Source organism: Parabacteroides sp. PF5-9, assembly GCF_029893105.1.
Taxonomy (GTDB): Bacteria; Bacteroidota; Bacteroidia; order Bacteroidales; family Tannerellaceae; genus JARXWG01.
Window position 1 is genome coordinate 57672 of sequence record NZ_JARXWG010000006.1, and the last position, 57671, is coordinate 115342.

The 57671-nt window shown below is 44.0% G+C and carries 51 protein-coding genes (2 of these 51 cut by a window edge); 36 read left to right on the forward strand and 15 right to left on the reverse strand.

Features of this window, described 5'->3' with window-relative positions; genetic code table 11:
* The 5 genes from M2135_RS05185 to M2135_RS05205 form a co-directional block, all read left to right on the forward strand.
* On the forward strand, positions 1-217 hold the end of the coding sequence (locus M2135_RS05185; protein ID WP_280747542.1) for a FimB/Mfa2 family fimbrial subunit. It extends 797 nt beyond the left edge of the window; only the last 217 of its 1014 coding nucleotides appear in the window; its start codon lies beyond the left edge, outside the window; the stop codon is at positions 215-217.
* A 75-nt stretch (positions 218-292) separates the two neighbouring features.
* A complete protein-coding gene (locus M2135_RS05190; protein WP_280747543.1) occupies positions 293-1915 on the forward strand; it encodes an Mfa1 family fimbria major subunit in 1623 nt (540 codons plus the stop codon).
* 220 nt (positions 1916-2135) lie between these two features.
* A complete protein-coding gene (locus M2135_RS05195; RefSeq protein WP_280747544.1) occupies positions 2136-4064 on the forward strand; it encodes a fimbria major subunit in 1929 nt (642 codons plus the stop codon).
* Between the two features lie 45 nt (positions 4065-4109).
* The gene (locus M2135_RS05200; RefSeq protein WP_280747545.1) at positions 4110-11501 is read left to right on the forward strand and encodes a hypothetical protein; all 7392 of its coding nucleotides are present in this window, start codon (positions 4110-4112) and stop codon (positions 11499-11501) included.
* A 75-nt stretch (positions 11502-11576) separates the two neighbouring features.
* A complete protein-coding gene (locus tag M2135_RS05205; RefSeq protein ID WP_280747546.1) occupies positions 11577-12965 on the forward strand; it encodes a DUF1080 domain-containing protein in 1389 nt (462 codons plus the stop codon).
* Positions 12966-13037: 72 nt separating this feature from the next.
* Here the strand turns inward: M2135_RS05205 and nadD are convergent, their stop codons facing one another.
* The 3 genes from nadD to M2135_RS05220 all read right to left on the reverse strand — a co-directional run bounded on the left by nadD (position 13038) and on the right by M2135_RS05220 (position 15142).
* The gene (gene nadD / locus M2135_RS05210; protein ID WP_280747547.1) at positions 13038-13616 is read right to left on the reverse strand and encodes a nicotinate (nicotinamide) nucleotide adenylyltransferase; all 579 of its coding nucleotides are present in this window, start codon (positions 13614-13616) and stop codon (positions 13038-13040) included.
* A complete protein-coding gene (gmk, locus tag M2135_RS05215) occupies positions 13613-14182 on the reverse strand; it encodes a guanylate kinase (protein ID WP_280747548.1) in 570 nt (189 codons plus the stop codon). Before gmk ends, nadD begins: the two co-directional genes overlap by 4 nt.
* Positions 14183-14269: 87 nt before the next feature.
* A complete protein-coding gene (locus tag M2135_RS05220) occupies positions 14270-15142 on the reverse strand; it encodes a YicC/YloC family endoribonuclease (RefSeq protein WP_280747549.1) in 873 nt (290 codons plus the stop codon).
* Between the two features lie 146 nt (positions 15143-15288).
* Between M2135_RS05220 and tsaB the strand changes: the two genes are divergently transcribed.
* Positions 15289-16008 (forward strand): tRNA (adenosine(37)-N6)-threonylcarbamoyltransferase complex dimerization subunit type 1 TsaB, encoded by a 720-nt coding sequence (gene tsaB, locus M2135_RS05225; protein ID WP_280747550.1) that lies wholly within the window; start codon positions 15289-15291, stop codon positions 16006-16008.
* Positions 16009-16020: 12 nt separating this feature from the next.
* On the opposite strand, the gene M2135_RS05230 is transcribed toward tsaB, so the two are convergent.
* The 4 genes from M2135_RS05230 to M2135_RS05245 are packed head-to-tail and all read right to left on the reverse strand — an operon-like array spanning position 16021 to position 19468.
* On the reverse strand, positions 16021-16764 hold the full coding sequence (locus tag M2135_RS05230) for a shikimate dehydrogenase (RefSeq protein WP_280747551.1): 744 nt from the start codon (positions 16762-16764) through the stop codon (positions 16021-16023).
* 6 nt (positions 16765-16770) lie between these two features.
* A complete protein-coding gene (gene ubiE / locus M2135_RS05235; RefSeq protein WP_280747552.1) occupies positions 16771-17514 on the reverse strand; it encodes a bifunctional demethylmenaquinone methyltransferase/2-methoxy-6-polyprenyl-1,4-benzoquinol methylase UbiE in 744 nt (247 codons plus the stop codon).
* Positions 17515-17531: 17 nt separating this feature from the next.
* A complete protein-coding gene (locus tag M2135_RS05240) occupies positions 17532-18482 on the reverse strand; it encodes a phosphoribosylaminoimidazolesuccinocarboxamide synthase (RefSeq protein ID WP_280747553.1) in 951 nt (316 codons plus the stop codon).
* On the reverse strand, positions 18479-19468 hold the full coding sequence (locus M2135_RS05245; protein WP_280747554.1) for a PhoH family protein: 990 nt from the start codon (positions 19466-19468) through the stop codon (positions 18479-18481). Before M2135_RS05245 ends, M2135_RS05240 begins: the two co-directional genes overlap by 4 nt.
* Before the next feature lie 630 nt (positions 19469-20098).
* On the opposite strand from M2135_RS05245, the gene M2135_RS05250 reads away from it, so the two are divergent.
* Entirely contained in the window at positions 20099-22882 is a 2784-nt protein-coding gene (locus tag M2135_RS05250; protein ID WP_280747555.1) for an ATP-binding protein, read from the forward strand.
* Positions 22883-22889: 7 nt separating this feature from the next.
* Here the strand turns inward: M2135_RS05250 and priA are convergent, their stop codons facing one another.
* Positions 22890-25352 (reverse strand): primosomal protein N', encoded by a 2463-nt coding sequence (priA, locus tag M2135_RS05255; protein ID WP_280747556.1) that lies wholly within the window; start codon positions 25350-25352, stop codon positions 22890-22892.
* 1227 nt (positions 25353-26579) lie between these two features.
* Entirely contained in the window at positions 26580-26987 is a 408-nt protein-coding gene (locus M2135_RS05260) for a hypothetical protein (RefSeq protein WP_280747557.1), read from the reverse strand.
* A 127-nt stretch (positions 26988-27114) separates the two neighbouring features.
* On the opposite strand from M2135_RS05260, the gene M2135_RS05265 reads away from it, so the two are divergent.
* The 15 genes from M2135_RS05265 (at position 27115) to M2135_RS05335 (ending at position 36251) form a co-directional block, all read left to right on the forward strand.
* Entirely contained in the window at positions 27115-27516 is a 402-nt protein-coding gene (locus tag M2135_RS05265; RefSeq protein ID WP_280747558.1) for a hypothetical protein, read from the forward strand.
* A gap of 67 nt (positions 27517-27583) precedes the next feature.
* Entirely contained in the window at positions 27584-29623 is a 2040-nt protein-coding gene (locus M2135_RS05270) for a kinase (RefSeq protein WP_280747559.1), read from the forward strand.
* A 12-nt stretch (positions 29624-29635) separates the two neighbouring features.
* Positions 29636-30511: an ATP-binding protein gene (locus tag M2135_RS05275; RefSeq protein ID WP_280747560.1), complete on the forward strand. Its 876-nt coding sequence runs from the start codon at positions 29636-29638 to the stop codon at positions 30509-30511.
* Positions 30508-31149, forward strand: coding sequence for a GTPase domain-containing protein (locus M2135_RS05280; protein WP_280747561.1), 642 nt, complete (start codon positions 30508-30510; stop codon positions 31147-31149). Before M2135_RS05275 ends, M2135_RS05280 begins: the two co-directional genes overlap by 4 nt.
* Positions 31146-31526, forward strand: coding sequence for a hypothetical protein (locus M2135_RS05285; protein ID WP_280747562.1), 381 nt, complete (start codon positions 31146-31148; stop codon positions 31524-31526). The genes M2135_RS05280 and M2135_RS05285 overlap by 4 nt, the downstream gene beginning before the upstream one ends.
* Before the next feature lie 174 nt (positions 31527-31700).
* On the forward strand, positions 31701-32036 hold the full coding sequence (locus M2135_RS05290; RefSeq protein ID WP_280747563.1) for a hypothetical protein: 336 nt from the start codon (positions 31701-31703) through the stop codon (positions 32034-32036).
* Positions 32023-32475: a hypothetical protein gene (locus tag M2135_RS05295; protein ID WP_280747564.1), complete on the forward strand. Its 453-nt coding sequence runs from the start codon at positions 32023-32025 to the stop codon at positions 32473-32475. The genes M2135_RS05290 and M2135_RS05295 overlap by 14 nt, the downstream gene beginning before the upstream one ends.
* Positions 32476-32486: 11 nt before the next feature.
* Positions 32487-32999 carry a hypothetical protein gene (locus M2135_RS05300; protein WP_280747565.1) on the forward strand — a complete coding sequence of 171 codons (513 nt, stop codon included), beginning with the start codon at positions 32487-32489 and terminating at the stop codon, positions 32997-32999.
* A gap of 21 nt (positions 33000-33020) precedes the next feature.
* On the forward strand, positions 33021-33914 hold the full coding sequence (locus M2135_RS05305) for a hypothetical protein (protein WP_280747566.1): 894 nt from the start codon (positions 33021-33023) through the stop codon (positions 33912-33914).
* A gap of 4 nt (positions 33915-33918) precedes the next feature.
* Positions 33919-34062 (forward strand): hypothetical protein, encoded by a 144-nt coding sequence (locus M2135_RS05310; protein WP_280747567.1) that lies wholly within the window; start codon positions 33919-33921, stop codon positions 34060-34062.
* Positions 34063-34077: 15 nt separating this feature from the next.
* Entirely contained in the window at positions 34078-34311 is a 234-nt protein-coding gene (locus M2135_RS05315; protein ID WP_280747568.1) for a hypothetical protein, read from the forward strand.
* Positions 34312-34324: 13 nt separating this feature from the next.
* Complete coding sequence (locus M2135_RS05320; protein ID WP_280747569.1) at positions 34325-34558, forward strand: hypothetical protein; 234 nt, start codon at positions 34325-34327, stop codon at positions 34556-34558.
* Between the two features lie 21 nt (positions 34559-34579).
* On the forward strand, positions 34580-35230 hold the full coding sequence (locus M2135_RS05325) for a DUF3164 family protein (RefSeq protein ID WP_280747570.1): 651 nt from the start codon (positions 34580-34582) through the stop codon (positions 35228-35230).
* 12 nt (positions 35231-35242) lie between these two features.
* On the forward strand, positions 35243-35560 hold the full coding sequence (locus M2135_RS05330; protein WP_280747571.1) for a hypothetical protein: 318 nt from the start codon (positions 35243-35245) through the stop codon (positions 35558-35560).
* Between the two features lie 400 nt (positions 35561-35960).
* Positions 35961-36251 (forward strand): transposase, encoded by a 291-nt coding sequence (locus M2135_RS05335; RefSeq protein WP_280747572.1) that lies wholly within the window; start codon positions 35961-35963, stop codon positions 36249-36251.
* Here M2135_RS05335 and M2135_RS05340 read toward each other — a convergent pair.
* The 6 genes from M2135_RS05340 to M2135_RS05365 are packed head-to-tail and all read right to left on the reverse strand — an operon-like array spanning position 36217 to position 41925.
* Positions 36217-36675 carry a hypothetical protein gene (locus M2135_RS05340; protein ID WP_280747573.1) on the reverse strand — a complete coding sequence of 153 codons (459 nt, stop codon included), beginning with the start codon at positions 36673-36675 and terminating at the stop codon, positions 36217-36219. The genes M2135_RS05335 and M2135_RS05340 overlap by 35 nt on opposite strands.
* A gap of 5 nt (positions 36676-36680) precedes the next feature.
* Positions 36681-37298 carry a hypothetical protein gene (locus M2135_RS05345; RefSeq protein WP_280747574.1) on the reverse strand — a complete coding sequence of 206 codons (618 nt, stop codon included), beginning with the start codon at positions 37296-37298 and terminating at the stop codon, positions 36681-36683.
* An 8-nt stretch (positions 37299-37306) separates the two neighbouring features.
* Positions 37307-39469 (reverse strand): DUF935 family protein, encoded by a 2163-nt coding sequence (locus tag M2135_RS05350; RefSeq protein ID WP_280747575.1) that lies wholly within the window; start codon positions 39467-39469, stop codon positions 37307-37309.
* A 2-nt stretch (positions 39470-39471) separates the two neighbouring features.
* Positions 39472-39891, reverse strand: a complete 420-nt coding sequence (locus tag M2135_RS05355) for a phage protein Gp36 family protein (RefSeq protein ID WP_280747576.1) — start codon at positions 39889-39891, stop codon at positions 39472-39474.
* Positions 39892-39907: 16 nt separating this feature from the next.
* A complete protein-coding gene (locus M2135_RS05360) occupies positions 39908-41485 on the reverse strand; it encodes a hypothetical protein (protein WP_280747577.1) in 1578 nt (525 codons plus the stop codon).
* Positions 41482-41925: a helix-turn-helix domain-containing protein gene (locus M2135_RS05365; RefSeq protein WP_280747578.1), complete on the reverse strand. Its 444-nt coding sequence runs from the start codon at positions 41923-41925 to the stop codon at positions 41482-41484. The genes M2135_RS05360 and M2135_RS05365 overlap by 4 nt, the downstream gene beginning before the upstream one ends.
* Before the next feature lie 171 nt (positions 41926-42096).
* Here M2135_RS05365 and M2135_RS05370 point away from each other — a divergent pair, with 171 nt between their 5' ends.
* From M2135_RS05370 to M2135_RS05435, 14 genes are all read left to right on the forward strand, one after another.
* Positions 42097-43134, forward strand: coding sequence for a head maturation protease, ClpP-related (locus M2135_RS05370; RefSeq protein WP_280747579.1), 1038 nt, complete (start codon positions 42097-42099; stop codon positions 43132-43134).
* A 5-nt stretch (positions 43135-43139) separates the two neighbouring features.
* Complete coding sequence (locus M2135_RS05375; protein WP_280747580.1) at positions 43140-44150, forward strand: hypothetical protein; 1011 nt, start codon at positions 43140-43142, stop codon at positions 44148-44150.
* Between the two features lie 30 nt (positions 44151-44180).
* Positions 44181-44351, forward strand: coding sequence for a hypothetical protein (locus M2135_RS05380; protein WP_280747581.1), 171 nt, complete (start codon positions 44181-44183; stop codon positions 44349-44351).
* A 98-nt stretch (positions 44352-44449) separates the two neighbouring features.
* A complete protein-coding gene (locus M2135_RS05385) occupies positions 44450-44857 on the forward strand; it encodes a structural protein P5 (protein ID WP_280747582.1) in 408 nt (135 codons plus the stop codon).
* A gap of 16 nt (positions 44858-44873) precedes the next feature.
* The gene (locus tag M2135_RS05390) at positions 44874-45293 is read left to right on the forward strand and encodes a hypothetical protein (protein ID WP_280747583.1); all 420 of its coding nucleotides are present in this window, start codon (positions 44874-44876) and stop codon (positions 45291-45293) included.
* 282 nt (positions 45294-45575) lie between these two features.
* Positions 45576-46070: a hypothetical protein gene (locus M2135_RS05395; RefSeq protein ID WP_280747584.1), complete on the forward strand. Its 495-nt coding sequence runs from the start codon at positions 45576-45578 to the stop codon at positions 46068-46070.
* Positions 46071-46075: 5 nt separating this feature from the next.
* Complete coding sequence (locus M2135_RS05400; RefSeq protein WP_280747585.1) at positions 46076-46552, forward strand: hypothetical protein; 477 nt, start codon at positions 46076-46078, stop codon at positions 46550-46552.
* 237 nt (positions 46553-46789) lie between these two features.
* Positions 46790-50644 (forward strand): hypothetical protein, encoded by a 3855-nt coding sequence (locus M2135_RS05405; protein WP_280747586.1) that lies wholly within the window; start codon positions 46790-46792, stop codon positions 50642-50644.
* 109 nt (positions 50645-50753) lie between these two features.
* On the forward strand, positions 50754-51092 hold the full coding sequence (locus M2135_RS05410) for a hypothetical protein (protein WP_280747587.1): 339 nt from the start codon (positions 50754-50756) through the stop codon (positions 51090-51092).
* 10 nt (positions 51093-51102) lie between these two features.
* A complete protein-coding gene (locus tag M2135_RS05415; RefSeq protein WP_280747588.1) occupies positions 51103-55149 on the forward strand; it encodes a hypothetical protein in 4047 nt (1348 codons plus the stop codon).
* A 12-nt stretch (positions 55150-55161) separates the two neighbouring features.
* On the forward strand, positions 55162-55479 hold the full coding sequence (locus M2135_RS05420) for a hypothetical protein (RefSeq protein ID WP_280747589.1): 318 nt from the start codon (positions 55162-55164) through the stop codon (positions 55477-55479).
* Positions 55480-55482: 3 nt separating this feature from the next.
* Entirely contained in the window at positions 55483-55788 is a 306-nt protein-coding gene (locus M2135_RS05425) for a hypothetical protein (RefSeq protein ID WP_280747590.1), read from the forward strand.
* A gap of 4 nt (positions 55789-55792) precedes the next feature.
* Complete coding sequence (locus M2135_RS05430) at positions 55793-56845, forward strand: hypothetical protein (RefSeq protein WP_280747591.1); 1053 nt, start codon at positions 55793-55795, stop codon at positions 56843-56845.
* Positions 56842-57671, forward strand: partial view of a hypothetical protein gene (locus M2135_RS05435; RefSeq protein WP_280747592.1) — the 5' portion only. The gene runs 1576 nt beyond the window's last position; only the first 830 of its 2406 coding nucleotides appear in the window; the start codon lies at positions 56842-56844; its stop codon lies beyond the right edge, outside the window. Before M2135_RS05430 ends, M2135_RS05435 begins: the two co-directional genes overlap by 4 nt.

Sequence of the window (57671 nt, forward strand, 5' to 3'; positions counted from 1 at the left end):
TTTGATGAAATATCTGAATGCCCTTCGGCTCTTAGAATTCTCCAACTTACCTTTTCAGGAGTACCTGGATCGGGAAGACACCTATTCGATCCTGATCTTCCTGAACTATCTGAAAGATGATTCCGAAGATCCCGGGACTCCCGGTAAAAAGGGGAACTGGTTGGCGGTTCAGATTTCGATTAATGAGTGGATTCTCCGCTTTCAGGATATTGATTGATAAAAAATATGAGTAATAAATAGTTTAACAATTAAAAATTGAGTTATGAAAAAAAATTATTTCAAGAAAGTTGTTTTGGCAACTTTGACAGTAGGGTTAATCTTTACTTCCTGTTCGGATGATTCCGATGATATTGTGGACAAGGGTAAAACGGAAGGCGAAATAGGTTATGTTTCTCTTGCATTGATCAATAGTAGTGTGCGTGGCATGACAAAAGCCGAAGGTAGCCTTCATTATGGAACTGCAGATGAAAATAATGTAGACTCGGCTCTTATTGTTTTATATGATGGTGCTACTCCTGCTTCGAGTAAAGTTAAGTATCATATTAAATTGACAGAGATAGGTACTCCGGGCGCGCCAGGTGGTGATATGCACAGTATTTCTCCGGGATCGAGTGCTACAACCTATAGAACAAAAGCACAAGAGGTTGTAAAAGCAAATTATAAATTAGCTGTATTTATTAATCCTCCTGCTGCCTTGGATGCTGTTACGGCATTAGATCAGACATTAGGAGCTATGACAGCTGCAGCTTCGGTAACTGTAGACCAACTGACCATGGGAAAAACAAAAAGAGACAATTTCCTGATGAGTAATTTTGCTGGCTTGGTGGATGTACTTGAAAGTGACATTTATGATACCGAAGCTGAAGCTGAGGTTGCTCCGGTCAAATTAAATGTTGAACGTGCGGTAGCTAAAGTTACTTTGGGTGTAGCTAGTAATCTTGCCACTGCTTCAGCGTCGCTGGGTGCGACTATTGGAGAAATTAAGTGGGATGTAGATGTTATTAACAAAAAAACATTCTGGATGAGAAATCCGGCAGAAATGCTTGATGCTCCAAGTGGAACTGTTGTAGGAACAACGACCGAAGTTGCAACAGCAGCAAATCGTATATATATGTATGCCAAAGATCCTAACTGGGATGATTTCAGCCATAGCCGTAATACGACTCTTACGGATCCATTAACTGATGAGTTTATTTATAAAACCGGAACTGCTACGCTTGCTTTAGCTCCAACAACATCTACTGATCCGGTCAATGAAGATACTTACGCATATGTTACGGAAAATACAATGGCTGCGTTAGAGCAATGGGAGGATGTCACGACCTGTGTGTTGATATCTGCGGTAATTACTCCTAAAAAAACGTTTTTTGGAGAAACTTTAAATGCAGGCGATCAGTACTTCTTATTCCGTAATATGGCCTTTACTCTTAGAGATATACAGGAGATTCATTTAGCATATTCTAGTGATGCACAAACGATTACTAGTGCTAGTGGTAAAACATGGAAAGTTTTAATCGCAGAGGCTGCAAATGCCGGTATTATTGCTTTGCCTGGTATTTTAGAGGGCATGAAAGGGACTGAAGATTTTAATGAATATACAGCTGCTCCTAGTAAATCAAAAGATGTTATTAAATCGAACGGAACCGTTCGTTTCTTTGCTGAAGATGCACCTAATTATTACTATGTTCCTATCCGTCACTTCAGTGATGATCTTCAAGCTGACGCTATGGCTTATGGCCGTTATGGTGTTGTTCGTAATAACTGGTATAATCTGTCACTGAACAGTATCAAGAGTTATGGTACTGCTGAAATACCGACAGACAGACCTGATCCGGATGATAAAGAAGAATCTTGGTTGTCTGTTGAATTTACGATCCTTCCTTGGATAGAACGTGGTCAGGGAATAGGGCTCTAAACGAACTATTAAAAACACACAGAGATTATGAGTGTCTCTGTGTGTTTTAAAAAAAGAGGTTTCTGATGCCTCTTCTTTTCCGATAGATTGTATGAATCTTATTCAGTGTAGGTCTTCGTTTTATCAGAATATGAAAGAACGTTTGTTACAGCAAGTACAGAAATCAGGTTTGCTTGAACCGTGTCGGGTTATGTCAAACGATTAATTTTTAGAAAGAGTAATGAAGCAGTGTATATATCGTGTGTTTCTAATGCTGGGATTAGCCTTGTGGCTTTTCTCTTGCACTGAGGCCTCTATAATTGACCCCGAAAATATGCCCGGAGATGGTACCCATAACGGTACCGGGGATATCTTTTCGTTGGCCATGCGAATACCTCTGCCCGATGATTATATGTACACAAGAAGCTATGAAGGAGTAAACAGAGGAAGCGTTGCAGAAGTTCTGATTGAGGGAGTAAGAATGGTGCTCTATGAAGGAGGGGTTGTTAAGTATAGCCTGGATTTGAATATACAACTGGAACCTGATAACGATAATATCAAAGTTACGGGTGACGATGTCTATATTTGGGCAACTGACGGAAAAAGAATCCTTATTCAAACGAGAGCCCGTACATTCGAAAGGGGCAACTATGAGATGCTTGTTCTGATTAATCCCAACGATGTTATCAAAGCAAAAACGGAGAAAGGAGATTTATTTAGCGAACTTGATGCTCCTTTTGATACTTCTGATATGTACCGTTACCGGACGGTAGGTGAAGGTGCGAATTCGTACAAAGAGGCGGCTTATTTCCTGATGTTGAATTCCCAAGGCCCTGTGAGATTAAATGCGAAATATTTCTATGACACCGAGGAAAAAGCAGAGATCAACCCGGCTTACATCAGTTTGGAACGTGTTGCCGCAAAACTCGAATGCAACTATACAGGTATTTCTGATACCCGCTCTACCGCTGTAGCTCCCTACGGACGGTTTGTGATGTTGTTGGATTACAACAACCAATCGGCTGCTCCCTGGGGAGATGATTATGATATTCCGGAAGACTGCACCCAATGTCCGGTACATGGTTGCAACGGTACGTTTGACCGTAAGACCAAAAAGTGTAGTGCCAAACCGTATCTTCATACTTACGACGGCTTGGGACTTGTGGCCGACCGGGTACGTTACATGGTAGCGACCGACCTAAGCTGGGAGGCCGATATTGTCAATAAAAAAAGCAACTGGCTCAGACAACTTACCTACAAAGCCGGAGGTGTTGTTCTGGAAGAACAAGGCCATCTCGACAGGGAAAATTTTTATGCCGAAGATCCCAATTTCTCCGGTATATCAGGGTCGGGTTCGTCCAACCTAAACGCGAATTTCAATTATATATCAAGTAATGATTTAATTCCGGGTGCTGAGGGTAGTACAGCAAAGAAACTATATCCGCAACTTCCCGGATACAAATACTATAAGTACTGGTCATGGGACAAAGGAGATACTCAGCCGATGTATATACCCGAAAACACCATGAGTCAAAGTGAGCAAAAAAGAGATGTCGTAACCCGGGTTGTTTTTAAAGCGGTTCTTAAAAGAGAACAATTTGGCGAAAGTACGACTGATCAAAACCCGGTCTCCCCTGCACCGATTGGCGATTTTTTCGTATTCAAAGGGGGAAGTACGGAGATCAATGACTATAAATACAACAACTATAACAGAGACAACTCTACGTTCTTTATTCTTCGCCCGGAAGATGTGGCGATATACGCCTCTGCATCCACCACAGAACATATCCATATCTATCTTCGAGATGGTATCCTGGAGGCTATCCAACAGTTTAAAACCGATAATCCGGACTTTGATTTCTCCGATTGGAAAAATGAAGGCCCCGCACAATCAACCAATCTATCATTCTATAAAAACGGCGAAATCTATTACGAGGTGCCGATCGAACATTTTTCAGTAGCCGAGGCAGGAGGTGCTGGAAAGTACGGACGTTTTGGGGTGGTACGTAACAACTGGTATAAACTGAATGTGGAAAATATAATCTCTATCGGAGCGCCTGTCCTGCCGGAACCGACCTCTGAGTTTATAGAACCAGCTACACGGTCTGCGTTGCCGGAAACAAAAAGCAGTTCAAACTTTCTGATCAGGAATCAGTCTATCATATTCTAAACAATCGATATGATTATGAATAAAATGATAACAAATACAATTTACTTGAAGCAAATAAGAATCATCATATTCTTATTTGGTTTATTATTAATAAACGAACAATTAGCCGCACAGAACGCAACATTAGTCACCATTTTCAAAGAAGATTTTGAGAGACCTGAGTTTAGCGATGGTTACATATTGCCAAATCCGGGAATCGGAAATTTCTATGATTTTACATACGCTACAGCTGTGCCTATGGCCTCTAATGTCGGAGAATGTATTATTACTCAAAATTCTGACCTGGTTGGACATGGTTATTCTCATCCGGGTCATAACGGAAGTGGGTATTATCTTTTTGCTGTGAAAGAGGCTGGTACCGACCCGAAAAAAATCTATTCTGTGACTGTCCCTGCTGTAAAAAAAGGACAGACTGTTCAATTTGGCGTTTATTATGATGATGTAGATGGTGGATACAATTTTGAAATACAAGCCACCGGAACGGGTATTGGGGGTGAAACAAAAACTTCGGACCTCTTTTATAATTCGGGTGGAGGATGGATATTCTGGTCTTATACGGTTACGGCCACACAGGATGGAGAACTTATTTTCAGTATAAGGGATAAGTACGGATATGGTGATAACTCCCACAAGTTTGGGATAGATGATATTGCAGTAACCCAAAAGGCGATACATATTACTTCTCCTGCTTCATTAGCTGCTAATACACAGGTGAATACGCAGGTTTCTTCTCCTTTTCAGGCGGAATATTATAATCCGTTGGGAGATGCAGCCTACACCTATGTATGGCAGAAATACAACGGCAGTTCATGGGTTGAAGCTACCGGTGTGAATGCAACAGGATCGGGAAACGCGACTTCTTTTACAGCAAACTTCACTCCTGCTGCGGAAGATACGGAAGGATATGTCAATTACAGGCTGGTTGTTACTGCTGGTGGTAGTGATGTTTTCTATTCGGATGTCATAACGGTAGAATATATCTCGGACGAATATCTGTTTAAGGAAGACTTTGGAGGGAATTGGATCTCTACCGACCAAACAGATATCTCCGGTGCTTCGGGTGACTGGTGGGTTAAGCCGGGCGCTCAGCCTTCTATAATAACGGATTTTAATTACGGGTCGCCCGATAATACCTCAGACAGCAGGGATAAAGCAGAAGTATCCTACGGACAAAGGCCGATTAAATTGGATGTAGACGGATCAGCAACGTATGCTATCACAAAACTGGCAGGTTGGAAGTTACCCCTTCCTGGTTACGCAGAAGGTGATAAATGGAAATGGGGAGACGGAGAAGGAGGAGGCAAAGGAGGCTTTGACGACCACACTTTCCCGGGAGATAATTCAAAAGGATATTTTATGTACTCCGTGAACCGCGAAAATACGGTGAAGACGGTTTATGAAGCGACTATTCCAGTTACCTCGGATATGCTGGGTAAAAGTTATTCCTTCAGTGCATGGCAGGTAGCCCTTTGGGGGAGAGCAGATGCATTTCCATATCAATTCAAGTTGGAAGTAGAAAATACATCAGCAAGTGTAACTGATTTCGCTGAGTTTGAGGTCAGTGATGATTGGGAAGAAAGAAAATTGTTGTTTTACATCCCCACCGATTATTCCGGCAGTACTATAACCATCCGTATATCCTCTCAAGGAGATAATTTATGGCTTGGTCTGGATGATATTACCCTTACGGATTACGACTCCTATGTCACTATTACTTCGCCTTCATCGGGAAGTAGTGTTGGTTTGAATGCAACCTTTTCGGTCGATTATCAATATGTCAGTTCTACCATCAACTACAGGTGGCAAAAGAGTGTTGATGGAGTTAATGACTGGACAGATATAACAGCGTCAGATGGTACAGCAACAGGAGTTAGTGGTACTTTTTTTGCAAACATATTTTCAGTAGAAGATGGTTTCTATTACAGGGTATTGATTACAAAGGGTGGTCATACAAATTTTGCCGGAGCAATGGCTTCAACACCTGTTCAACTGTTCCGGGATACCGATTATCTGTTTAAAGAAGACTTTGGAGGGAATTGGATTTCTACCGACCAAACAGATATCTCCGGTGCTTCGGGTGACTGGTGGATTAAGCCGGGCACTCAGCCTTCCATAATAACAGATTTTAATTATGGACAATCCGATGACTCTGGAGGTAGCGCGGATAAAGTTGAAAATGCTTATGGTCAAAGGCCAATTGAACTGGATGTTAAAGGAGCGGCCACATATGCCATCACAAAACTGGCCGGATGGCAGTTGCCCATTCCTGGTTATCCGGGTGATGAATGGATATGGGGATACGGAAGTGGAAACGGCAAAGGAGGCTTTGACGACCACACTTTCCCCGGCGACAATTCAAAAGGATATTTTATGTACTCTGTGAACCTGACAAATTCGGAGAAGACAGTTTATGAAGCGACTATTCCGGTTACTTCGGATATGTTGGGAAAAAGCTTTACTTTCAGTTCATGGCAGGTAGCTCTTTGGGGGAGGGTCGATGAACTTCCTTATCAATTTAAATTGGAGGTGGAAAACGCTTCAGAAACTGTGACTGATTTTGCTGAGTTTAAGGTTGGTGATAATTGGGAAGAAAGAAAATTATTGTTTTACATCCCCTCCAATTATTCCGGCAGTACCATTACAATACGCATATCCTCCGTTGGTAATAATTTATGGCTTGGCCTGGATGATATTCTCCTTACTGATTATAACTCCTATGTCACCATTACTTCGCCTTCATCGGGGAGTAGTGTTGGTATGAATGCGACCTTTTCGGTCAATTATCAATATGTCAGTTCTACCATCAACTACCGGTGGCAAAAGAGTGTTGACGGAGTTAATGACTGGACAGATATAACAACATTTGATGGTACAGCAACAGGGATTAGTGGTACTTTTGCAACGAATATATCATCTGTGGAAGATGGTTATTATTACAGGGTTTTGATTACAAAGGGTGATCATACAAATTTTGCCGGAGCAATAGCTTCATCACCTGTTCAACTGTTCCGGGATACCGATTATCTGCTTAGAGAAGATTTTGGAGGTTGTGACTCCGAACAGAATTTTATCTATAAAGCAGACAATTTCTATGAGATTCCGGGATATGAGTATGTGAATGCAGATGCAGGAACAGTAAGACCTAACCCTGGAAGTGGGTATTATATAATTACGAATCAGGTCTATCTGAATTACTGGACAAATGGAGAAAATCCTGAAGAAATTACGACTGAGTGGTATACGGATGTAACAGATCATTCTGGTTGTGGGAATGGTTACTTCCTACAGGTTCATGCCAGAAAAGCATTAGATGATGAAAGTATGCAATTTTATAAGACGAATCTTTCTGACCTATGTGCCGGCTCAAAACTGTCGTTTAAGGCCTGGATCGCCGATCTGGAAACAAATAGCAATACGACACAGAATTTTAAATTCCTTGTGAGTTTTAACAATGGAGAGACAGAGGAATATACAACCGGAAAGATCGAAGGAGGACATAATGCGCCATGGAAACAGTACGGGTTTGACTTTTTTGTACCGCAAGGAGCATCTTCAGCTACACTTTCTATACTTGCAGAAGGAGATTGGGACTGGGGTAAGGCTTTTGCAATGGATGATATTGAAGTAAGAACATTAAGTGCGGTACAGATACTTAGACCTACAGAGACGCAAATCAACGTATTATACGGTCAGGAAGAAACACTTACAGGCTCTTATGCGTGTGGTGATCTAACTGGAACGCTTACTTATCAATGGCAGGAACGTACTGAAAGCGGGATATGGGTCAATAGCAGCGGAACCGGAGCCACGGGCACTCATTCGAATGCTAATTTTACGACCAATTATACAACAAAACCCATTGAAAATACGATCTATTACCGTTTTATGGTGACTGGAGATAATGATGAATCTGCATATTCTGATGTGGTTAAATTCATTCCGCAAGAAGTATCTGATTCGAAAACCTATTTCGTATGCCCGGATAATATGACAGATAGTCAGGCTTCATATTACCGAGGAAGTGGTGAAAAGTATCTTCCGGGAATGGTTAGCTTAGGTGAACCTGGTTATTTACCTTCACTGATCCGTATGGAGGCACCTGAAATACTTGGGATTACATATAAATGGTACACCAGTAAAGATGGGGGGGCGGAAGATGAACTGGAGGATCTGGATGAGTATGATCCAAGTCAGATATATTCTTCAGAGCAAGAAGTTCAAGACCCTATATTAATCTCTGACGGAAAGACACATACCATATCTGTTCAGAATGAAAGAAATACGAAAGGAGAGTTTAAAGAAAGAACGTATTGGTTAGAAATCTGCGATAGCTATGGCGTTCCTTTTCCTGATACAGAAAGAATCGAATACTCTTTGATGCCGGGTTATTTGTGTGGTAGTTTAGAGGCTGTTGTCTCCCCTGCAAATGCTCGTCGTATACATAGAGAGAGTTTTGGAGGAACAGATCCCGGCGATCCGAAGATAAAACCAACCCCACTTGAAAACATTACAATAGACTACGTACAGTATACTGTAGACGACGGAAATTTACCGGAAGGTGGTTATATGATTACGAAGGTAAGTCCGGGAGGTGAAAGTGGTGGTTGGGCAACAATACAAGACCATTTTTACGAAGGCCAGTCCAATGAAGAACATGGCTATTTAGTGGCAGTGAACGCTTCTGCAACCCCAGGGCATTTCTATACGCATCAATTAACTAATCTGGGTGCGTGTCGCAATATTGAATTGGTTGTTACCGGATGGTTTACCAGCTTTGTAAACTGGAATGGACTGGAGAAGGTCAATCTTAAATTCATATTGACAAACTCAGATACCGGTGAGGTATTATCCGAATTTATTTCTGGTAATATGGTCGATGGCGAAGGAAATAATTGGAGACAATTCGGATTCAGATTTTTTGTACCGGAAGATGTAACGAGTATAACCATGGAGGTGGTTAATAATAACTTTGGTACCGGTGGGGGAAACGACGTATTGATGGATGATATAGAGATTTATCTGGTCATTCCTCCGGTAACCCTCGTACCGTCTGTAAACGGTCACGTCTGTGGGGCAGAAGAAGGGATAGCTATCCTGGAGGGTACCTATACTGACGATGGCACTTTAGGGAATAATCTGGAGTATCGATGGGAGTTCAGTTCGACAGGTAAAGATGGTCCTTGGCAAGTTATTGCCGGCTCTAATGGAAGTGTGACCTCCGGAGTGATTACTACTGAAAAATCACATTTCGTGATCGAACATTTTACTGCAGTCAATAATGGACATTATCGTTTAGTCGTGGGACAGCTAGGAGTCTTTGATGGTACTCCAAATTATGCCTGTATGGCTGTTTCAGAGCCTCGTCAATTGATTTTTGCCGCTTCTGTAGACAATATCCCGGCTCCCTCATTAGTGAATAATAAGACTGCTTTTTGTTATTCGGATGTGGATGAAGATGGGTTTGTAACCTTTATCAATCAAGATACGCAGGTGACTGACAACAAGCCCTATGCAAGTTATACCTGGATGGTTGATGCGCTTGCAGTCGCTGATACGACAGCAAAAACGCTGAAATTAAAGTTGGCCGACTATGCCCCCGGATACTATACAGTCTCGTTGACAGCCAGTAATTCTGTGGGATGTACCGAAGCATCTCTGCATGAGTTTGTTTTATTCCCCAAGGAAACCACTTGGACCGGCAAAGGAGATCCAAATAACTGGAACGATTTTCGCAACTGGAATAATGGTGTGCCGGGCTACTGTACAAATGTGATCATACCCAATGAGGCGATTGATGTAGAAACAACGACTCTGTTAGACCATTATCCATTATTAATCAAACCAACGGTAGATTCATTGAACATTGAAAATAACTATATCAATAATCAGTCAAATTTGAATTTACAGAAAGAAGGGCAGAATAATGGACTTTTTTCTCTTCGTCCGGCTTGTGATACCATCACCTTTAAGATGGGAGGCGGAGTGGCTCGTACAAATTATTTGAATTATAAATTTGCTCGTGTAGACCTCGATGTGAAACCAAGTCGTTGGTACACCGTTGCGGCTCCGCTCCGTGCGATGTATTCCGGAGATTATTTTGTGGAAGGAAATGTGAGGCGACAGAATCCGGCAGTCTATATGATGAAATACAATACAACCAACCCACAGACAGGAGACACACCGGTAGAAGTGACAGGCGATTTCTCGAATCCTTTCAATACGCTAACCGAAGATCTGTATCCGGGTCTGGGATATGCTATTGGAGTTTATGACGGAGAGGATACGGCTGCCGAACTCCAACCGTTCCGTTTCCCTAAGGATAGTGCCAGTTATGCAATCTGGAACTACCATGGTGTTCATCTGGGCAATACAACGACGTTGAATCGTGATAGTATGGGACGGTTCACCTATGAAAGGCTTATACAGATAGAAAATAATCTGCCGACTGCCGAAACCACAGGTTTTACTACGATTGTAAAAGATGATCAAGGCAGTTATAAAACAGCCCTGTTGGGTAATCCTTTTATGTCGCATCTCGATTTCGATCAATTTAAGACCGCTAATCCGGCTATAACAGGTGGCTATTATATATGGACAGCTAATAATACATTTGAAGCCTATAAGCCGGGAGCCTTTTCGAACGATCCGAATCTCATCGCACCGATGCAATCCTTTATTGTAGAGAAAACAGGACAGATCTCCACGCTTCAATTCGACTTCACAATGTCAAAGACAACGTCCAATATAACCTTGCGCTCCGGAAGTGTGGAAAATGCACTATTGCGGGTGGATGTATTGCGGGATCAGGTGTCGCACAGTCATGTTCGTCTGCAATACAATCCGTTAGAGGAGAACAGTTATCACGCACGTAAAGACATGTGGACACTGTTCTCGGAAGAGAATACCGAACCCGCTGTTTTGTATGCGTTACTGGACGGAAAAGCGGCTTCTATTCGAACGTTGGGTGATTTGTCAGAACCTATCGAGTTGGGAATTCGTACTGATGTTAAAGGCAAACTGACTCTTCGCTTATCAGGTATGGAAACGTTGGATATTTCTCAAGATATTTATCTGGAAGATACTTTTACTGGAACGCTGCAGAATATGAGGGATATCCCAGAGTATACATTCGATAATCAGACCGGCTCTGTGCAGGGGAGACTATTTCTGCGAATAGGAGAGAAGGAAGAAGAGGGTGAGACTCCGGATTCGGATATACGTATTACGACCTATAACGGCTGGATTATGGTGAGTAGTTCAGTCGACGATCCGATAGAGTCTGTGAAAATACATACCTTGAATGGCCGATTAATTTATAACAAACATGCCATTGAACAGAGTTCTATTTCATTTAACACGTCGATTAGTCAGCAAGTCGTGTTGGTTACAGTAACCACTCGTCAGCGGCAAAAAACGGAAAAGGCTATTGTACAATAAAAACGGAATTCTAACGTATGTCTAAAAAATAACTATATTTGGAAATTAAATCTAATATATGTAAAACAAATTCTTATGAAAAATTTATCAATTCTTTTGATGGGACTATTATTCCCATTCATTTTATCTTGTTCTTCTTCTGGCAGTGGCCAATTGTTTAACGGACAGGATAATAGTAATTGGAATACAAAAGGCAACGTTGTAGTCAAAGACAATGCGTTGACTTTATCCGGTTCGGGAGCAGAGGCGGTATTGAAAAACGGAAAATATAAAAATTTTGACCTTAGTCTTGAATTACGAACGACTCCAGGAGCCAAAGGCGTTGTTTGGTTTCATACAGATCCTTTGTTGAATAAAGGGTATGGAGTGGCGATAAATAATAATCACAGTGATCCGATCTGGTGGAAAATGACAGGTAGTCTGTTGTCGGTACGAAATCTGACAAAGAGTTTTGTCAAGGATAACGACTGGTTTAAAATGGATATTCGTGTAGCAGGAAAAGAAGTGACTGTCAAAGTGAATGATCAGCTTATCGTTGATTATATCGAACCGGCAGCTCCTTATCGCATCGCTCCGAATACAAACACACTTTTGTCTGACGGGACTTTTGCTTTGGTCAATACAGGAAGCGGTGATATTCAGTTCAGAAACATCCAAGTCGAAGTGTTGGATCCGGGTAGTATCGATCTAAATGCGCAGTTGGCTCAAGCGAATGATGAACAAAAAGACGAAATCATCAAGTTGCATCAGGAGGATTTCCCGGTATTGGATTATCATGTACATTTAAAAGGAGGGTTAAATAAAGAAGTTGCAGCCGCACAGTCCCGTAAAACAGGTATCAATTATGCGATTGCTCCGAATTGTGGAATCGGATTCCCGGTCACCAATGATAAAGATATCTATAACTTTTTAGATACTATGCGTGCGCAACCGTTTATTATGGCTATGCAGGCTGAGGGACGTGAATGGATCACCACCTTCTCACAGGCTGCCCGGGATGAATTCGATTATGTATTTACTGATGCATTAACGTTTACAGATCCTAAGGGACGTCGTTCTCGCATCTGGCTTGCTGCTGAAACATTTATCGAAGATGAGCAGAAATATATGGATTTGCTGATTGATAAGATTGTCGACGTTTTACAGGAGCCGGCTGATATTTATGTGAATCCTTGTTACCTGCCCGATCAGATGAGCGACCGTTATGATGAGTTCTGGACAGAAGCTCGTATGAACCGTTTTATTGACGCTTTGGTAAAGAGTGGAAAAGCACTTGAGATCAATGAACTTTATGATATTCCGAATAAAGCGATTCTGATGAAAGCGAAAGCAGCAGGAGTAAAATTAACATTCGGATCAAATAATGTAAAACCGGAAGTAAGTGACTTATCATATAGTATCCGTATGAAGAAAGAGTTGGGACTGACTCCTCAGGATATGTATAAACCGAAAATTAAACTTTAAGATCAGTTTAGAATATAAAAACAGGCCTTCCGTATATGACTGTCGGAAGGCCTGTTTTTTATGTATAAACCTCTAAATCTCACAAGTCGGGATAAAATAATCCCGGATAGCTTCCGGTAGAAAAAAGCGGATATCCCTTTTTTCCTCTATCGCAGCTTGACGTATAAACGTAGAAGAGACTTCTATTTCCGGCGCATCATTCATAAAACGAACAGTCGTATATTCTTCCGGAATGATACAGTCGTAATTTTTTCTTGGATAAATAAGGATCGGATAGTTCTTCAAGAGAAGTTCCGCCTCTTTCCACTGTTTGATCATTCGCCAGTTATCGGCTCCCATAATGAAAGAGAACCGGTGATCGGGGTACTCCTTATCTAAAGCTTGTAAGGTATCTATTGTGTAGGATGGGCGAGGAAGCGAAAACTCGAAATCGCAGACTTTAAACTTCGGATAATTGCCAATCGCTTTTTCCGTCATTTCCAGTCGTTGTTTATCATCCAATAGTTTATTTTTCTGTTTCAATGGATTTTGAGGAGTCACCATAAACCAGATCTCATCCAACTCTTCATATTCGCAAATCCAATTAGCGAGCGCCAAATGACCGATATGAATCGGATTGAAAGAACCGGAGAATATGCCCGTTTTAATCATTGATCCAGAAAATGTTTAACGATTTCTAATGTTTCTGCCTTGGCTTTATCCAAATCATCATTGACCACCACAACGTCGAATTGCGGTTTGAAACTTAATTCGTATTCCGCTTTTTTGAGTCTATATTCAATCACCTCCGGAGAATCTGTCGCACGTGCCTCCAATCGTCGCCGGAGTTCATCGATATGCGGAGGTTCTATAAAAACGGAGAGTGCCTGTTCGCCATAATATTTTTTAATATTGCAACCTCCCACAACATCCACGTCAAATACTACATTCTGTCCGTTTTCCAACAGGCGATTAACTTCCGACTTCAATGTGCCGTAGAACTTATCGGTATATACCTCTTCATATTCCAGGAAATCTCCGGCTGCTATCCTCTTTCTGAATTCTTCCGGTGAAAGAAAATAATATTCCACTCCGTCACGTTCTTCTCCTCTCGGCGCACGACTTGTAGCGGAGATCGAAAAATGCAGATTCAGTCCCTGCTGAAGCAAGTAGTTGATAATAGTAGATTTCCCAGAGCCCGAAGGGGCCGAAAATATGATTAGTTTACCGGAAACCATGAGACTAATTATTAATTATTAATGGTTAATGATGAATGGTTGAACCGATTGACAATATGTCATTCATCATTAACCATTCATCATTCTTTAAAGTACGTTTAGTATTTGCTCTTTGATCTGCTCCAGTTCGTCTTTCATCTGTACGACAAGCTTTTGCATCTCGGCATGATTGCTTTTAGAACCCAATGTGTTGATTTCGCGTCCGATCTCCTGAGCGATAAATCCCAGTTTTTTCCCTTGTCCGTGTCCCTCTTTTATGGTGCTGATAAAGTACTTGAGATGATTGTCTAAGCGCGTTTTCTCTTCGTTTATATCCAGTTTCTCAATGTAATAAATCATCTCTTGTTCGAAACGATTTTTGTCGTAGTCTTTTTCAGCTACTTTCTCCAGATTATCGATAATACGTGCTTTAATCTTCTCAATACGTTCGACTTCATATTCACCGATCTGCTCCGTCAGTTTATGGATATTACCGATCTTCTGCTCAAAGAGTTGATAGAGCATTTTGCCCTCCTGCGTCCGGAACTCCTGTAATTGTTGAATGGTCTTTTTTATCGTTGAGAGAATTGTATTCCATTCATTTTCATCGATCTCGGCAAATTCCGATTTGATGGTATCCGGCAAGCGTAAAATGGTTTGAAACCAATCGGCAGGTAGGCCGATCTGTATATCATCAGCGATAGACTTAATCTGATTGTAATAGCTTTCAACAGCTGCACGATTGATTTGTGTGGGTATATCTTTTCCGATATATTCGATATGCATATTAAACTCGACCTTGCCTCTTTCGAGTGTTTGAAGCAACAAACTACGTATTTCCATTTCCTTCTCTTTATATACAGAAGGAAAACGTGTCGATAGATCCAGTTGTTTACTATTCAGTGCTTTTATTTCAATCGTTACTTTTTTGGAAGGGAGTTCGGTTGTAACCTTGCCGAACCCGGTCATTGATTGTATCATCTTACTCAAATTTGCACAAATGTACGTTATTCCGCTGATACTTCCATTCCATTGAATTTGTTTTTGTACTTTTGTTCGTCTAATTATCCATTGACTATTGGCAGCCATAAATTGTCAGTTGTCAATTATCAATTGTCAATTAAACTATGCCTTGTGTTTTACATATCGAAACATCGACAACAGTTTGTTCTGTCGCGCTTTCATTAAATAGTCGGATTCTGTATAATAAAGTCTCTTTTGATGGACCTTCACATGCTGCATTGTTGGGTGTATTTGTGGAAGAAGCATTGCAACAGCTGGAGGCGGAGAACATAAAATTGGATGCGGTTGCTGTCAGCAGTGGTCCAGGTTCTTATACCGGACTTCGCATTGGCGTATCCTTGGCAAAAGGTTTGTGTTTTGGTTACGGGATTCCCTTAATTGCGGTACCTACCTTGGAGTTGTTGGCCGCAACAGCTATTCAGAAAACAGATGATCCGGATGCATGTTATTGTGCGATGCTGGATGCCCGACGTATGGAGGTATACGCTGCTATTTATGATAAAGAACTTGTCTTGTTACGTGAGACAGCTGCGGATATCGTCGATGAAACAACCTATATCACGTATCTCCATAAAGGAAAAGTTTATTTTTTCGGAAACGGTTCGACGAAATGTCAAACGGTCATTCATTCTCCTCATGCAGTTTTTATAGACGATGTTCATCCATTAGCTGTCAATATGGTGGCGTTAGCTGAAAAGGCCTATGGTGAATCCTCTTTTGTGGATACCGCTTATTTCGAACCTTTTTACTTGAAAGAGTTCCAAGCGACTATCGCTAAAAACAAAGTAATCAATGAGGCGTTGAGAAAAAATACGGAGCGATAAAACCGAACCATATCATTGCTGCCAGATTTCCCAAGCAGCAAAAGCTTGCAGCAATAACATCTCCAATCCATTTTTAACAACTGCACCTTTCTCTTTTCCTTTTTTCATAAAAAGGGTCTCATCCGGATTATAGAGCAAATCGTATGATAAATGGTTGGGAGTCAGTTGTTCATAAGGTATATTGGGACATTCATCCACATGTGGGAACATACCTACCGGTGTTGTATTCACAATCACCGTATATTGTTCCATGATTTGGGGAGTGATTTCGTCGTAAGTAATCGTACTATTACCGGGCGTGCGTGATACCAGCGTAGAGCCGATGCCCAACTGTTTTAGTCCCTGGAATACAGCTCGCGAAGCACCACCTGTTCCCAATATAAGCGCTTTCCGGTGTGATTCGTTCAGTAACGGTTCAATGGACTGTTTAAATCCGATGATATCCGAATTGTACCCTTTCAGTTTGATTTTACCAAATAACCCTTTGGTAAATTTGATCACATTGACCGCACCAATCAAACGGGCATCTTCGTCAATGTCATCCAACAGAGGGATTATCTGTGTTTTGTAAGGTAAGGTCACATTAAGTCCACACAATTGAGGATTATCCTTTAAGACATTCTTCAACTGTTTGACATCACTGATCTCAAAATTAACATATTCTGCATCAATACTTTCGTTTGTAAATTTCTGATTGAAAAATGTTTTTGAAAATGAATGCCCCAGTGGGTAACCGATTAAACCGTATTTGTCCATATCTGTTTATTCTTTTGTTCCTGTATACATTGAACAGACACCGAAAGTAAATGTCTGTACCTGTGTTTCTTTAAACCCTTGCCGCGCGAGCAACTCTGTCATGGTTTTTCCTTGCGGAAACTCTCTGATAGAGGCCGGCAGGTAGCTATAAGCATTTTTTTCTTTGGCATACAATCTACCGATAGTGGGAATGACTGTCTGGGAATAGATGCGGTATAACTGTTTCATCGGGAAATACTCCGGTGTCGTTAATTCCAAGATCATCATGTGTCCTCCAGGTTTCAATACCCGGTACATTTCAGAGAGTCCTTGGGCTATATCTTCGTAGTTTCTGATCCCGAATGCAGCCGTCACCGCATCAAACGAGTGATCGGCGTAGGTCAACGCCAGTGAGTCTTGTACCTCAAACCGGATTTGCTTGGAATAACCGGCAGCATCTACTTTTTGTTGGCCGATTTGCATCATTCCTTCGGAAATATCAGCACCGATGATCAAGGCCGGATTTAATGCTTTACACATCGCTATGGCCAGGTCACCGGTGCCAGTGGCGATATCCAGTATAGTCTGAGGATTATATGGTTTCAACCAGTTAATCCCTTTTTTGCGCCATCCTTTATCAAAACCCAAAGAAAGTGTATGGTTCAGCTGATCATACGCTCCTGCAATGGAGTCAAACATGCGTTGCACCTGTTTCCCTTTCTGCTCGGTCTCATTATAAGGGAGTATGTTTTCCGAACCGTATTTAGCCATATCTTATAACTCTCGTATTATCGCTGTTTCAGATAGTTTGTTACATTCATCTCTATACGCGACAACAAGCTGTCGGTATCTTCCTTTACAAAAGCTTCTCCGGTAATATGCTCGTACAGTTCAATGTATCTTTCACTGATACTTTCTACGATCTGCGGAGTCATTTCCGGTACGACCTGTCCGGCTTTTCCCTGGAAATTATTTTCCATCAGCCATTCGCGTACAAATTCTTTCGAGAGTTGTTTTTGTGGTTCACCTTTGCCTAAACGCTCTTCATATCCTTCCTGATAGAAGTAGCGCGAAGAATCGGGTGTATGGATCTCATCGATCAGATAAATTTTACCATCCCGGTGACCGAATTCATATTTGGTATCTACCAGTATCAAGCCCCGTTCGGCTGCTATTTCAGTTCCGCGCTTGAATAAAGCCATGGTGTATTTCTCCAATAAATTGTAATCATCTTCAGAGACTAATCCCTGGCTTAGAATTTCTTCGCGTGAAATATCCTGGTCGTGTTCTCCGATTTCCGCTTTGGTGGTAGGGGTTATGATCGGCTCAGGGAAACGTTCGTTTTCACGCATACCATCAGGAATTGTGACTCCGCATATTTCGCGAACTCCGCTTTTGTAAGCACGCCAAGCGCTGCCACAGAGATAACCACGTACAATCATCTCAACAGGGAAACCGGTACATTGTACCCCTGCCGTAACCATGGGGTCGGGTGTACTCATTTTCCAGTTGGGACAAATATCTGTAGTCGCATCCAGGAATTTTGCTGCGATCTGGTTCAGCATTTGCCCTTTATAGGGAATACCCTGAGGTAATACGACATCGAATGCCGAGATGCGGTCGGTGGCTACCATGACCAACAGATCATCGTTGATCGTATATACATCCCGCACTTTACCGTGATAAACACTTTGTTGTCCGGGGAAATTAAAATCAGTACGTGTTAAAGCCTTTTTCATTCCTTGTCTGTTTTATGAGTTATCGTTTTTTCTTCTCTCTCTTTTTTGCGTTGTTTGTCAAACTTATCATACGCTTCTACAATGCGTTGCACAAGTTTGTGACGAACGATATCTTTTTTGTTGAACTCGATCTTTCCAATACCGGGAACTCCATTCAGAATATTCAATGCCTGTACAAGACCTGAAGTGGCCGAAGGCGGGAGGTCGATCTGAGTGACGTCGCCTGTTATTATCATTTTGGCATTTGTCCCCAATCGGGTAAGAAACATCTTAATCTGATGGGTTGTCGTATTTTGAGCCTCATCTAAAATGATCACCGCATCGTTTAATGTGCGTCCGCGCATATAGGCTAAAGGTGCGATCTGGATCACATTGTTTTCCATATATTCCTTTAGTTTAGCCGGTGGAATCATATCCTGTAGTGCATCATACAATGGTTGCAGGTACGGATCCAGTTTGTCTTTCATCTCTCCCGGGAGAAATCCCAGTTTTTCTCCGGCTTCAACGGCGGGACGACTCAGGATAATTTTTCGAACCTCTTTGTTTTTTAATGCTCTTACTGCCAATGCGATAGCGATAAACGTTTTTCCTGTTCCGGCCGGGCCGATCGCAAAAACCAGGTCATTGTTGTCGAATGTTTTTACCAACAATTGTTGATTCTCTGTCCGAGCCGTAATCGGTTTGCCATTCATGCCATGAATGATCAGATTTTCCTGTTTGACTGTCACCGGAGTTTTTCCTTTTACAATATCCAAAATTACCTCCTCTGTCAGCGAATTATATTCTTCGCAGTATTTTTCCAGTTCACGGATCTTTTTCAGAAAAGTTTCCGACTCATCCTCTTCTCCGATCACTTTCATCACATTTCCTCGCGCTACGATGCGTAGTTTGGGGAAAAGTGTTTTGATCAACTGCATATTGGAGTTGTTTACCCCATAGAAAATTACCGGATCAACACTTTCAAGAATATATATACGTTCTATCATTCAATACTTTTTCTGTATGGATTCTAATTTAGATTAAGTATGCAAAATTAGTAATAATCTATCTTAGTTTGGATAGGCTGTAAACTTTTTCTCTCTTCAAAGAGAAACATCAGGGATTAAAACCCTTACATAAAAGGATTAGATCCTTTGGTGAATTTATTAGAGTCGCTTGTTGTTTTTTGTGCGGATCAATTAATCGTCTACCAATTGGTTCACTTTCGTCTACCAGTTGGTTCACTTTCGTCTACCAACTGTGTCACTATCGTCTACCAATTGGTAGACGATTAATGCTTCCGTTAAAAAGCTTAGAGGAATGGATTGAAATAGATCGCGTTTCAGGTTGAAAGGGATAGATGATCTGTTCTTTTAATGTGCTAATTCGTAAAAAAATAGCCTGTTTTTTAGCGGGAATGTTTACCTTTACCCGGTTTCTTCCAAAATAAGTTATCGTTCGGATTTGATAATTTGAGAATTACTGTGTTAATTCGCGTTTGAATACCAAGAGACAGAAGCTTAAAGGAAAGGAAAGAAGAATAACAAACAGGAGATAGGAACTCCCTTTTAGTGTGTGTGGCGGATAGAATCTCTCTGAAAGAATAAGAATGTTTCATTGTACAAGTAAAGAAAGTAATGAGCGGAAAGCAGATTAAAAAAGAGCAAATAGATAAAACTAAACAAGCCGATATTCAGGTTGTAGCAGAGATGCTTCAGGTAGGGTGGTGGAAAGCTGACTTAAAGGATGGGGTATTTTCCTGTTCTGATTTTGTGGTCGGTTTATTGCATTTGCCTCAGACGGAATTAGATGTCAATCTTTTTTATAAAATTATCCGTGAAGATTATAGAGCCCGAATCATTGAAAAGATTTTTTCGGCTTTAAGTGGCCATGTTTATCAGGAGACTTTTCCGGTTTATATTCAGGATCGCGTCGAATGGATTGCTATTCGGTTCAAAAAGAGTGAAGAAGAACAGACCGTAACGGGGATGATCTATCCGGTTGAGCGATCGGAAAAAGAACAAACAGGTGCGAATTATGAGATGGTGAAAAACCTGATTCACCAACTAAACGGGATCTCCAAATCATTGTTTACCTTCTTGCAGAGTGAGAACCTGGATGGTATGGTCAATCATATTCTGGCTTCACTGGTTACACATTTTAGTGCTGAACGTGCTTATATTTTCGAATACTATTGGGACAAAGGGACACAGAGTTGTACCTATGAGGCGGTCAGTCGCCCCGGGCTGGAAGAGATTCAGAACCTGACTGATATGCCATGTGATGCGAATACCTGGTGGAATCAGCAGATTTTGGCTCAACGTCCGATAATTCTCCATACACTGGATGATTTGCCAGAATGGGACCTGTACGACAGGGAAATTTTGGAATCGCAGGATATCAAGTCGTTGATGGTTGTTCCTTTTATCAATCAGGACAATACGATCTGGGGATATGCCGGAATTGATATCGTAGACCGGCAACGCAATTGGACCGACGAAGACTTCCAGTGGTTCTCATCACTTATGCATATCATCAATATCTGTATCGAGTTGAGTAAAACGAAAGCACAGATTCAGGAAGATAAAGAGTATCTGCAAAACTTATATAAATTTATGCCTATCGGTTACCTTTCGTCTAAGCTGGTCTATGATGAAAACGGAGAGGCTGTCGATTTTATCTATACGGAAGCCAACAATGAAATCGAACGTATCACGGGACTTTCTACTTCCCAGATTATTGGTTTGAAAGGTTCCGATTCGACTACTTTCCAGGATCTGTCAACCATGGTAGGAGTCGTAAATACGGATAAGAACGTCGAATTCGACCTGCCGATACCACATTTCAATAAACATTGCCGGGTGATAAAGTTCTCACTGAAAAAAGATGAGGTGATCTCGTTGGTTGTAGATGTGACAGATGCACACAATGCACATAAGGCGCTCGAAGAGAACGAGAAACTATTGCGCACGATCTATGCGAACTTACCGGCCGGCTTCGAACTGTTCAGTGCTGAAGGTAAATTGGTGCAGACCAACGAGAAGGCGCTGGAGATTTTAGGATTGAGCAAACCGACCTCTGATGACCAGTTGAATATCTTCGATCACCCGATGATTCCTCCTGATGTGAAACGGAAGATGAAGAAGGGAGAAACCGTTGATTTTAATTTGAATTATGACTTTAATAAACTAAGGGATTTTTATCAGTTGGATGAACCGGATAAGCCGGTTCAGAACCTAACGTTAAAAATAGCTCCTATCTTTGATGGTAATCAGGAGATACATTATTATCTGCTTTTGATTATCAATAATACAGAGACCACCAACGCTTACCTGAAGATTCAGGAATTCGAAGAGTATTTCTCTTTGATAGCCAACCTGGCGAAGGTGGGATATTTCAAATGGAATCTGACAACAAACGAAGGGTTCGGTATCAGCCAATGGTATATCAATCTTGGCAAGCCGGGTGATACGCTTATGTCCGATGATCTGGAGGCTATTTATGGAAATCTGCATTCCGATGATTTTGCAAAAATCGAAGCGTTCTACCGGAAAGCGTCTTCCGGTAAAGCACAAGGTTTTGAAGATGAAATACGGGTGATAGGAGAAGATGGTGATATCCAATGGTTGCGTTGTACATTAACAGCGAAGAAGGATAGGATGACTAATGGTATAGAACTTATTGGGGTCAGCTATGATATAACCGAACTTAAGAATATGATTCTGGCGAAGGATAAAGCTGAAGCGTTGGATCGTCTGAAATCGGCTTTTTTGGCGAATATGAGTCATGAAATTCGGACTCCGCTTAATTCGATCATCGGATTTTCCGATCTGTTGGCAGATACTGAAGATGAAGAAGAGCGCCGGGAGTATATCGCCATTATTCAACGGAATAATGAACTATTGCTGAACTTGGTGAGTGATATCCTTGATCTGTCGAGAATAGAATCGGGTACATTCGATTTTGTGGTAACCGAAGTCAATGTAAAAGAACTTTGCGGTGAGGTGATGCTATCGTTCAGAAATAAGACTTTGTCGGAAGAGGTGGCACTTATTTTTGATGATTCTCAGCCGGATAGTATGATAGAAACCGATTCGAACCGGGTAAGGCAGGTGCTTATGAATTTTATTACCAATGCGATAAAATTCACTAAAAAAGGACATATCAAACTGGGGTATGAGCCGCACGGAGAAGATCAGATACTCTTCTATGTAGAAGATACAGGATCCGGTATCGCTCCGGAAAATATCGATCGTATATTTGACCGTTTTGTGAAACTGGATAGTTTCGTACAAGGAACGGGACTCGGATTATCTATTTGTAAAAGCCTGATCGAAGGAATGGGAGGGCAGCTTTTTGTTACTTCAGAACTGGGTAAAGGATCACGGTTCTCGTTTGTGTTGAACAAATCGATTCGATAAGTGGTGGCTATACCGGATCCACATCATAATGCACTAATAATTGTTTGAAGGGGGGATATCCTTGCATTTCGGTGTGAACTGTTTCTATGATTTCACGGACAGGTGCGATTGCGGCGGCGATTTCGATTTTAAGTAAGATTTTTCGGATGTATAATGTTTGAATACGGGTGACAGGAGGAGTTACTGGTCCCAGAACGCGTTCACCTAATTGGGATTGTAGTTTGTGAGCGAATAGGGTAGACATCTCTTGTAATACGGATTCACTGCGGCTACGAAGAACAACAACAATCAGGCGAAAGTAAGGCGGGTAGCGGAACATACTGCGCTCACTGAGTTGTAGTTGAAGCATGTTTTTGTAGTCGACGTCTTGCACCAGTTGAATGATCGGATGGTCGGGTTGGGAGGTTTGAAGGATAACGGTTCCTTGTTTGTCGCGACGTCCGGCACGTCCACTGACCTGTACCATCAACTGAAAAGCCCGTTCGTGTGCACGGAAGTCGGGGAAGTTCATTAAAGAGTCGGCATTGAGTATGCCCACAACACTGACATTTCCGAAGTCCAGTCCTTTCGATAACATTTGTGTTCCGATCAACAGTTGCGTTTTCCCTTTTTCAAAATCGGCAATGATACGTTCGTAGGCCTTCCGGGTACGGGCGGTATCAAAATCGAGCCGTTCGATCTTCACTGATGGGAATAAAGACACAATCTCTTCTTCTACTTTTTCAGTACCGAATCCCATCATTTTAAAACCAGTCTCCTGGCATTGGGGGCATACCTGAACAGGGCGTTGGGTATAACCGCAGTAATGACAGGTGAGGTTGTTTTGTTGTTTATGATAGGTCAGACTGACATCGCAATTCTTGCAATGAGGTATCCATCCGCATGTCGCACACTCCATCAGTGGAGCGAAACCGCGTCTGTTTTGAAATAGGATAATCTGTTCTTTATTCGCTAAAGCAAGTTCTATTTTTTCAATCAGAAGAGGGGAGAAAAGAGTCTCCTTCATGATCTTCTTGCGACGCAACTCCTTAATGTTAACCGGAATGATTTCAGGTTCCAGACATTGGCCGTATCTGACTTTCAATTCAACCAACCCATATTTACCTGTATTTGCGTTGAAGTATGAATCGATTGAAGGTGTAGCAGATCCTAACAGTGTTTTGGCTCCGTGCATTCCTGCCAGTACGATTGCCGCATTGCGCGCATGATAACGTGGAGCCGGATCTTGTTGTTTGTAGGTGTTTTCATGCTCTTCATCTATAACAACCAGTCCGAGATCTTTGAACGGAAGAAAGAGAGAAGACCGTACCCCTAATACAACAAACGGTTCGTTACTATGCAACAGTTTATTCCATATCTCAACCCGCTCATTATCGGAGAATTTTGAATGATAAACAAGTAATTTATTGCCGAATAGCCGAGCCAACCGTTCGGTTAGTTGTGTGGTGATTGCTATTTCAGGCAAAAGGTATAAAACCTGTCGTCCCAGTTTGAGAACTTCATCAATAAGGCGTACATATACTTCCGTTTTTCCGCTGGAGGTAACTCCATGTAACAAACAGACCTCTTTTGATTTGAAGATCTCATGTATTTCGTTATAAGCTTTCTCCTGATGCGAAGATAGCGGATTGAGCGACTGTAGACGACAGACGGATGCCTGTAGCCGGCCGACTTCTTTTTCATAAGCAACCAATATCTCTCGTTTGAGTAGACTGTCGAGCACATTCGAAGATGAATGGCTATACTCCAATAGTTCTTTTTTGGAAACTTCCTGAATCAACGATGGATTCAGTGTATGGCTAAGTTCAAGAAAACCGATTAAAAGAATTTCTTGTTTTTTGGCTCGCTTCAATTCATCGAAAACCTTTTTTAGCACATCCTCTTGAAGATATCGTTCATTTAACCGGATATAGGTCTGTGTTTTAGCAACAAATCCTCTTTTTAGTTCTTCACTAACCTCTACTGCTCCACGTGCCATCAGTGAGGCAACCACCGGCATTACATTGCGCAAACCGGTCTTCTTTTCAAGTTGCGAGACCGTTAGTTTTAATGCCCCGGAAAAGGCGTCCAATACAGATTGTTCATTCGGACGCAATTGGCTGTCGGCTTCAAAATCTTCATTGATGGTGACTGCTGTTTCGCTTTCCAGTTTTAATCCCGAAGGTAATGCCGCTTTGTATACATCACCTAATTTACATAAATAATAAGAGGATATCCATTGCCAGAATCGTAATTGTGGGCGGCGTAGAATGGGGGTGGCGTCCAGTAAGGCATAGATCTCTTTTGTTTCGTAATCGGTAGAAGGTTGACGGTTATGCACTTCCAGGACTATGGCCGTATAATAGCGTTTCTTTCCGAAATGTACAATGACCCGGCAACCGGGTATCACGGCTTTTGCCAAATCGTCGGGAATCCGGTATGTATAACTATTTTCTAACGGAAGGGGGAGTATGACATCAGCGTATTTCATCCAAACTGCATTTGCGTTGTCAAAAGTAACAAAAATAATGAATCCGGCGGTGGACGATAATCTCCAATAATCGAAAACCCCGGTCTAAGGGGCACAAAACCAAACGTAATAAAATAAAATAACTCATTCTGACGCTAAACCATTAAAACATAAGATTATAGAAAGAAAACTCCCAGACAGCCACTAAAAACAAAGCGTTGACTTTGCTTTACATTCACCTTACACGTAGGCAATGTTTGTAAGCCTTTGCAACGCTTTAGCTTTACACGGCATTAAATTCGGCCTCTTTTTCTTTGATAGAACAATAGGATAATCATTAACAAAAGCTCATTACAAGCCATTTGCAGCCTCTTAGATGGGTTTGTAATGGCTTGTTTGTTTTGTAGTCTTTGAACGCTATTAAAAGGTTATATAAACGCCCTTTATTTAACGTTTGAATGTTTGTCTAATATGGTCGGGAATTGTTAAAAGTGAAGTTTGGGGGTACACATGGAGGGGCGTTTGGAGGGGCATAAAAATTAAAAATAAAAACCAAATGTTGAGAGTGGAGGGGCGTTTGGGGGGGCACTTTTAACATTGTTTTTTGTGCATTGAATAGGGGCAATGGATTTTTCTCTGGCAATTTAGATATATTTTTTCAATATTGAGGGGTAGAAACGACCATGATAAACGCCATTTTTTGAGGTGTTTCCAACGAGCGCAAACCTTTATAAATCCCACAAAGTGGAGAAAAACAAGCTCTTAAATCCTCCTTTTTTGTGCGTGTGCATCTTTGGGTCGCTATTTGTGCAAACTTAGTGTTATCGAACTTTCTTTAATTCTAATGTTTTTGAATCTACTTCTAAGTACATTGTTTCGTTCTCAATATAACCAGTTGCATAAATCCCACTACCACTCACAAGCGATATTGTAATATTGGGGTGTTTGTACTCGTACTTTCTTATCGTTGGCACCGGATCACTAATATCTGTTTTTCCATTGCACGGTACATTTATTATCCACTGCAAAATAAAAAGTGTACGACTGGTAGTCATTTATATCTTGATGCCAACATGAGCCTGCTAAGTCATCTTTAAAAGTATCATCTTTGTCATCACTACATCCTAAAAAAATAAAGACCATAGAAAGGAGGAGTGTATACTTTATTAATCTCATAATGTTTATATTTTATAATTGTTTTTTTTGATTAATATTTAGGAGTGATTTGTAGTTTGCCAAACGCATAGACTACACGACATCGGCAACCCCGGCAGCCTCTGCATCCGGACGGCCAAATTTTTGATCTTTTTTCAAATGTTCAATTTCATTTTTTAACTTTCCAATTTCCTCGGCCTGCTGGCTGATTTTATTGAGTAGTTTATCTTCCAAACCTGGACTTATTTCTTCTTTTAGTCTTATTTGTTTATGCGAAACTACCATATCGCCTTTTCCTTTTATAAGCCATTCCAGTGAAATATCCGGGAATGTGGCGATAAATTTCGCCATTATATCTTCCGTTATTCCCGTTTTTGACTCTAAAGTTCCACGAGAAACGCCTATTTGTGAGTAAAAATCACGTTTGCTAATGCCCAAAGTTGCAGCAAATTCCAAAATTCTTTGCTTAATTGGCGAAATATATTGCTCTTTTTCTTGCATGATGGCGAAATCGTTTGTAATATTGCATCATCTTAACAGTGTTAAGCGGCTCCAAATATAAAAAAAAGGAGTTAAGAGGCAATGGAATTATCCAGAACTTAATAAAACAGAAACTTAAATTTTCAATATGGATAGGCAAATTATTTTATCAGACGAGAAAAAGAGAGAAATAACGGATACGTTTGGCTACTCTCGGCAGACGGTTTGGGCAGCTTTGCATTATAAAACCAAAAGCCCGGTCGCAAACATGATAAGAAAGGCAGCCCTCGAACGTGGCGGCATCCTTATTGGTGAAACGAAATGCCCGGACGGCATTACCCCGCATTTTGAAACTGTATTTCATACGGCCGAAAATCTAATGGTGCAAACCTTTTCCGACCGCGTTAAGCTCGTCGCGGATTTAACTACCGGACTCGTAACAGTGTACACAGACGAGGAGGTCGTGGACACATACGACAACCCGCAAATTACGGAGCTATCGGCCATACAGCAAAATGTACAACACTTAGCCAACCAATTTACGAACTAATCCCGACCGAGTGGCTATGCCGGGCGGCTCGACTCCGCCCGCGGGAGCAATTATAAAAATTATCGCTATGGAATACCATAAAAGATTTATTTGTGTGACAGTGGAGGAGCTAACCCGGAAAGACGACGGCGAGGCAATAATGAGCTTTGAGAATTATAAAACTTTAGTCAAGCGCAACAGGGCAACCGTAGTCCGAAAGGCTGGGGGCTTTGGCGTTTATGCTTTGATAGATTACAACTCATTGCCGGAGCGTTTTCGTATCCGCTTCGAGGAAAAGTACGGGAAGCCGGAGGAAATCCTAAAGAAACAGGCGCTTTCGGAAACATTAATAGAGGATACCAAAGCCCGCGAATACTTCGCAGACTATCGTTTACCGGACGGGACATATTTACCCACGGACAAAATAGACGAATACACCATAAACGCCTCCGTCCTAAACGAAATTATAAAAATAGAGAACAACCGGGAGTCGCTCCGTAAAGCTCTCGGAGGTAAAGCCGGAAGCGTAAGACAGTCGATTATAAACACAGTGGAAAAATTCCGGGATTATCCCGGCCATACTTTACCCGGAAGCTGGGCGAGGTTACAACAAAAGATAAAAGATTATAGGGATACGGGCTATTTTGCCCTTGTTTCCGGCCGTTTAGGTAATGAGAACGCCATAAAGATAACAGAGGAGGTCGGACGCCAGATAATCGCCCTAAAACGCTCCAAAGTTCCCGTATATACAAACGACCAGATATTCCATGAGATTAACCGGATAGCTGTTAGTCGGGAATGGAAACCGCTAAAAAGCATTAATTCGCTCGTTCAGTTCCTAAACCGCCCGGATATTCAGCCGATGTGGTACGACGCCGTCCACGGTGAGCTGGCCGCAAAGATGCGGTTTGCTCGTAAGAATAAAACCGAAATGCCAACTATGCGCGACGCCCTTTGGTATGGTGACGGAACAAAGTTAAATCTTTATTACAAGGCTTACGACGAGAACGGCCGCCCTGTTATGCGCACAACGCAAGTTTACGAGGTTATGGACGCATTTAGCGAGGTTTTCCTCGGTTACTATATCAGTGATACCGAAAACTACATAGCTCAATACAATGCCTTTAGAATGGCCGTGGAGACTGCCGGTTGTCGTCCTTTTGAAATTGTTACAGACGGACAGGGCGGCCACAAAAAACTGGAGTCTATGCAATTTTTTGAGCGCATAACCCGCGTAAGCCGTAGAACAGCGCCACATAACCCGCCCAGTAAGACAATAGAGCAGATTTTCGGCCGTTTCCAGTCGCAAGTTTTACACCAAGACTGGCGCTTTACAGGTCAAAATATAACAGCCAGAAAGCCCTCCAGCCGTCCGAACCTCGAATTTATCGAAGCTAACACGGAATTTCTTTATACGCTGGACGAATTAAAAGAGGCTTACGCCAGCTACCGCGAGCAGTGGAACATGGGGAAACACCCGGTAACTAAACGCCCGCGCATGGAAATGTATAAAGAGTCCACAAACCCGGAATTACAACCCCTTATTTTTTCCGACATGGTGGATATTTTCTGGAAAGCAACCGAAAAACCAAGCTATTTCACCGCCAGCGGCATAACTATACAAGTTGACAATAAGGAATTTACATACGAGGTTTACGACAACGACGGTATGCCGGATTTGGTTTTCCGCAAAAGAAACACCTACCGTCAATTCCATGTTAAATATGACCCGCTCGACATGAGTTCCGTCCGGCTCTATACGGAGGATAAAAACGGCCTTCGTTTCGTTGCTACGGCCTACCCGTATTATGTAACCCGGAGAGCCATACAGGAACAACAGCCCGGAGATATGGCATTCCTCCAGAAAATAAACGAGAATATCAAACAGGAACGCATAAGCCACCAACTGGACATGGCCGCCCTCGAAATGGAGCACGGCGTAGCTCCAGAGCAACACGGTTTAAACCGTCCACGCATAAAGGGGATAAAAACAGAGGCAACCGACGATTATATGGACAAAAGCCAGAAGAAAAAAAGGCGAGAGCCGGCGGCCGTTAGCGTCGGACTTATCCATAAGGCTTTAAGCAATACAACACACGACCAAGTTTTAGCATACGATAAATTTTAAAACGTTACAATTATGGCAATTACAGCAGAATATAAGCACGAAGTACACGAACTGTTAAAAAAATACGTCGACCGTTACGACAGTATCAACAGGGCGGCCGAAAGTTTAAACAACGTAAGCGGCTCCACTATCCGTACCATTTTCCGGGGTGGCGAATATCCCAATATTTCAGAGGCGATGTGGCGTAGTATCTACAAACAAGTTTCCGGTGAAGAACAGAACGGCACGGTCTTAATTGAAACGACAGCAAGTAAAGACATTTTATTTTGCATGGAGGTTGTGCAAAAAACAAAGGGCTTTACGTGGATTATCTCCCCGGCGGGCTCCGGCAAAAGCGTTTCCTCGGAGATAATGAAAAGCCGTAAAAATGTCTTTTATGTCCTATGTGACGAGGATATGGCAAAGAGTGATTTTGCACAGGAAATGGCAAGAGCCGTCGGCCTCCGGGTTAATACACAGAAGAAAGCACGGGCGATAATTTTAGACGTCGTACAGGAAATTTCAGAACTGGAGGACGTGCTGTTTATATTCGACGAAGGCGACAAGCTAAACGATAAGATAATCCATTATTTCATTACCATTTATAACCATTTGAAAGGTAAGGCGGGCGTTGTTTTTTGCTCTACGGATTATATGGAAAAAAGGATGAAAAACGGCCTCAAATTTAATAAAAGAGGTTTCCAAGAGCTTTGGAGCCGTATCGGCCGCAAGTTCTACCATGCTGAGAAAAACACCCCTTACGACGTGGAAAACCTTTGCAGAGCCAATGCGGTAACAAGTCGCCGGGATATTGACGTAGTAGTTAAAGAAACGATTGCGGCGGATATGGATTTAAGGAGGGCGGACATTAAAATCAAAGCTATAAATCTCTCCAAACTCTCTGCATGAAACGCGCTTATTCTCCAATAGAAATACTAAAGATGAAAAAGGAAACCTTTCCTTTTTCCGATGAATGGATGCAGGCTTTCAGCACTCCAGAGCGCACGGGGGTATGGTTTATTTGGGGAAATTCCGGGAACGGCAAATCCAGCTTTGTAATGCAGTTGTGCGCAGAGCTCGGACAGTATGAAAAGATAATATACAACAGCCTGGAGGAGGGAACCTGTTTAACGATGCAGAATACTATACGCAATTTCAACATGCAGGCTTTAAATAAGCGGCTCCAGCTCGTCGATTGCGAACCGATGGACGAGTTTAGCGAAAGGCTGTCCCGGCACAAAGCCCCAAAGATCGCCATAATAGACAGTTTCCAATATACACAAATGTCGTACCGCTCATATATCCAGTTTAAGGAGCGCCACAGAAACAAGCTATTGATATTCATAAGCCACGCTGACGGTGGGAGTCCCTCCGGGCGGAGCGCTAAAAGCGTCATGTATGACGCCGGGCTTAAAATCTGGGTACAGGGATATAGAGCTTTTAGTAAAGGCCGGTACATAGGCGAAACGGGCTACTTTGATATATGGCCGGAAAGAGCCCAGTTGTACTGGGGAGAAACAGGAACCAATATAAAAAAAAATATATGATTATCGCAGTTGATTTTGACGGAACGCTCCATACCGGCCAGTGGCCGAGTATAGGCATACCCAAGCCGTATGCCGTGGATGCAATGAACAGGCTAAAGAAAGACGGACATTATTTAATTATTTGGACGTGCCGGACTGGTGACAATCTAACGGAGGCTATTAACTGGCTACTTGCCAATAATATTCCCTTTGATAGAGTAAACGACCATAACCCGGAGGAAATAAGGCTTTACGGCACAAACGCCCGTAAAGTACATGCTCACCTTTATATCGACGATAAGCAGCTCGGCGGCCTTCCGCTCTGGGATGAAATCTACGATATTATAAAACAGGTGGACGACGAATATAAAGCGTTACACCATGAAAAAAAACAATGAGCACCATTGTATCCTCTACCGGTTGAGAAAGCAGGGTTTAAGGATTGATACAACGCAGAAAATAATTTATTACGAGTATGCCAATCCGGAGCAAGAAAAGAAAATGAAAAGTAGGAGCGTAAAGCGCTTATGTAATGAGTTTGGATTTGCAAGACAATCAGAAATACCAACATTATGAGCAATATAACATTTGAATATGCTATCAATTTCGAGGAGAACGAGAGTAGGTTTGACGCGGTAAAGGCTTCATTAGGTGAAAGCGTTTTATTCTTTTCTCAAAATACACCCTTACAGTTCTTTTGTTGCGATTTAATGTGTGAATTAATGGACTTACACACGGCTATTTTAAAAGGTGAAAGGGGCGACTATGTTTACAATTCCGCATTGAGCAAAATAGAGGAATTTAAAGCCGTTAAGGCGGAATATTTAAAGAGTGACGTCGTGGAGAAAATGCAGTCACTCTCGAAAGAAATAACCCGTAAAAAAATCGGAGAAAATGGAAGAAAATAAAGATTTGGTAACACTCACAAAAGAGGAAGCCTGCAAAAGTAGTAATTCGATGCTTACGAACCTCTATTATACCACAAAGCCGGAAAGTTTAGATATGCCCCTATTGGACTTTGTTTTAACAAATGCTTTCGGAAATGGCGCCTTTTGGTATAAGGAGCAAAACAAAACCCAGTTAAAAGAGATTGAGGCCAAAGGCTTAAACGCCGGTATATGGCTCGCTATAACTGAAATTGCGTTTAATCGCGGCTACAATGGACTAATAGAGGACATAATTAAGGCCGTCGGCTTCACTTACGACGAATGTCTGGAGCTTATGGAGTCCTCCGGGTGTAATAATGAGATTTTACAGCCTATTGTAAACTCTATTTTCAATGTCGAGGAGGAAGTCCTTTCGTGTGACTTTCCAGAGGACGTAGAAATTTATCTAACAACCCCCTAATAACTAACATTATGGCTAAAGTTAAAAATTTTGCCCGCTTTTATGTCCTGTTTTCTAAAATGCAGGGTAACGACGACGACATGAAAAAAGGACTTGTTATGGATTTTACCGGCGGGCGTACCGATTCACTCCGGCAAATGACACAAGAGGAGTATAATCTTATGTGTAATTCTCTGGAGGCTCAACAAATCGTTAAAAAAACGACTGTTTCTAATGGCGATATAAAACGGTTACGATCGTCTGTTTTGCACCGTCTCCAAACTCTGGGGGTTAATACTGCCGACTGGAAAGCAGTCGATAAGTTTTGCCTAAACAAGCGCATTGCCGGAAAGAAGTTTTACAACCTGACAGCCGCGGAACTAAACGCGTTAATCCCAAAGCTGGAGGCTATCGCCCGCAAACCGTCCAAAACAGACGAGCGACTTGTGTCCATTATTCGGGAACCGTCGCCGGCTCTGGTGTACTACATTGATGAACATTTGCAAAAGTATGTGCGCAATATACCTTCTCCCTCATTGAATTGATTAATAGTAAAACGTTGTCTTATGAAAGAAAATAAACTTATATCAAATACTCATTTTCCCAAATGGTTACTGGACTTCTACCTACAAACTATAAACGAGTTCGGGTTTGTAAATAAGTCCGAGGTTATACAATACCTTATCGAATGTTTATGGAATAAGCAAAACGGCGTGTCCAACAGTCAACCGGTTGAGAATATACTATCTTATGTAAAGAGAAAACGATGTACATTTTTTTCTCATGCCGAGCGTAGCTGGTTAGTTATACTACTTACCCCAGAAGCATTTAAAAAAATCGACCAAATTAGGGGCTTTCCAAGTCGCGCAAGTAAGATACAGGCTTTAATTGAGGCTTTCCTTTCCTGTAAAATATCGGATAAACGATTATTGCAAAAAGAAATACACCTAAAACGCCGTTGCCTACCTTTCACACGGCGGAGGCTTGATACGTATGTACAAGACGATGCCTACAAGCAATTAAAAAGAATGGCGGCAAGATTAGAAAAAGGAGTTAATGGGCTGATTCATTTTGTTATTGATATAGTGATAAAACAGGAAGATACGGAGTTTGAATTTTGCGATATGCCAAAAGAAGTAAAACAAACTCTTAAAGAGGTTTTACTACTCGAAGGGAGCACTCTTTCCCGGTTCAAACGACAGGAACAAATATGTATCTATGTCAACGACGAGAATGTTAGGCAGGCCATTTCCAATATAATTTTTAAGTATGAGATACCGGGAGCAAATGAGTTTCTTAGGCGTATTATTATCTTTCTGTTAGACTCCTCCCGGCTCATTTTATCTGGGTCAGACGAATGTCCTGATAGTATTACAAGCTCCTTATTGTCACAGTACGAGAGTGACCGGTATTTAAGCCTTTCAAACAAGGACTTTTATTATAGCAAATTTAACATCTAAGACAATGGTAGAGATTATTAAAGAGTTTGACGACTATGTGGTCTATATAGCAGGCACTTTTTTCTACTCAAATAGAGATATGCGCCTTTTACTGGAGTATATGGCAAGACATGCCATAGATATTGAGGAAAGTATAAACAAAGAATAATACAATCAATAAGTTATGAAAGAAAAAATTGAACTTTTAAAAGTAATTAGAGAAAACATAGATACTGTAATCTATATTCTGGAGGGTAATTTTGGTATGTGCAATTTAGACGGAAACGGCACTATACGGGAACAGATCGGATGCTTCAACAAAGAGGGTGATAGCTATACAGAGGTGTTTGAGTCAATTATAAACGAGCATGGAAAAGAGCAATGCCCCCACGCCGGAGCAGTGAATGTTAAACCTTAAATGTACCCTAAATATGAACGTAAAATATATTTATCGCAATATGTACCCCGGCGACAATAAGGAGCGGGAAAAGGCAAAGGAAGTAACCGTAGAGGACGCATATTCCACCACTACGGCTCAAATCGAAACAAGCGCCGTACTGGACACTCCGGGCGGTTACTACCTCTATAAAATTTTATTCCCCGGTATTACTTTCCAGTACACCAGACAGGGTAAACGGACAGTAAGCCGGGATATTGACGTATAACTCACTTAATTTCATATAAATATGGATAATTTGAATATTAAAAACTTGTCTCCAGAACAAAAAGCAGCGTTACTGGCAGACTTACAGGCGGAGCAAAACAGCGCCGCCAAAGAAAAACGGGACGCCTACGAGGCAATCCGTAAGGATGTGGTCGGCCGCATTATGGCCGGCGTGGAAAAACAGGCCGCAGAGGTTAAACTACTCTTTGATTTTGTGAAGGACGAAACGAGTGCGTTTTATGACGTAATGTGTGAATACGGCCAGCTCCGGCATGAGGGGCAAATGAATTACACCATTACGGACGGTGACAGGCGCATAGAGGTCAAGACCAACAAAATTAAAAAATTCGACGAACGCGCCGGTGTAGCAGCTAAACGGTTAGTGGAGTTTTTGAAAGAATGGGTTAAGAACTCTCTCAAAGGAACCGACGACCCCATGTATCAGCTTGCTATGTCTCTCCTTTCCCGTAACCGTTACGGGGAACTGGATTATAAATCTATAAGTAAGTTGTATGAGCTTGAAAGTAAATTTTCCGCCCCGGAATATAGCGAGATCATGCAGCTATTTAAAGAGTCTAACCGGGTGGACTCTACTATCACAAATTTTTATTTCTCAAAAAAGGACGAGCTCGGCGTCTGGAGAAAAATCGAAATCAGTTTTAATAGACTTTAATAAATTAAGAGTATGGAAAAGTATTATGAAATCAAAGTAACAGCGCAGGCGCCAGAAGGTTATAGGCCGCGCAGAATGTCGATAAAAGGTATCGGCGCAACGGATAAAAAGAACGGTAAGGAACTGTTAGAACAGAAGGCGAAAGAGCTTTACGCCGCCGCCTTAAAAGAGGCTAACCCGGACGTGGAGTTTAAGTTTTCGGTAGGCTCTACGGACTTAAACGCCAAATTTACCATTACCGAGTATAAGGCGAAAAGCAAAAGCAGCGACAAGGTGGAAGAAGCGTCCACGGGTGTTGAAGGAGTGGAAGGCGTGACAAAAGAAGATTAATTGCCCTATGTTAGACTACGTTTCGTCATATTCAATAACATTAAACAAAATCGTCCGGGTTATTGACTCCTGTAAAACTCTGGAACAATTAGAAAACGCCTATAACTGGGCGGATAAGGTTGTAAAGAACTTTTTTGCTAAAGTTATCAGTTGTTGCAAATCCGACGTTAATGGGATTGAAAAGTTAAGGGAGCAAACCCTTACGATAATAAACGAGCGTTACGGAATAAAAAATAAAGTGTTAAACGGTCGATTGGCCGGCGATTATCTTCAATCATAGCAAAAAGCCTTAACGCTGTTAATAAAACCCTGTAAAATTGAACCTTACAGGGTTTTTTATGTTTAAATAATTGGCCGGGTTTATTGAATATAATAAATTTGCCTTAAATGTTATTTATTAATGGGCAAAGGCAGAAGCAAGGATTTAATAGTAAAACGTAACATGGCGCTACTACGTAGGTATCATTATTGGACGGAAATACAACGTTTGCGGTTTGATGATGCTTTAAAAGTCCTTTCAGAACAGGAGTTTTTTATCTCCGAGGAGCGTATAATGGCCATTATACGGGAAAACTATAAAAACATTCCCGATTTATTAGTAACCCCCGTCCCGAAGGTAAGAAAGCCCAAAATTACCGCCGCCCAGCTCCAGCTCTTTATGGATGCCCCGGAACCGCCGACACGTCCATAATTTCAAAGCTAAAAATAGTCTCATACACTTTAACCCCTCCCGGTAGCGAATACTGTACACTGTTTGTCCGTTTCAGTCGTCCCATATCCCGGTCTTTCCTGTAACCCTGTAACGTTTTATAGAGCCTGTTATCCAGTTGCAGACGCTCGCGTATTTTCTCCTCTGTCCCGGAACCGTAGTGCGTGTCGTGGTAGCAATCAAAAGCGAGCCGGACGGTAATCGTTGCCACTCCTTGTTGCGCGTGTGGTGTGGTGTTGTTCCATTTTACACTTATGTCGCCCAGGAGCGCACACGGAAATGTAACGGGGTACATATCCTCGCCGTTTAAAAGCGCCTGTAATTGTCCGTAGTCCTCGTCTATCTTCGACAGTTCCGGGAGGCTTTCGGCTAACCTCTTTTGTAGGATGATAAATAATTCTTCCATTATCTTTATGAATTTAAAATTTTACGTAGTTCTGTCTCGTGTTTACTTATGATCTTTTCGTTTAGCTCCTCACTTTCCCCGATGAAGGGGCGCAGGGGCATTTTTATTGATAGCTTTTTCTTTTTCGTTAGGGCAAAGTTTTTCCAGAATTGCGCCGCATCGTTGTTGTTTGTCTGGTTGCTGTTTTTGCCCTTTTTCCGGCCGCCTGTGCCCTTTTTGCCTCCGCCGCTTGCCTCGTAATACTTCGCCCATGCAAAACGTCTCATTCGCGGCGTAACGGTCGGGTGTACTGTCTCGCCGTGGTTGTGAGCCGACGCATAGGGCACGTTATTAAAAACAACCGTCCTATATGGGGACGTGGAATAGTTTGTGGAGCTAAACAGGTGGTTCCGCCCACTTAATAGTGTCCCATAGTTGGCGGCGGCAGACGTCGCCCCGGAGTTTAACCGTTTAGCCGGTAGCCATTCGTTTAAACCCCGGTTTACAAACCCCGATTTTCTAAAATTGTCCTGATAATGGTCTTTTGCGAGCCTTCCGGTAAATACGGGCATTTTGCGAGCCAGTAAGTCGTCAATCTGTCCGCTTTTAGCTTTTAGCAGTTCCGCAAACTCTTTTATGTCCATTAGGCCGGTTATTTAGAAAGTGTTTGTAACAAATCGGCCACGGCCTTTTCGGCTCCCTTATAGGCGTCCGTAAAGTACGGGTGGTCGTCGCTGAATAACTGCCCGGTTTCTTCCGGGTGGCCTCCGAGTCCCGGCGCCGGTATCTCTATTTTTGTCGATAACCCGCTGTTATCTGTAACGGGCTCGTCGGTAGCTGTTAGGCCGCATTTGCAGCCGTAACGGTCGCCCGGCCGGTGCTCGTTAAAAAACACGTCGCCAATCGCCCATATACGGTTCCAGAATATCATGTGGTCAAGTCCCGGCGTTAAACTCGTCGAGGGGTTCCATTTCAAGTTGGGCAATATGTCTTTTTCCCGTAGGAATTGTTTCCAGTCGAGGGCTTGGTGCATACGGGTAATGGCCGTGTTGTGCTCCGTCTTTAGCCATGCCTCGACGTGGTGGTCGACGAGGTCTGCCGTGTCGCGTTTCCACTGTTCAAAGGATTTTAAAAAGCCTTTGGCGTCCACCAGCTCGGCGGCTATCTCGTTTTGCATCCGGTGAACTTTGAACGCGGCAAACACGGCGTTGTTTTGCTTAACCTCATTGCAGAAGCTAAACTCCGGGGCGGTAGGCTTCGGACTTCCCGCGCCTATGTCGGCGGCTACGTTTAAGGTGTCCCAGACGGCGTTAAACAAATTCGTTTCTATTTGCGTCATGGGGTTAAAGTCTTTTTCATAGATACGTATAAGCGCTTTTTTTACGGCCGTATCGTCGAATGAAAAACCGTTATCCGTGTCCTTTGCCGCCCCCCTGTAAAGGGCGTTCATTTTGCCCCGGAAGTTTGCCGGGTTGGGTTTGCGGACAAATATACCTTTTACCCAGTTTTTTAAACTCCGTTCCTTCTTTTCGTCCACCACTTGTTCGGCTGTCTTGCCTTTCTTTTCTTCTTCGGGATCTTGTTTGGGTGGCTCCGGTTTTTCCTCCTTATTTTCCGGCTCCGGCTCTGGCTCCGTTTCTTTTTTCGTAACCTCGTCGTCGCCTTCCGGTTTGGGTATCCCGTAAGTCTCGTATAAGTAGTTTTGGGGTATCTTGAGCCCCATAGCCTGTAACTGTAAATCTATTTGAATACGGGCGGAAAGGTCTTTGTTTTGAGGTGTGGAGAAGGTAAACTCCCCGCCGTCGGTATTAAAGCCGAGATTTGTAAAGACCTCCGTAAGTTCATAATTAAGGATATTTAAAACGAGTTGTTTAGAAAGCCGTATAATCCTATCCTCTCCGGCTTGGTGTACGGTTCCGAGCGCTTGCGTACCTTTCTCCCCGACTTCAGTTGTTAAAGTGTTTCCGAGTTCCAGCTTTGAAAGCTCGTCGTTGCAAAACTGCATAAAGCCCCGGTATAGTTCTCCGGTGGCGCCTTTGCTGGTTGTGTCGTGTATATTTACGTTTGTGCCGGTGGGGTGAACGAAAACAGAGGAGCCGCCGGAGTTATATAAGTCCTCGGTTAATTTCTTGCGTATCTCCGTGTCCCATGCGTCGTATGTCCCTTCCTTTAGCGGGTGGCCGTATAGTTCCACGAACTGGGCAAAGTCGCTCATGGCATTCCGTTTGTATATAACATATAACGCCGCCTTTGAGAGTAGCCCCAAATCCCGCGCGTCGCCCAATAACACAAGGTCGGCAAACTCGTCGAAGCTCTCCCCGTTAGTGTCCGCCTGTTTGCTTAAAATAACACGCCGTACCGGGTCGTAGTGTTTGCGGGGTATCATGTCATATTGCAACCATTTATCCTCCCGCCGGAATTGTAAAAGCGTATTACCGAACTGTTCAATATCCAGTATGTCGCTTAACAGTTTTTGAAACCACGGTGAGCGGATTTGTTCTCCCATTATTTCGTCTACTATCCCGTCGCGTGTAAACTCAATTGGAGAATTTAAGACCGACGCTTTCCTTTTTTGGATAACAGCGTAGAGGTGCGGGTCGGTTAAAACTTCGTCTATAATGTCGAGGAGTTTAATCCGGTTTGGTTTATCGACGTTTTCAGCCAGTTTTAACGACTGCATATAATCGCCTACGTCGATATTGCCCCGGACAGTTTGCGTAATAATAATAGGAGCCACGCCTGTCTGTGCCGGTTGCTTTGTCTGGTTGCCCTGAATGGCTATTTTGTTGTATTTGCCTCTTTTTGTCTTTGCCATAATTACCTCCTTGTTTGTCTTTTGGGATTACTTAACATCTGATAGGGGGAGCTTTCCGTTTTGTTTTCCACCTCCGGGGCGCCCTCTATGTTTACCACTCCGTCCCGTACACCTTGCAACCATAGTTTAGCGTCCTCGAAACGGTCTTTCCTTATCTGGGACATTTTCTGGGGGTTATGGATAGAAAAAAGGTGATAGACGGCAATGTCAATACAGTACATTACGACGAGGTCTAACCGCTCCTCGCCACGCGCCCCGAAAATGGCGTCGCAGTTGTAGCGTTTAGACATATAACCGCGCATTTCCTGTATCGCCCGGTTCTGGCACGTCTCGACCGATGTTTTGTTGTTTCTTGTTACGGCGTCCAATATCTCCGCGTGGATGGAGGCGTCGTAGTCTGATGATTCGATGAATTTTGCCATATATTTAGTAAATTAATTATCTCCTATGTCTATTGTTGTTTCTTAAACTCTCAATCTTAATAACCGTAACCGGTGCGAGCTCCGCCACTTTGTTTTCTATTATCTTATTGCCGCCCTGTAAACAGTCCAGACCGTCGGCCGGATAGGGTAAAGAGAGTTTGAAGTATTTAAACTCATTGTCCAGCTCGACCATGTTAGGGTCTTCTTTTTCGGCTATATTCAGTACAAGACGCCCCTCGCGGTTTAGCGGTTCAAGGTCTGCCTCGATACGCACCGCCTTGTCTGGTTTTTTGCCTTCGTCCGGTAAAACGGTAATGTTTGTTTTCCGCTCCTTTCGGATTTGCGCGAGGTGTTTTTTAAATACTTGCTGATAAAATGGGTCTTGCAAGCTGTTATTTTCCATATACAAGTAAACCGGGCAACGTCCGGCAACCCATTCGTAAAGGACAAAAAAGCACGTAATAAACTCGTAGTTGCTCATTTTGCCGATAAAGCCACGAAATACATATAAAACGTCCCCTATGCAACCGACAAGCCATACGGCTTTCCGGGAGCCCTTTTTGTTTTTGGCCGTTCCTTTTTGTTCGCTCTGGGTAGGGTCGCCATAGATAACAAGGAAAGGAAACCGTTTGAGGTTTGGCATTTTCCCGTATTTGACCTCTTTAAATACTGTGCCTTCAGAAATGGGGTTATTAAAATACTCACCCATTATCGCCTTCATGCTGATTTTAGAGAGTACGCGGTCGATATCCGCCTCGCTGTTCTTTTGAGGCCATACAGAAACGCCGTTTGCGTAGTCCTCTGTTGGGTTGGGCTTTCGTATGTCCACCATACGGAGGTTAATAATGTCGTGGTGGTCTGCCATTTTAGCCGCCCGACCTACGCATGTATTGTCCGCGATGATGTTACCACACCAAAGGACAAGTAAAGGTTCGGAAATGGAGCGCGTAGGATAAACCGCTTTTTCGCTCCAGTCCCATTTTTTGTCTACAATGTCCGGGTTTTGGCATTCTTTGTCGGTGTCGAAATCGTCGTAATACTGAACGTCCGGGCGTATCTCCTCATTTCTCGAACCGCGGGGAGACTGTCCAGCCCCCAGCGCACGGAAGGCCGCCCCGCCTTTTGTTACAAACTCCTGATCTGTCCAGAAGCCGATATTTTGCTGTTCCCCGTAATAGGCTTTAATACGGCCGTTTGCTTCAAAGTTTGCTATATAGGGAGTCAGAAGGCGCACGGCGTTCTCTATTGTGTTAGAGATAAGTAGAATGTTTTTCTTTCTTTTGGTTAAGACAAGGTACATAATTACGAACATGGCAATCGTACTCTTTGCCAACTCGCGGCTCCAGCTCCAAACCTCGTACCATTCCGGGTTGTTAATAAGCCGCTTTATGGCCTTCTTTTGGAACTCTGCAAAGGCGCATTTTGCGTATTTGGGAAAGAAAAAGATTATCCATTCCTCCGGGTTGTCCTCCAGCCATAGGCGGTGTTTTTCCCTTTCGGCTGCCGTCATGGAAGTATCTACCGGTGTGGAGTTGGTTATATCCTCTTTGTACTCCTCCCAGCTTTTTAGAGCGTCGCGGTCTTGCTGTTTCATAGGTTATCCTTAATAAATGCGTCAAACAACCACGTTACGTCCTTTGCCTTCTCGAAATCAACGTTTCGGAGCCAGTTAATAAACCGGGTTCCGACGCCCACCATGTCGGCTATACCTACGTCGGTTTCCATTTTTTTAATGGCGTTTGAAAGTTTGGCGATAATGTCCGCCTCTGCCGGGGTGGCATGTCGCTGTCCTTTCTCCCTCCCGTTGATTTTGTCGTTAAGTTCTTCGATTTGGCGGTAAAGGTGCTTTACCTGTTCTTCGCGTGTGAGGGTTATAGCGGTCTTTCGCTCCTTCCATTTGTCGGCCTTTATCCAGTTGTTTATGGTCTGGCGTGATGTGCCCACCTTTTCGGCTATCTCGGCCTGTGTTAGGTTCTCCTTTAAATAGAGCGTGGCCGCCCATTCTCTTTTCTGTTTTATCGTCAAATTTGCCATTGCCGGTACTTATTTATATAGCAAAATTGACCTTTTCCGCGGCCTCCGGCAAACGCTTTTTTTGTCTTGTAATTATAAACTTACTGCATTGCTTTACAAAGTTTTATCATGCTTTTTCGATTTGCACCGCGCCCAAATAACCTACAATTTTGCTCAATAAAGAGCGCAGAAATGAAACGATTTTTTAACACAATTCCCGGCGACGACGCATGTTGCATATTGCTACACGGAGATATAGGGTATTACGACTCTGTAAGGAGTGCGGATATTGCCCGCGAGCTTCTGGAGGCAGAGGCGACATTTAAGAAAATAGACGTCCGTATTAACAGTATGGGCGGGGACGTTTACGCAGGCATAGCGATATTTAACGCCTTTCGTAATTGTAAGGCCGAAATAACCATATATGTAGACGGTGTGGCTGCCTCTATGGCGTCCGTTATTGCTTTATGCGGGAAGCCTCTATATATGAGCAAATACGCCCGCCTGATGATTCACGGAGTAAGTGGCGGCTATTATGGTAATAAGGAGGAATTAAAATCCTGTTTAAAGGATATTGAAACGCTGGAGGCTACCCTGTGCGATATGTACGCCGAAAAACTCCAGCTCACACCCGAAGAAATCCGGACGCGGTATTTCGACGGCGCCGATCACTGGCTAACCGCCGAGGAAGCCCTAAAGCTGGGATTCATTGACGGCATATACGACGCGGAACCTATCCCGGAAGATAGTACACCGGAACAGGTGTTTTCACACTATCAAAATCACTACAACCAATCACTTAATACAGATAAGAATATGTTTGAACAACTAAAGAAAAGACCGTTGTTTGCCAACTGTGCAAACGACGAGGACGTATTAAAACGTATCGACGAGCTGGAAACAACTGCCGGGAAAGTCCCCGATCTGGAGGCGGCCAACGGAAAGTTAAAGGATGAAGTCGACGAGTACAAGAAGAAAGAGAACGAGGCGCAAGAAGCCGCCGACGAAACTCTGGTAAATACCGCCTTTGAGGAGGGACGTATTACTGACCCGGAAAAAACTGTTTATCGTGCGGCTCTGAAAACCGACCGCGAAAAAACAGAGGCCGCCCTTAAAACGCTGCCCGTAAAACGTCGGGCTATGGACAATCTGGGCGCACCTCTGGCAGACGGCGAAAGCGCATGGGCTAAGAGGCAAAAAGAAATTGAGGCGAAAAATTCTAAAAAGTAAACCAAATGGCAGTTAAAGTAAAATCAACGGTCTATTCCGGCGAAGTGCTGGAGCAGTTGCTGGTACGCGCGACGACCGGTAACGAAATTGTGGACGGTGGACATATTCATGTTCACCCGAATGTAACTAAAAAGTTTACCCTTCCGAGGCTTAAAACGGGAAAGATGTTACGCAAGCGCGTAGAGCAGCCCGAAGATAAGCACTCAAAAGGTGACTTCAACTACGACGAGAAGTATCTGGAGCCTAAAGAATTTATGGCCTTCACGACGTTTAACCCTCGCGTTTTCGAGGAAATCTGGCGGCCGTTCCAGCCTACCGGTAATCTGGTGTTTTCAGAACTTCCGGCAGAGGTTCAAAACCAGCTACTCGCCGAGCTCGCAAAAGTGGTAGACTTTGAACTGGGCGGCCACTATATCAATGGGGAATATGCCGAAGGTGACGACGACGACAAGCTGTTCGACGGTATTTTAAATCGGATTGTAAAAGATGCCGATGTTATCAAAGTTGACAAGGTTGTCTCCGTGGTTAAGAAAGACGACGGAACCCTCGAAACGAAAGACGTAACGGGTAAGATTACCGAGGCAAATATTTTGCCTACCCTTCGCGCCGGGAAACAAAAAGTTCCAAAGGCTATCCGCAAGCATGCAAACCTCAAAATCTTTATGTCCTGTGAGGACTTCGAGATTTACGACGAAGTGTTGACAAATAAGCCGTTTAAAGGCGTGGACTATTCCAGCATGACGGCCGACCGTTACAAGGGTGTGCAAATCGTTTCTTTGGCGGACTGGCCAAAAGACGTTATTGTCTGGGCTGTTACCTCCTCCGGGATTGACTCCAATTTCTGGGCTGGTGTTAGCCTTTCGGACGACGACGACGTTATCCAAATCGACAAGCTGACCAACGCAGGCGAAAAGTATTTCTTTAAAATGCTTATGAAGGCCGACACAAACACCGTATTCGGTGAGGACATTGTCCTGTTCGACGCCCGCGACGACGAGGAACTTCCAGAAGGATAAATATTACAAACCCATTAAAAACGAAAGAATATGGCAGAGCAAAAAAATGATTTAGTAAAAATCGTCGTGTTGAACCCTTTCCGCGACAAGTTGGACAAAAAAACGCGCTACGAAGTAGGCCAAGAGCTGGAGTTTGAAGCCGAACGCGCGGACGACCTCGTAACCCGTGAGCTGGCAGAGTACACGGAGCCTCTGGGCTAAAATTTATTATGTAATGTATTGCCACCCCTCGACGGCCGTGCGGTTGCTCGGAGGAGATTCGAGCGGGTGGCAACCTTTTTTTTAAAATAACTAACAACATGAGCAGAGGTTTAAGAAATAACAATCCGGGAAATATCCGTATTTCCGCAACGAAGTATCAGGGCGAAATACAGCCCTCACAGGATAGAGCGTTTAAGCAGTTCCAGACAATGGCGCACGGTTACAGGGCTATGTTTATGCTCCTTTATACCTACCGTAAAAAACACGGTTGCGACACAATCCGCAAAATGATTACCCGCTATGCCCCTCCGGTAGAAAACCATACGAACGTCTACATTGATAGCGTTGCCCGGTGGTCTGGTATTAATCCGGACGTGCAACTCGACACAACGAGTCGGGAGGTCATGGTTCCCGTTATATCGGCTATGTCGAGAATGGAGAATGGAAAGCATGCAGCAGCCAACGACGTCGAGGCCGGCTGGGGATTGTTTATAGCCTCTATTTAAACGATGATTTGCAGTAATGGACTGGAGTTTAATAATTGAGATTATAAAGTGGGTTGTTCCCGTTGGCGGTTTTGGTTCCGTTGCTGCATGGTTTATCAATCGTACAGAGAGAGAGCTAAAACAAATACGTGACAGCCACGACGCATACAAAACAATGTATGAGGACGTAAAACAAACATTAAATGAAGAAATTGAAGAAAAACGGGCATTACGAAAAGCCCTCGGAAAATTTGAACGGGCTATTTCCAAAGTGTTTGGCTGTCGTTACTATCCTAATTGTCCTGTTAATATCGAGTTGCTCCACCAGCAAACAGATAAAGCAAAGCCAAAAGGAGACAGCCGACAGCGTAGTAATAAAAGAAGTCCGGGAGGTGATTCCGATGATAATACCGGAGTCAAAAACGACGCTTACAATTCCGACGACGAACCTCCGTAATTTACCCATTGGGGCAGCCTTCACAAGTAAAAGCGGGCAGGCTAACGTTAAAGTCGAATATGTACAGGATACTATATATGTGTCTGCCACGTGCGACAGTCTGCAAATTCTTTGTACCAAACAGGAAAAAGAGTTAATCCGGATACGAAGCGAAACCCATACGGAGAAAGAGGAGATTAAGAAAGACGCCACAAGGCAGAGAACAACCTTTACAATGATAGGTTTTGCCCTCGGCGTTTTCATTTCAATAGCAATCAAAAAATTAATATTAATACTAAAAAAATGGCTAAAAACGATTTGAATTTAATGTACGGCCTCGATAAGTTGTCGTTTGAGGGTAAAGACCTCGGATATATTGAGGAGGATTCTTTCGACTGGGGCGGCGCTAAAGGTGAAGTAACCGACATTCGGGCGGCGCAAAAAAAAGGCTACCCCGTTGCAAAGATTCCAAAGAGTAACGGGACGGTTAATCCGACTTTCGACCTTATCCAGTTTAATTACGAGAATATGGCCGAAATTATGGGCGGAGAGGTCAAGACCGACAACGAAAGCAAGCCGATAGGCTGGGGCGCACCGAGTAACATAGTTATGTGTTCCGGTAAGTTCACCATTGACACCGATTCCGGACAGCGTATCACAATCCCGAACGCTTTACTCTCTGTTTATATTACCGGCAATCTGAACCTTACCAGCGTTTCCAAACTCAAATGCGAGCTGGGGATTATGGAGCCGGCAGACGGAGGCGAGCCGTTCAGTATTGAGGACATAACCGAATAACCAGCATGTCAAAGATAGAACTGGAAGCAAGCGAGGCACTACTTGACGTGGGTGTCTCCTTGCCTTTTAAGGAGATTAAAATACCGTTTACCCGCAAACGCATAAAGTTACGCCTAACCATGCGCCGGCCATGTCTGGGCAATCAAATAAGAATAGCCCGCCAGTACTTAAAGCTGGGTGTAACACTAAAACAAATGGAAGCATTTACAAAGGAGGAAGAGATGGAATTTATGGCCAAACATGGCGGCCGTATCTGTAATATGATAGCCTTAACCATTTGCCGGGGCTATATAAACGGCTGGCTGTTTTCCCCCTTTATGTCCTTCTTTGTCCGCTGGTTTGTCCCGGACGCATTTATACAGGGCGCAAACCTCCGTTTTATTACGCTCATGGGGACGCGAAATTTTATGAACATTATCAAATCAGCCGAGAGGACGAACCCTCTAAGGCCGAAATTGAGCCAACAAAAAAAGGGGAGTTAAAGGGTCATTTCGAGGGCTCCCATAGCCCCTTTGGGATTATCTGGGAAGTTGCAAAGGCCACCGGCTGGAGCTTGCACTATATCATGTGGAAAATCAACTACCAGACACTTATAATGATGACGGCCGACGCCGTCCGCTATGTACAGGGAGACAAACAAACCCATAAGAAGGGCGGCTCCGCTCTGGGTTTCTTCCAAACCAAATTAAAAGAACGAAAAAATAAAGAGGCTTAATAATATGAAACCCGTTGAAATTGAATTTTTAATGCGTGATAAACTGTCCGACGGCATGGAAAAAGCCGGACAGAATGCCGCGTCAATGGGTGACAAGGTCGCGGCCTCCTCCGAGCAGATAAAAGCCCAGATAAAGGAAACCCGCGAGAATATTAAGCATACCGAAAACGACCTTAAATCCCTCGAAAAACAACTATCCAAAGCAGCACCCGGCGGCCAGTGGATGGAGTTAAGCGCCGAGATTACAGCCTGTAAAAAAGTATTGGAGGAAGAACGGACAGCCCTCGCCCATTTGGAAAGTCAGCACGACAGTACGGCCGGGAGTGCGAAACGTTTAAGTTTACAGCTCCGGGAAATGTACGAGCAAATGGCCACAATGAGGTTAAACGGCCAGAAGGACACCCAACAATACAAAGAGCTGGAAGCGGCCGCAGCCAACCTTGCCGACACTATCGGCGACGTCCGGGCGCAGACTAATATACTGGCGCATGACAATTCCGGTTTACAGGGGCTTATCTCTGGAGCTTCGGGGGTTGCCGGAGCGTTTACTATGGCGACCGGTGTTATGGGTGTATTTGCCAGCGAAAACGAGGATTTAATGAGGATACAGACCAAAGTACAAAGCGTCATGGCTATAACTATGGGGCTACAACAGGTTATGAATACCTTAAATCAAGATTCCGCGTTCCGTCTGGTCACAGTCACAAAAGCAAAGACTTTGTTTGCCGCCGCTAATACCCGTTTGGCCGTTGCTCTGGGTATTTCAAACGTAGCCGCAAAGGCATTAATGGCAACCCTGACGCTGGGGCTTTCGGTGGCTATCGGTGCCGTTATATACCTATGGGATCAGTTCTCCAGTAAACAGGCCGCCGCCCGTAAAGACTTCGAGGATTTTACAAAGAAAGTAAGCGACGGCTCGGCCTCTTCCATTACCAGCTTTAAACGCATGGTTGCCGAATGGGAAGCTCTCGCCGACTCTCTGGAGGAAAAACAAAAATATATCGACGATAACCGGGAGGCATTCGACAAGCTGGGCGTAAAAATTAACGACGTTGCCGACGCCGAGAACTTGCTTGTTACCAATAAAGACGCCTTTATCGAAAGCGTTATGTTGAAGGCCAAAGCCGCGGCCGCTATGGAAATGGCATCCGAAAAATATAAGGTTGCCATTGAAAAGATGATGGAGGCCGACAAGCTCCCGGATAAAGTTACCCGTTACGCTACTTATGGAATGTATGGCAGTGGCTATTCTTATGAGGTTGACAACTCCAAAAAGGCAAAGAAGCAACGGCAGGCCGACGAAGCCGAGGCCGAGGCAAACGCCTATATACTTAAAGGGCTCGGATTTGGACAGGAAGCAACCGACAAACTGGCGGAGGCCGGGATAGGCACAACGGAGGATGTTATCGAAGGCTCCGTGGCTGCCATTGAGGCCGTAATAACCCAGAGGCGAAAAGCGCTAAAAGACATAACCAATCCGGCAGACTACCAGCAGGCACTCAAAGAAATTGAGTTACAGGAAAAGAAGCTAAAAGAAATAACCGGCGATAAGTCGGACAAGCCGAAAGAAGAAAAAGTAAAAAATAACCTCGCTGATTTGGAGTTGCGAGCCCGTCAAAAAATAGAAGACCAGACCGTCGCCCTCATGGAAGAAGGATACGAAAAGCAACGCAGAATGGCTGCCCTCGCCTTTGAACGTGAAAAAGAACGGATAACACAGGAAGAAACCGAACGTCTCGCACTCTATGAAAAACTAAAGGCCGCCGGCGAAAATGTCGACGACGAGGACAAACAAAAGATAATAGCGCAAGCAGTAGCCCTCCGGGTACAGGCGGGCGCCCTCTACGACCAAGCCGTCGCCGAGGTGAACAGTAAAGAGCAAAAGGACGAGGACGAGCGGCTCCAGAAGCTACTCGAACCTTATAAAGACTTTGCCCAGCGCCGTCTGGATATAGAGCAGAAATACCGCAAAGACATTGCAGAGCTCCAGAGCTCCCGGACAGATGATAACGCCGACGTTATCGACCGGGCAATCGAACAGGCCAAAAGGAACAGAGCGGAAGAATACGACCAGCTCGACCAAGAAATAAGCGACTCGGCACGGCGGAGCTCTGAAATATTAGAGGCTATTTTTACCGACGCCGGCCAGCAGTCGAAAAAACAGATCGAGGGCGTTGTGGGACAGGCTGAACAGCTTTTAAAGGTCTTGTCCGGCGAAAGCTCCGGCGAGTCTCTGGGTTTTTCTCCCGAACAGGTGGCCGCCATGCAAAAAGACTCCGGGCTTATACAGGAGTTAATACAGGCCATAATCGACAAGAAAAACGAGCTTTACGACCGTGGTGGGCTTGTTAGCAAGTTTGTCGGCTCTTTTAAGCAGATAAAAGACGCCCTATCCCTCGAAGGTGGCCAGCAACGTATGGAGGCCATGAACGGCGGCGTTGAGAACCTTATATCCTCCGGAGGCCAACTGGTTAATACGTTCGGTGGTTTTGCCGACGACCTTGCCAATATTGCGGAGCTCTCCGGTAATGAGGGGCTGGGCTCCGTCGCTTCGGCTATGCAGGGTATTACGGATGTCGCCGGCTCAATGATGAATGGGGCACAAGCCGGCATGGCAATTGGCGGCCCGTGGGGGGCGGCTATCGGCGCGGCCGTTAGTGGTGTTACAAAGGTCTTTTCTATGGCCGCCGAGGCCAGCGCCCGGCATAAGGCAGCATTAAAGGAGCTGGAGGACGCCCGGCTGGCGTACCAGCGTAAATATAATTTGCTGTTACTGGAGCAAAAGCTGCTTATGGAAGAAGCGTCCAATATCTTTGGCGAACGTTCCATACTGAAAGCGGCTAACGCTCTGGAAGTGTACCGTGAGGCCATAGCCTCCTATAAAGAGGAGTTAAAAGGCGACATGCCGGAAATGGATACGTTTGAGCGCTGGACAAACGACTACTACGGTACATACGCAAAACGTGTAGCCGACTACGAAAAAGGAATAGGCGCTCTCGCCTCCGCCCAGATTGTAACAGGCCATAAGAAAACGGGGCTTTTTGGGTGGGGTAAAGGGAAAGACCTTTATAGCTCTATACTGGAGGTTTACCCCGACCTTATAGATAGTACCGGCCGACTGGATACAGCTATGGCGGAGTCCATTCTTTCCACCCATAAAATGGACGACGAAACCAAGAACTTAATACAGAGCCTTATCGACTTGCAAGACCAAGCCGACGCGGCCGAGGAACAGCTCCGGGATTACCTAAAGGAAACATTCGGCTCGCTGGGTGACGGTATAATGGACTCCATTACGAACGCTATCGTTACAGGCGGGAACGATGCGTGGGAGACGTTCGGCAAGAGCGGGGCAGCCACATTGGAAAACCTCGGCAAACAACTTGCTTACTCCCTGTTTTTCGCTAAACGTTTCGACCAGTTGCAAAAGGAATTGGAGGGCATATACGGCAGCGGCAAAAGCGAGGAAGAAATAGCTAACGACGCTATGGCCTTAATCGGCAATTTTTACAACGGTATCGGCTCGCAAATGGACGCCGCGCAGGGCTTTATGGAGGAATGGCAAAAGAAAGCCGCCGAGCATGGGCTGAACCTTTGGCAAGACGAAAACGGACAAACCCAGAGCGGCCGGACGGGAGCGTTCCAAACCATGTCACAAGACACGGGCTCCAAACTGGAGGGCTTGTTTACTTCCGTACAAATGCACGTGGCCAATATAGACGACAAGCTGGATAATATCGGGTCGGGTATCTACATGACACAGGAAGTCCTCGAAGCTATCCGGGATTACGTGTCTTATCTGGTGGATATAAGCGAAGATATAAAAGGCATAAAACGAGACGGTTTAAAAATGAAATAATATGATTCTGGACGGACTTTTATACATAAACGATAAAGATGTTTACCAATACTATGGGGCATATCTTACGGAGGAAAAAGAGGGGGAATTTACAAATTATTCCGCCCTTATGAAGCCGCCCGCAATGAAACCCTATGTTTCTGTAAACTTCCGGGAGAATGACGGCGAAAAGCTACCGGAAAAACTAAAGGTTGCATTCGAGCCCCGCGACGTGACGCTCTACTTTGCCATAATGGCGCGGAGCAAAAAGCAATTTTTGAACTATTACGAGGGTTTTGTCCGCTTGCTGGGTTCCGGTTGGCTCCGGGTATATCTCCCGGAACTGGACAAAACATTTACGATGTACTATCAAAGTTGTACCGAATATAGCCAGCTCACAACCTTTGAAAGTGGACAGGTGGGCGCCCGGTTCAAAGTAAAATTAAGGGAACCCCAGCCTACAATATAAAGGATTTAATATGGAACTTAAAATATACAAACAAAACGGAGACGTGAGGGCGGTAGTATCGCCTTCCGATAGCGCAACCCAGCAGCTCGGCGTTATGGAGGAAAACGTCCTCTCCCTTTCTTTTGTCCTCTATGAGTTTATCATGCTGGAGGTGAACGACTATGTCGATTTTGAGGGGTTCCGCTATACTTTAACCGGAGATTACCGCCCGGAACAAAAGTCTACTATTGAATATAAATACGAAGTCCGTTTTTATGGTGCGGAAGATGTTACAAAGGATACGCTGGTCTTAAAAATGGTAGACGGGGACAATTCCGCCGAGTTTTCGCTAACAGACACGGCCAGAGTCCACGCCCAGTTAATCGTCGATAACCTAAACCGCAAAGAAGGCCGTAACGTCTGGGTGGTTGGCGAGGTCATTGATACGGGCGTTTATGAGGTTGTATATAGCAAAACGTCCTGTTTCGACGGACTTACCAAAGCGGCCGAAGGCGCCGAGACGGAATGGTGGATAGAAGGCTATTCCGTAAATATAAGCCGTTGCGAACACGGCAAAGCTATTGAGCTGGAATACAATAAGGGGCTTATTAGCCTGTCAAAATCAGAGAACACAAACGCCCGTTTCTTTACCCGGCTTTATCCGCTGGGAAGTACGCGCAATATAGACAAGGCCAAATACGGCCATGCCCGCCTCCAGCTACCGGGTGGCGCGGAGTACATAGAAAGAAACACCCATTTAGGAATTAAGGAACAGGGCGAGGAGTCCGCGTTTTCCCATATATACCCCCGGCGCATTGGTTACGTTGATACTGTTAGACAAGAGGAACGCACAGGCGAGGACGGGGAAAAATATACGGTCTATTTCTTTACGGATAAAGCCCTCAATTTTGACCCTAACAGCTACGAAATAGGCGGTCTGGTTAAGCGTATTGTTTTCGAGGACGGCTCGCTAAACGGGCGGGATTTTGATGTAAATTTTAGCTCAAAAGATAAAGAGTTTGAAATAATAACCCAGTTCCCGTTTGACAACTTACAACTACCCGGCGGGGCGCTTATCCCCAAGAAAGGCGACCCGTATGTCTTGTATAATATCACTATGCCGGACGAGTATTACCCCCTTGCCGAAACAGAGTACCAGGAGGCCGTCGAAAAGTATATCGAAAACTTTAGCGTTGATGTGTCAATATATAAGGCGGCAACCGATTACGTTTACTTTTTGGAGAAGGGTATAGTCTTAAAGCTCGGTAGCCGGGTAAGGCTTCATAGTAAGGAATATTTTGCCGAAGGCTACCGCGATAGCCGTATAATCCGTATAACCCGGAAAGTAAACAACCCGCAGGAAATAAATATAGAATGTTCCCATGCGGTGGCCGTTGGGCGGCTTACGCAAATAGAGAACAGCCTTGTTAATGTCGAGGCGGCAATTAAATCGCCCACCGGTGGGTCTAACGTGCAAATACTCCGCACATGGGACAGCGCCGACCCGACGGATTATAACGTTTTCTCCGCCCTTCGTACCCTGTACGAAATACGGGGCGTTATCGGTGAAATGTCCGACCGGTTTATTCGCAAGGATATTCCGGACGAAGCCCACGGGCTTATAACATTTAACGCCGGTATATGTACGCCGGGTTTTGTGGAAGGCTTTACGGCCGTCGGTAAGGGCATGAAGGTTTACGACAATGGCAACGTTACCCTTATGGAGCTCCGCGCCCGCAAAAGTTCCCTATTTGGCGCCAGCCTGTCCTCTGAAACTTTTGTTTCGGGCTTTCCCAACGGTACGGGGTGGATGCTGGCCGACTACACCCGTAAGAACGCCGCCGGGGTCGAAGAAAAAAAATACAAGTTAGAACTCGACGACCTGACAGTCCGGGGCAATTTCCGCGTTTACGAAATGGTTATTTCGCAATTACTCGGTGAAAATGATAACCGGATTTTTGCGGGTATGATGAAAATAGACCATATCGACGAGGAAACAAATACTATCTATCTCGATACGGACGAGGGTGTCCTGTACAATCCCTTCCGCTCCGACGATATACTTATGGTTCAACGCTTCGGCGGTTTGCCTACCCCGGAAAATGACTACCAAGTAATAAAAAACTATGAGCTTAAAGTTTCCGAGGCCGGTATAGGTGATTTGATCGAAAAAGAGAAACGGCTGGATTATATCCGCTTTGATACGTTCGTCGGGGATATTTCGACCGTGGCCGCTGGCGACGTCCTTGTACGCGTGGATAACTTAACAAACTCCACCCGTAAGGGTATAATGAAAATAACGACTATTGACGAGTTTGGAGCGCCATACCTTGACGTTATCTACGGCATGAAAACAGATTTAGAGAACTCGACAAAGGTACGGCTCGGAAATCTGGAAGGTTTGGTAACGCCCTATTGGGGGCGTCTGGAGGGCTGGGGCTTAATGGCTACACATACCTATTTAAAAGGCCGTTTCATATTACAAACAGGCGAGGACGTCCTTACGAAGTTTGAAATTACCGAAGGGCTTATAAAATCGGAGATAGCGTCCGTCCGTATGGAAATACAGGAGAAAGACAACTATTTAAGTAATTCCTCATTTACAAAAGATACAGACATGTGGGAAGCCATGTCCGACATACGGCTCTTTACTATTTCCGCCCGGTTCCTGTATTTTAACGAAAATTTTTATTCCGATAAAAAGAGCGTTGCGGCTATTGTTACCGAAGGCGACCGCCGGGCTTTACGGCTAAAGAACGCAGGCGTAAAACAATATAACAAGGATTTGGCGAAAAAGCCGGAGAAGCCGCTGGATATTGAGGACGAAGACAAAGAAAAGGAAGTATGGCCGACGTTTTACATATCCTTCCGCTATAAATGTGTAAAAGCCGGAACGCTTGAAATAGGTTTCCGGGGTGAAGATTGCTTTTTTACCGAGGAGATCGAGCCGACGGACGCTTACCTCTCTAAAGAGTTTTCCGGCGAGTGGGACGGCGAGGGTGATTTTGAGATAAGATTTAGCGGGGATATTTATATATACTCTTTGGCTCTGGCCGACAATCCGCTGGAGAACTTTAAGATTGAAACGTTTACACGGTTTTACCAGACAGACACTAAAATTGGTCTGTTAGCGCAGAAAACCGACAAAATGCAAGGCACAATTACGACACTCGGTATCGACCTCGATGCACTGGAGGAAACCGTAACGCTATACGCAAAAAAAACCGACTCAATCAATCAAACGGTTTTATCGCTGGGTATCCAGCTAAACGCTGCCGACGAAAGTATAAGGATATGGGCGTCGAAAACAAATTCGCTCGACGGAACCGTCCGGCAGCTCGGTATTGATTTAAGTATAGTTTCAAACTCACTTACATTATACGCGAAGGAAAAGGATATAACCGGCGCGTGGATAGTTGGGCGGATAAACATTTCACCCTCTACGGTTAAAATCGAAGCTAAAAATATTCAGTTGGAGGGGAAGGTTTCGTTTACCATGCTGGATTGGCAAGTACAATCTTTAATGAATAGCTATGTACAGTCCCATAATCTGGGAAGTCTGGCATATTATAGCAAGGTTGAGCAGGCCATGAAAGACGAGACGCTTATAGTGGGAGGTTTTATAAAGACTTCACTAATTAGCGTAAACGAAATTTTTGCACAACAAGCAACAATAGGGCAATTTAAAATTAACGGCGGTTATCTCCAGTGGCAAGATTACTACGGCGACGGGGCAACCCTTGTGTTGGGTTTTAACTCATGGTATGCAAATAGTTGTATCGCTGTCCGGGCTGGTTTCTTTGGTAATGGTGTCAGCTCAATAGCGGCAAAGGGTGGCGCTGCCTTTTTCGGCTCCATGTACTCCTCCCCTTCATATCCAAACACAGGCTATTTATATGCAGCCTTTTTCGACGGCGATCTGGTTATGACCCGCGGGAATATTATCGTAAGAAGTGGCGGAGTAAGCGGTAAAGGTGTTATTCAAGCCGACGAAATGCTGCCTCAAAACGGTTTTTCCGGGTCAATGAAAGGCAAGAGCATGGAATTTAAAAACGGAATACTTATTAGAGCATGGTAAATATATAATCTTATGGAAACAAAAAAAAGAAAAGGCTCCGATAATGGCGGGAGCAAAAAAGAAAACGCCATTTATGACTTTACAAAATTGAAAGTTGAAAATGTAAACGGTGAAACCGAAGCGCTGGACGTCGCCCGTATTGTTGGGAATATTTATTACAACAATACCCCGGACATAGGACAAATGGACAAAGCCCGCGAGATTTTCCACAAAGGCAAAACGGAATTAACGCCGGAAGAATGCCAGTATTTCGAGCGGGCAATACTGCAAAGCGAAATGCTGCCAGCGCCGATAAAAGTTGCTATTCAAAAAATGTTTAAGGAGGAATAAATTATGGACGAAATGCTGGAGAAAGGTATAAATTTTAGCATTGATATGCGCGAGAGAAAGGCCACCGTGGCCGTTAATGGCTCTATTTCTTTGGCTTTAAATATTAGCCAGAAAACAGGGGAGCCAGTAAGCAACATAACCGGTCAGATTTTGAAAAATGGCCGGACTGTTGGAGGATTTAATATGGACAGGAACTCCGGTTTTGCAAATGTATCATTTGACGGTTTTATGTCCTTAACCCCGGAGGAGCGCACCGCTATATATGGTGCATTTGATACAAGCGTTACGGAATTATTAGCGGAAGGGTAATACAGTGGCCGATATAAGTACAGAACAAATAACCGAGATAGCCCAGAGGGTTAAATCCCTTTTGTCTGCCGAGTCGCAGGGGGTCGGAGAAATACCGGTCGTTAATAATCTGGCCGGCATCCGTTCGCTCCCTGCTTTACAGAGGACGGGCGAAATCGACAAGGTTGTAGAAGCTCCCCTTACGCTACTGATAGGGGAAACCGGAGCGACGCCTGTACTTACTTTTAAGATTAAGGCGCTCGCCTATGGCAGTGAACCGACCGTAAACAAGACAGGAACCGCCGGAGCTCCGACAATAACTATCGGCTTCCCTCTTGCTAAAAATGGCGACGAGTTGCAAGTCCGCAAAGGTGTAACCGGGATAGAGGCGAAGTACGAAACGGAGGAGGAGGCAGCGTGGCGGGTTTTATGGACTTATCGCGATGTAATGCCGGACGTTTCTGATTTTAGTCCCGAAGGTATCGCCCTATTGCAAAAACCGGCACAAGACGCCGCCAACGAAACTCGCACCTTAAATACGGCCATTGCCGAAAAAGAGAAGGAAAGGGATGCGGCCGAAGAAACCCGCAAACAGAACGAGGAAGACCGGCGAAAAAAAACGGTGGGTTATGACGCGGCTGAGGCTCTCCGAAAGAAGGGCGAGGAAGACCGGGAAACCGCCGAAGGCAAAAGAGGCAAGGCTGAAGGGGAAAGGAACGAACGCGAGGATGCCCGCATCGTAAACAACGAGCTTTGGAAAAAGGCCGAAGCCGGACGGGTAGAAGCCGAAGAAAACCGGGAAGAAGAAACCGTAAAACGCCTTGTTGCCTCCGATGCTGCCGTAGAGAGACTTAACCGCCTGTCAGACAACCGCGACAAAATTGTCGACGGTTATTGGTGGCACTATAACGAGGGAACGGGCGAATATGAGGAAACGGGCGAACGGGCACACGGCGACGTCCTATATGCGACTTTTGGGCTCAACCCTGCAACAGGTGTACTGACAATGTGCACCGACGAAAAGTATAACGGGGCAAACTTCGAGCTGGATAACGGAATTTTAAAAGTAACAATATGAAGCAAACAACAGTATTAGGAAAAGTAAGTATAAGCCCACGGGGCAAATACGACGAAGATACCCCTTACGAGTGGTTGGATTGTATTACCTATATGGGTAGCTCCTTCCTTGTCCTCGCTCCCTTTAAAGGGATAGCCCCCACGGGTGACGGTGTTATAACCATGCTTTTAGCAAGGGCGGGAAAAGATTTTAAGTTTGAAGATTTTACGGCCGAACAGTTGTTAAAGATAAAAGGCGACAAAGGGGAAACCGGAAAGGGTTTAACCGTAAAGGCTTTTTATCCTACGGTTGCAGCCTTACGGGCGGCTGTTCCCAACCCGGAGGCCGGAGACGCTTACGGTGTCGGTTTTGCCGCTCCTTATGATATTCACATATACGACGGCGACGCCGGCGACTGGGTAAATAACGAAAAGCTACAAGGTGCAAAGGGGGATAAGGGAGATTCCGCGTATGTGGATTGGCTGAATGAAGGACACGAAGGAGACGTAGCCGCTTTTTTGGATTGGCTACGGGGTACAGACGCCAGCATTTCCGTAAAAGTGGATACTCCTACAGATTACCGGCTGGAGATTGCAAACGGCGAAGAAAAGGTAACAACCCCCAATCTTAAAGGCCAGAACGGGCGGGATTGGGAGTGTCCAACATTGGACGACGCCCCGACGGAGGAAACGCTATTCTTTAAAATGGACGACCAAAATATCCCCTTTAAAATCGGCCAGCAAGCCCGCGTGTTTGATGCAGAGGAGGAGGATTATGTTTTTCACCAGTTATATGATGTTACGGCAGAAAACAAAGCCGTTTGGAAGGTTGCCGGAAGCGGCGGAGC

What these genes read in the sequence shown, in the direction of transcription:
- M2135_RS05195 (WP_280747544.1), top strand. Translation starts at nt 2,136, where the DNA reads ATGAAGCAGTGTATATATCGTGTGTTTCTAATGCTGGGATTAGCCTTG.
- M2135_RS05205 (WP_280747546.1), top strand. Translation starts at nt 11,577, where the DNA reads ATGAAAAATTTATCAATTCTTTTGATGGGACTATTATTCCCATTCATT.
- nadD (WP_280747547.1), bottom strand. Translation starts at nt 13,616, where the DNA reads ATGATTAAAACGGGCATATTCTCCGGTTCTTTCAATCCGATTCATATC.
- gmk (WP_280747548.1), bottom strand. Translation starts at nt 14,182, where the DNA reads ATGGTTTCCGGTAAACTAATCATATTTTCGGCCCCTTCGGGCTCTGGG.
- M2135_RS05220 (WP_280747549.1), bottom strand. Translation starts at nt 15,142, where the DNA reads ATGATACAATCAATGACCGGGTTCGGCAAGGTTACAACCGAACTCCCT.
- tsaB (WP_280747550.1), top strand. Translation starts at nt 15,289, where the DNA reads ATGCCTTGTGTTTTACATATCGAAACATCGACAACAGTTTGTTCTGTC.
- M2135_RS05230 (WP_280747551.1), bottom strand. Translation starts at nt 16,764, where the DNA reads ATGGACAAATACGGTTTAATCGGTTACCCACTGGGGCATTCATTTTCA.
- ubiE (WP_280747552.1), bottom strand. Translation starts at nt 17,514, where the DNA reads ATGGCTAAATACGGTTCGGAAAACATACTCCCTTATAATGAGACCGAG.
- M2135_RS05240 (WP_280747553.1), bottom strand. Translation starts at nt 18,482, where the DNA reads ATGAAAAAGGCTTTAACACGTACTGATTTTAATTTCCCCGGACAACAA.
- M2135_RS05245 (WP_280747554.1), bottom strand. Translation starts at nt 19,468, where the DNA reads ATGATAGAACGTATATATATTCTTGAAAGTGTTGATCCGGTAATTTTC.
- M2135_RS05250 (WP_280747555.1), top strand. Translation starts at nt 20,099, where the DNA reads ATGAGCGGAAAGCAGATTAAAAAAGAGCAAATAGATAAAACTAAACAA.
- priA (WP_280747556.1), bottom strand. Translation starts at nt 25,352, where the DNA reads ATGAAATACGCTGATGTCATACTCCCCCTTCCGTTAGAAAATAGTTAT.
- M2135_RS05260 (WP_280747557.1), bottom strand. Translation starts at nt 26,987, where the DNA reads ATGCAAGAAAAAGAGCAATATATTTCGCCAATTAAGCAAAGAATTTTG.
- M2135_RS05265 (WP_280747558.1), top strand. Translation starts at nt 27,115, where the DNA reads ATGGATAGGCAAATTATTTTATCAGACGAGAAAAAGAGAGAAATAACG.
- M2135_RS05270 (WP_280747559.1), top strand. Translation starts at nt 27,584, where the DNA reads ATGGAATACCATAAAAGATTTATTTGTGTGACAGTGGAGGAGCTAACC.
- M2135_RS05275 (WP_280747560.1), top strand. Translation starts at nt 29,636, where the DNA reads ATGGCAATTACAGCAGAATATAAGCACGAAGTACACGAACTGTTAAAA.
- M2135_RS05280 (WP_280747561.1), top strand. Translation starts at nt 30,508, where the DNA reads ATGAAACGCGCTTATTCTCCAATAGAAATACTAAAGATGAAAAAGGAA.
- M2135_RS05285 (WP_280747562.1), top strand. Translation starts at nt 31,146, where the DNA reads ATGATTATCGCAGTTGATTTTGACGGAACGCTCCATACCGGCCAGTGG.
- M2135_RS05290 (WP_280747563.1), top strand. Translation starts at nt 31,701, where the DNA reads ATGAGCAATATAACATTTGAATATGCTATCAATTTCGAGGAGAACGAG.
- M2135_RS05295 (WP_280747564.1), top strand. Translation starts at nt 32,023, where the DNA reads ATGGAAGAAAATAAAGATTTGGTAACACTCACAAAAGAGGAAGCCTGC.
- M2135_RS05300 (WP_280747565.1), top strand. Translation starts at nt 32,487, where the DNA reads ATGGCTAAAGTTAAAAATTTTGCCCGCTTTTATGTCCTGTTTTCTAAA.
- M2135_RS05305 (WP_280747566.1), top strand. Translation starts at nt 33,021, where the DNA reads ATGAAAGAAAATAAACTTATATCAAATACTCATTTTCCCAAATGGTTA.
- M2135_RS05310 (WP_280747567.1), top strand. Translation starts at nt 33,919, where the DNA reads ATGGTAGAGATTATTAAAGAGTTTGACGACTATGTGGTCTATATAGCA.
- M2135_RS05315 (WP_280747568.1), top strand. Translation starts at nt 34,078, where the DNA reads ATGAAAGAAAAAATTGAACTTTTAAAAGTAATTAGAGAAAACATAGAT.
- M2135_RS05320 (WP_280747569.1), top strand. Translation starts at nt 34,325, where the DNA reads ATGAACGTAAAATATATTTATCGCAATATGTACCCCGGCGACAATAAG.
- M2135_RS05325 (WP_280747570.1), top strand. Translation starts at nt 34,580, where the DNA reads ATGGATAATTTGAATATTAAAAACTTGTCTCCAGAACAAAAAGCAGCG.
- M2135_RS05330 (WP_280747571.1), top strand. Translation starts at nt 35,243, where the DNA reads ATGGAAAAGTATTATGAAATCAAAGTAACAGCGCAGGCGCCAGAAGGT.
- M2135_RS05335 (WP_280747572.1), top strand. Translation starts at nt 35,961, where the DNA reads ATGGGCAAAGGCAGAAGCAAGGATTTAATAGTAAAACGTAACATGGCG.
- M2135_RS05340 (WP_280747573.1), bottom strand. Translation starts at nt 36,675, where the DNA reads ATGGAAGAATTATTTATCATCCTACAAAAGAGGTTAGCCGAAAGCCTC.
- M2135_RS05345 (WP_280747574.1), bottom strand. Translation starts at nt 37,298, where the DNA reads ATGGACATAAAAGAGTTTGCGGAACTGCTAAAAGCTAAAAGCGGACAG.
- M2135_RS05350 (WP_280747575.1), bottom strand. Translation starts at nt 39,469, where the DNA reads ATGGCAAAGACAAAAAGAGGCAAATACAACAAAATAGCCATTCAGGGC.
- M2135_RS05355 (WP_280747576.1), bottom strand. Translation starts at nt 39,891, where the DNA reads ATGGCAAAATTCATCGAATCATCAGACTACGACGCCTCCATCCACGCG.
- M2135_RS05360 (WP_280747577.1), bottom strand. Translation starts at nt 41,485, where the DNA reads ATGAAACAGCAAGACCGCGACGCTCTAAAAAGCTGGGAGGAGTACAAA.
- M2135_RS05365 (WP_280747578.1), bottom strand. Translation starts at nt 41,925, where the DNA reads ATGGCAAATTTGACGATAAAACAGAAAAGAGAATGGGCGGCCACGCTC.
- M2135_RS05370 (WP_280747579.1), top strand. Translation starts at nt 42,097, where the DNA reads ATGAAACGATTTTTTAACACAATTCCCGGCGACGACGCATGTTGCATA.
- M2135_RS05375 (WP_280747580.1), top strand. Translation starts at nt 43,140, where the DNA reads ATGGCAGTTAAAGTAAAATCAACGGTCTATTCCGGCGAAGTGCTGGAG.
- M2135_RS05380 (WP_280747581.1), top strand. Translation starts at nt 44,181, where the DNA reads ATGGCAGAGCAAAAAAATGATTTAGTAAAAATCGTCGTGTTGAACCCT.
- M2135_RS05385 (WP_280747582.1), top strand. Translation starts at nt 44,450, where the DNA reads ATGAGCAGAGGTTTAAGAAATAACAATCCGGGAAATATCCGTATTTCC.
- M2135_RS05390 (WP_280747583.1), top strand. Translation starts at nt 44,874, where the DNA reads ATGGACTGGAGTTTAATAATTGAGATTATAAAGTGGGTTGTTCCCGTT.
- M2135_RS05395 (WP_280747584.1), top strand. Translation starts at nt 45,576, where the DNA reads ATGGCTAAAAACGATTTGAATTTAATGTACGGCCTCGATAAGTTGTCG.
- M2135_RS05400 (WP_280747585.1), top strand. Translation starts at nt 46,076, where the DNA reads ATGTCAAAGATAGAACTGGAAGCAAGCGAGGCACTACTTGACGTGGGT.
- M2135_RS05405 (WP_280747586.1), top strand. Translation starts at nt 46,790, where the DNA reads ATGAAACCCGTTGAAATTGAATTTTTAATGCGTGATAAACTGTCCGAC.
- M2135_RS05410 (WP_280747587.1), top strand. Translation starts at nt 50,754, where the DNA reads ATGAAGCCGCCCGCAATGAAACCCTATGTTTCTGTAAACTTCCGGGAG.
- M2135_RS05415 (WP_280747588.1), top strand. Translation starts at nt 51,103, where the DNA reads ATGGAACTTAAAATATACAAACAAAACGGAGACGTGAGGGCGGTAGTA.
- M2135_RS05420 (WP_280747589.1), top strand. Translation starts at nt 55,162, where the DNA reads ATGGAAACAAAAAAAAGAAAAGGCTCCGATAATGGCGGGAGCAAAAAA.
- M2135_RS05425 (WP_280747590.1), top strand. Translation starts at nt 55,483, where the DNA reads ATGGACGAAATGCTGGAGAAAGGTATAAATTTTAGCATTGATATGCGC.